This is a genomic window from Rathayibacter sp. AY1F2 (genome assembly GCF_002930885.1).
Lineage (GTDB): Bacteria > Actinomycetota > Actinomycetes > Actinomycetales > Microbacteriaceae > Rathayibacter.
In genome coordinates, this window is record NZ_PSVG01000011.1 from 55852 (window position 1) to 112320 (window position 56469).

Sequence of the window (56469 nt, forward strand, 5' to 3'; positions counted from 1 at the left end):
TCGTCGACACCGGGATCGGCGGGGTGGTCGCCCAGCTCGCGGAGGGGAGCGGCGCCTCGGCGCTGCTGCTCGCCTGGCTCGTGGCCGTCGTGATCCGCGTCGCCACCGGCTCCGCGACCGTCGCCACCGTGACCGCCGCAGGGATCCTCCAGCCGCTGACCGAGACCATGGACGGGCCGATGGTCGCCCTCATGGTGCTCGCGATCGGCGCCGGCTCGGTGTTCCTGTCGCACGTCAACGACGCCGGGTTCTGGCTGGTGAAGGAGTACCTCGGGCTCAGCATCGGCCAGACGCTCAAGACCTGGACCGTGATGGAGTGCCTGGTCTCGGTGACCGGGCTCGCCGGGGTCCTCCTGATCGGTCTCTTCGTAGGAGGTATCTGATGACCGCTCTTCCCACCGTCCCCGTCCGCGCCGTCGTCGTCATGGGCGTCTCCGGCAGCGGCAAGTCGACCGTCGCGTCGCTCCTGGCGCGCCGACTGGGCTGGGAGTTCCTCGAGGGGGACGACCTGCACCCGCAGGCGAATGTCGACAAGATGCACGCCGGCATCCCGCTGACCGACGAGGACCGGGCGCCCTGGCTGGCCGAGATCGCCCGCGTGGTGGACCAGCGGATCGCCGCGGGCGGCTCGGTCGTCGTGACCTGCTCTGCCCTGCGCCGCCGCTACCGCGACGTCCTGCGCCGCGACGACCTCGTCTTCGCGCACCTCGCGGGATCGAGGGACCGTATCGCCGGGCGGCTCGCCTCGCGGGTCGGCCACTTCATGCCGACCACGCTGCTCGACTCGCAGTTCGAGGCGCTCGAGCCCCTCGGCGACGACGAGCTCCACGTCACGGTCGACGTGGGCGGCGCTCCGGAGGAGGAGATCGCCGAGATCCTCGGGGGGCTCGGCCTCGCGCCCGCGGGCGCCTAGAGCAGCAGCGACTCCACCGGCACGGCCGGGAGGTCGAAGGCCGCGGCGACGGCGGTGTTCGTCACCCGGCCGTCGTGGGTGCTCAGGCCGCGGGCGAGCGCCGGGTCGGCGGCCAGGGCGGCCCGCCACCCGCGGTCGGCCAGCGCGAGCGCGTAGGGGAGCGTCGCGTTGGTGAGCGCGCGGGTCGAGGTCTCGGGGACGGCGCCGGGCATGTTCGCGACGCAGTAGTAGACGCTCCGGTGCACGGGGAACACCGGGTCGTCGTGCGTGGTCGGACGCGAGCCCTCGAAGCAGCCGCCCTGGTCGATCGCGATGTCGACCAGCACCGAGCCCGGCTTCATCGTGGCGACCATCTCGTCGGTCACCAGCTTGGGCGCCTTGGCGCCCGGGATGAGGACGGATCCGATCACGAGGTCGGCGTCGGCCAGCTGCGCGGCGATCTCGTAGGCCGAGGAGGCGCGGGTCTGGATCGCGCCCTGGAAGCGGTTCTCGAGCTGCGCGAGGCGGGGGAGCGAGAGGTCGACGATCGTGACGTCGGCCCCCATGCCGAGGGCGTTCGCCGCGGCGTGCTCGCCGGCCGTGCCGCCGCCGATCACGACGACCCTCGCCTTCGGAGTGCCGGGGACCCCGCCGAGCAGCGTGCCCCGTCCGCCGACGGCACTCATGAGGTGGTAGGCGCCGACCGTGATCGACAGGCGCCCGGCGACCTCGCTCATCGGCGAGAGCAGCGGCAGCCGCCGGTCGTCCAGCTGGACCGTCTCGTAGGCGATGGAGGTCGTCCCCGCCGCGAGCAGCGCATCGGTGCACGGGCGGGAGGCGGCGAGGTGGAGGTAGGTGAAGAGCACCTGGTCGCGGCGCATCCGCGGGTACTCGGCCTCGATCGGCTCCTTGACCTTGAGGACCAGCTCGGACTCGCCCCAGACCTCGTCGGGCCCGTCGACGACGAGGGCGCCGGCGCGGCGGAAGTCGTCGTCCGACACGCGCGAGCCCAGGCCCGCGCCGGCCTCGACGAGGACCTCGTGGCCGCGGCGCACCAGCTCGTGGACGCCGGCCGGAGTGGCGGCGACCCGGTTCTCGTTGTTCTTGATCTCGGTGGGGATCCCGACGCGCACGGCGGCTCCTTCGCTGCGGCCCGCGGGGCGGGCGGTGGGCGCCGATCCTGCACCGGCTCTGCCCCCATCGTGCGAAGATCGTGCCCGGAGCGGGGGAACTCCGCAGGATCGGTCGGAAGTCACCGCACGGGCCGAAGGTTCGTCGGCGGAGTGAGGGAGCGGGCGCATGCCACCGAAGGATCTGCACGACCTCGACGACCTGGATCCGGTCGATCGGACCCTGGTGCGCCTCCTCCGCGCCGACGCGCGGACGCCCAACAGCCGGCTCGCCGAGCGCGCCGGCATCGCCCCGTCGACCTGCGTCGCACGCGTCCGGGGCCTCGTCGAGCGCGGCGTCATCACCGGCTTCACCGCCGAGCTCGACCCGGCGGCGCTCGGCCTGACCCTGCAGGCGCTGATCAGCGTCAGCATCCGCGTCGGCCAGCGCCAGGCGATCACGCGCTTCGCGGAGGAGATCCGCGCGCTGCCCGAGGTGGTGCAGGTGTTCTTCCTCGGCGGCTCAGAGGACTTCATCATCCACGTCGCGGTCCGCGACTCCAGCGACGTGCGGGACTTCGTGGTCTCGAACCTCTCGGCGAACCCGGCGGTGGCCTCGACGCGCACGAGCCTGGTGTTCGACCACCACCGCAAGGGCCCGGCGGTCCCCGAGTAGCGCGGGCAGGCGCGGGTCCGAGCGGCCGCTCGGCCCGCGCCCGTCCCTCGGGGCTAGTGCGCCCCGGGGTTCACGTCGCCGCCCCCGCGCTGCATGAGGCCGGGGATGCGCTTGGCGAGCCCCGGGATCGCCTCGTCCGAGATCGAGATGCGCGTGTCGCGCAGGCGCTGGCGCAGCAGGGTCTCGACGTCCTCCTCCGGTCGCAGCTCGGCGTCGCCGGCGACCTGCAGCAGCACGCCGCGCAGCTTCTCGTCGAGCTGCGCGTCGTCGCTGCCGTGCTGGATCGGGTGGTCCTGGGATGCGTTCGTCATGCCTCCATGCTGGCACCGGCGACCCCGAGCCGAGAGGACTTGCGCCGCGGCAGGATGGTCGCATGCCGTTCACCCGCGCCGAGCTCGCAGCGTTCCAGGACCGCACCGTCGAGGACCTGCTGGGCGACGACGTCCGGCTCCTCTTCGTCGGCATCAACCCGGGGCTGTGGACCGCCGCCACCGGCGCGCACTTCGCCCACCCCGGCAACCGCTTCTACCCGGCGCTCGTCGCGGCCGGGATCCTCGAGCGCGCGCCGCGCGTGTCCGAGGGGATGAGCGCTGCGGACCGCGCGGAGCTCGTCTCCCGCGGCGTCGGCATCACCAATCTCGCCTCCCGGGCGACCGCCCGCGCCGACGAGCTGACCGCGGAGGAGCTGCGCGAGGGCGCTCAGCGGCTGGTCGCCACCGTGGAGCGGGTGCGGCCCCGGGCCGTCGCGGTCGTCGGCATCACCGCCTACCGGATCGCGTTCGGACGCCGCAGGGCGGTGCAGGGCAGGCAGGAGGAGGACGTGGCGGGCGCGCCGCTCTGGGTGCTGCCGAACCCGAGCGGCCTGAACGCGCACGACACCGTCGCCTCGCTCGGGCGCGCCTACCGCGAGCCGGCGCTCGAGGCGGGGATCGTCTCTTCCGACGCGCTCCTGCCCGGGGACGTCGGACCCCGCCCGCAGGAATAGCCGTCGACCCCCGGAGGTTGCAGAAGTCCATGAGTATGCATGAAGTCAAGTTCGGCGTCGACACGTTCGGCGACGTCACCGCCGGCCCCGACGGCGCCCCGCTGCCGCACGGCCAGGTCCTCCGCGACGTGGTCGAGGAGGGAGTCCTGGCCGACCGGGTGGGCATCGACTTCTTCGGGATCGGCGAGCACCACCGCGCCGACTTCGCCGTGAGCGCACCGGACGTCGTGCTCGCCGCCATCGCGGCCCGCACCGAGCGCATCCACCTCGGCTCCGCCGTGACGGTCCTCTCCTCGGACGACCCGGTGCGCGTCTACCAGCGCTTCGCCACCCTCGACGGACTCTCCGGCGGCCGGGCCGAGGTCATCCTCGGCCGCGGCTCCTTCACCGAGTCCTTCCCGCTCTTCGGCTACGACCTCGCGCAGTACGAGGTCCTCTTCGAGGAGAAGCTCGACCTCTTCCACGCCCTGATCCAGGGCGGCCCGGTCACCTGGCAGGGCACGACCCGCCCCGCGCTCACCGAGCAGAGCGTCTACCCGACCCTCGACAACGGCACCCTCCGCACCTGGATCGGCGTCGGCGGCAGCCCCGAGTCGGTCGTCCGCGCCGCCCGGTACGGCTTCCCGCTCGTCCTGGCGATCATCGGCGGCTCGCCGGCCCGCTTCCGCCCCTACGTCGACCTCTTCGGCCGCGCGCTCGACCAGCTCGAGCAGCCCCGCCTCCCGGTCGCCGTGCACTCGCCCGGCTTCGTCGCCGACACCGACGAGGAGGCGCGCGAGCTGTACTTCCCGCACCACAAGGCGATGATGGACGCCATCGGCCGCGAGCGCGGCTGGTCCCCGATGACCCGCGAGCGCTTCGAGGAGGAGGCCGGCCCCGACGGCGCCATCCACCTCGGCTCGCCCGAGACGGTCGCCCGGAAGATCGCGCGAACGGTCGAGGCCCTGGGCATCGACCGCTTCGACCTCAAGTACAGCGCCGGGACGCTGCCGCACCCGGCGATCATGCGCAACATCGAGCTCTACGGCACGCAGGTCATCCCGCGGGTGCGCGCGCTGCTCGCGCACTGACCCCCGCCGGGCGCCCGTTCCCCCGCTGGGCGCTCGGCGCGTTCCGAGCCGACGCGGTGCGCGCTCCCACCGGGCGCCCGGCCCGCGTCGATACACTCGGAACCCCCCGCCCCGACCCTCCCGGAAGCACATGCCCGACAGCCACGCCGCCCGCACCCCCTACGAGGTGCTGGGCGTCGCCGCCACCGCGTCCGACGACGAGCTCCGCCGGGCGTACCGGCTCCGCCTCCGCGAGACCCATCCGGACACGGGAGGCGACGCCGCGTCGTTCCACGCGGTGCAGCTCGCCTGGGAGCGGATCGGCAGCGCCTCCGCCCGCGGCGACTACGATCGAGGCGCTCCCGCCCCCGGGAGGTCCTCCCCGCAGTCGCCGTACACCGGCTCGCCGCGCCCGCAGACCGCCTCGGCCGTGCGCGCCCGCTCCTACGGTCACCCGGGAGGCGCGGCGCGCGAGTACTACCTGCGCCTGGTGCGCGAGTGGCTCGGCCGCGGCGTCGAGACCGAGGACCCCTTCGACCCGGCGATCGTCCGCTCCGCTCCTCGCGAGATCCGCTCCTGGCTCGCGAAGGCTCAGGCCGAGGAGGCGACGGCCGCGCTCGTCGGCGCGCTCGGCATCGCCTACACGATCTGGAACGACGTCGCGGTCGGCGACGGCGGGCTCAAGATCGACCACCTCGTGCTCGGGCCGGCCGGCCTGCTCGCGCTGACCTCCGCCGACTGGGGCGACCCGGTCCGTCTGAGGAAGGGCGAGCTGGAGGGCCCCGGGATCGCCGAGGACGAGAAGCCGATCGCCTCGCTCGCGAAGGCCGCGCGCCGTCTCGGCCGCGAGCTGGGCGTCCGCTTCTCGACGAGCGTCGTGGTCGTGCCGGACGACGCGCTGGAGCAGCCGTTCGAGCAGGTCGAGCGCGGCAGGCACCAGGGCGCCGTCGTCATCCGCCGCTCGCTGCTGCCGCAGCTGCTGCGCTCCGGCACGGACGACCCGCGGCTCGGCGGGTACGGCGAGTCGTTCGAGGTCCGCACCCGCGTGCAGAACCGCATCCGCTTCGTCTGACACCGCGCTAGCCGCCGCTCGCGACCGGGGCAAGGGGTTAGCGCGCATCCGGCCCCCCGCCCACCATGGGACGTGCCCCCGGGCATCCCACGACGAGCGGAACGAGGACGGACCATGGTGCGATTCGGATACACCCTGATGACCGAGCAGAGCGGACCCAAGCAGCTGGTGGGCTACGCGGTCGACGCCGAGAGGCTCGGCTTCGAGTTCGCGGTCTCGAGCGACCACTACTCGCCGTGGCTGACCGAGCAGGGGCACGCCTCCTACGCCTGGACGCTGCTCGGAGCGGTCGCGCAGGCCACGTCGACCATCGACCTCACGACCTACGTCACCGCGCCGACCATCCGCTACCACCCGGCCGTGGTCGCGCAGAAGGCCGCGACGCTCGCGATCCTCTCCGACGACCGCTTCACGCTCGGCCTCGGCTCGGGCGAGAACCTCAACGAGCACGTCGTCGGCGAGGGCTGGCCCTCGGTCGCCGTGCGCCAGGACATGCTTGAGGAGGCCGTCCACCTCATCCGCGAGCTGCACACCGGCGAGCTGGTGACCTGGGAGGGCGAGTACTTCCGCGTCGACTCCGCCCGCATCTGGGACCTGCCGGACACGCCGGTCGAGATCGGCCTGGCGGTCTCGGGGGAGAAGTCGATCGCCCGCTTCGCGCCGATCGGCGACCACCTCATCACGACCGAGCCCGACGCCGAGCTGATCTCGCAGTGGTCCGCGGTCCGCGGTGCGGACGCCGCCCCCTCGCGCACGATCGGCCAGATCCCGATCTGCTGGGCGCCGGACAAGGAGCAGGGAGTGGCGCTGGCCCACGAGCAGTTCCGCTGGTTCGCCGGCGGCTGGGCGGTCAACTCCGATCTGCCGACCCCCGCCGGCTTCGCCGGAGCGAGCCAGTTCGTGCGCCCGGAGGACGTCGCCGAGCAGATCGCCTGCGGCCCCGACCTCGACGAGCTCGCCCAGAGCTTCGTGCCCTACATCGAGGCGGGCTTCACCGACATCGCCCTCGTCCAGGTCGGCGACGAGCTGCAGCAGCGGTTCCTCGACGAGGCGGCGGAGGGGCTCCTGGAGCGCCTGCGCGCGCTCGCCCCCTGAGGCCGCTGCCGGGTCGCGCGGTCAGAATCCGCGGAGGCGCTCGATGTCGCGCCGGTCGCGCTTCGTCGGGCGGCCCGCTCCGCGGTCACGGACGATCACGCCCGGCGCGGACTCCCGGGGTGGCGGCGGGGGCGTCCGGTCCTCCATGCACTCGGCAGCCACCGGCGCACCGACCCGCTTGACCACGAGTCCGCGGACGATCAGCTCCCGGTCGAAGCCGCCGATCCGGGCGCGGACCTCATCGCCCACCCGCACGGTCTGCGCCGCCTTGGCCCGCTCGCCGTTGACGCGGATATGGCCGGCCCGAGCCGCGGTCGTCGCGGCGGAGCGCGTCTTGTAGATGCGCACCGCCCAGAGCCACGCGTCCACCCGCACGGCACCGGTCACCGGGATCTGCATCCCCCCAGTCTACGAACGGCGCCCGCTCGCCACCCACCCCGCGGTCCTACACTGGCCGCCGACAAGGAGGTTCCCATGAACCGAGACGACAGCATCTACACCGGAGCGGACGACGCGCTGCGGAGCGGCGACGACCGCATGGTCGCGGCGAACGACAGCTCCGGAGCCGGCGGAACCCGCGGCGACGTCGGCATGAGCACGACGAGCGGCGAGGGCACCGGGGTCCCCACCCGCGGCGCGCCTCCGCAGAGCGGATCCCCGTCCGAGCTGCGCCCCACCGGCTTCCCGCACGCGGGCCTGGAGTTCTCGCTCGTCCCGTCCGGGCACGAGGAGTGGCGGATCGAGCACCCGGGCGGTCGCACCGTCGGCGTCCTCGCCGTCATCTCGCACGCGGGCGAGGAGTCGGAGGCCGTGTTCGTCACGCGCCGCGTCGGCTCCGAGGACGCCGTGGCCGAGGGCACCGACTGGCGCGGCATCGTCTCGGCCGTGATCAACGACGAGGCGGCGGACGAGCGCGATCCGGTCCAGCTCGACCCCACCGTCGAGCACGTCCGCGGCGGACTGATCAGCCGCGGCCCCGCGGACGTCGACGGCCTCTCCTGAGCCCTCTCTCCTCCGGGACGCCGTCCGCGCTCGGCGCGGGGCGTCCCACGGAGGAGGGTCGGACGCTCAGCGGGCGAGCAGCGCGGCGTTGATCCGGGCCGAGAGGTCGGCGTCGACGCGGCGGTCGGTCCCGTCGACGGCGCGGACGGGAGCGGCGTTGCGCGCGCTCGAGACCAGCCACGCCGCGTCCGCCGCCTCCAGATCGCCCGAGCGCAGCGGACGCACCGCCGTCCCGAGGCCGAGGCCCGGCGCGAGCGCGAACAGGTCGGCCTGCGTGGTGCCGGGCAGCAGCCCGAGGCTCGGCGGAGGAGTCACGAGCTCCCCGCCCGTCAGCAGCACGAGGTTCGAGGTCGGCCCCTCGAGCAGGTAGCCGTCGCTCGACACGAACAGGGCGTCGTCGGCACCGCGCCGGGCGGCCTCCCGCGCGGCCGCACGGTTCACCGCGTACGAGAGCGTCTTCGCGCCGGCGAGCAGCCAGGGGGACGTCGACTGCACGTCGGAGCGCAGCCCGCGGTCCAGGAGCACCACGCGCACGCCGTCGCGGCGGGCCGGGCCGAAGTCCGGGCTGGTCTGCACGAAGACGACGCCGGTGGGCCGCCCGCCTCCCTCGACGCCGCGGGTCAGGATCGTCTTCACCATCGCCTCGGCGACGGGCGGGTGCGCGGCCACCGCCGCTCCGATCGCCTCGAGCCAGGCGGCCCGGTCCGGCCGGGGCAGGTCGAGCATCCGGGCCGAGCGCTCGAGGCGGTCCAGGTGCGCGTCGAGCGCCTGCAGCCGTCCGTCGACGAGGTTGATCGTCTCGAACACGCCGTCGCCGCGGGTGAAGCCGAGGTCGGTGACGTCCAGATCGCCGCGCCCGCTCGGATCGATGCGGTGCGCGGGTCCTCCCGGCGAGTGCGCCTCGGCGTCGAGGGAGGGTCGGTCGAGGACGACGAGGGTCTCAGCGGGCATGGGCGGTGCGGTCCTTCCGAAAGCGGCGGCGGGGGGAGAAGCGGAGCAGCGCGATCGTCAGCAGGGCGCCGATCAGGGAGCCGCTGCCGTTCGAGACCAGGTCCTGCACGTCGGAGACGCGGGTCGGCAGCCACAGCAGCTGCGCTGTCTCGACGGCGGCCGACACGGCGAGTCCGAAGGCGGCGGCCCACAGGCGGCGACCCGCCGGCAGCTGCGCGGCGATCAGCGCACTGAGCGGCACGAAGAGCAGCACGTTCGCGGTGAACTCCGCAACGTCGAAGTCGAACCAGCCGGTGAGCGGCGTGGAGGCGAGGAAGGCGATGATCCCGCGGATCAGCGCGTTGGGCTCCCCGGCCGGGTAGGGCGCGGGCGTCAGCGTGATCAGGGCGATCAGCGCGAGCCACGCGAGCGTCGCGAGGCGGAGGGGTCTCGAGCGGCGCATCGTCCGATTCTGCCAGCCCGTCGGGGTCGGGCGCGGCGGGCGCGGTGTGGGAGGCTGGAGGGCATGACCAGCGAGGACCCCGGCGCGGACGCCGTGCTCCCGCGCCACCCCTTCGACGCGTCGCTCGGCGACGGCTGGGTCGAGATCGGCGACGGACGCCGCTTCTGGGGGCGCTTCGGCGCCGCCGGCCTCCTCCTGCGCGATCCGTCGGGACGCGTCCTGCTCCAGCACCGCGTCAGCTGGAGCCACTTCGGGGACACCTGGGGGCTGCCCGGCGGCGCCCGTCACCCCGAGGAGACGGCCTTCGAGGCGGCCCTCCGGGAGTCGGAGGAGGAGGCGGGCGTCCCCGCCGACCTGATCCTGCCCGTGCTCTCCAGCGTCGTCGTGATCGGACCGTGGAGCTACTCCACCGTCCTGGCCGAGTCCCGCGAGCACTTCACTCCCCGCATCAGCGACGCCGAGAGCACCGAGCTGCGCTGGGTCGCCCCCGACGAGGTCGACTCCCTGCCGCTGCACCCGGGCTTCGGAGCGGCCTGGCCGGGCCTGCGCGCGCTCGGCTCCTCGATCCCGGTGCTCGTCGTGGACGCCGCCAACGTGGTCGGCTCACGCCCCGACGGCTGGTGGCGCGACCGCGCCGGCGCCGCGGAGCGCCTCCTCGCCACCCTGGCCCGCCTCGCGGAGGCAGGCGTCCCCGGCCGTCTCCTGGGGATCGACGCCGACACGGTCTGGCCGCGCATCGCCGTGGTGCTCGAGGGAGCGGCGCGCGCCGCCCGCCCGGAGGCGGGCGCTCTCACGGAGCGGCTCACGGTCCACTCGGCCGACGGCTCGGGCGACGACGCGATCGTCGAGCTGGTCGGCGCGCTCGAGACCGCGGTCGTCGTCACGGCCGACCGGGGACTGGCCGCCCGCGTCGAGGCGCTCGGGGCCGCCGTGGTCGGTCCGCGCTCGCTGCTCGACCTCCTCGATCCCGCCCGGGAATAGGCCGCGGGGGCACCCGGTTGCATCCCCCATGGCTACGACTGCGATGACTCTCGACTCCCACGACCAGACGATCGCCGACGGCATCGTCCTCATCGACTTCTGGGCCGACTGGTGCGGCCCGTGCAAGCAGTTCGCTCCGGTCTTCGAGGCCACGAGCGAGAAGAACGCCGACATCACGTTCGCGAAGGTCGACACGGAGGACCAGCAGCAGCTCGCCGCGAGCTACGGCATCTCCTCCATCCCCACCCTCGTGGTGTACCGCGACGGGATCCCGCTGATGGCTCAGCCCGGCGCCCTGCCCGCCCCCGCGCTCGACAACCTGATCGAGCAGGTCCGCGGCCTCGACATGGTCGAGGTGCGCCGCCAGTACGAGGAGGCGAAGGCCGCTCAGGAGGCCGGCGCCGCCCCGCAGGCCTGATCCGCCCGGCGCCTCGACCCGCTCCGCAGGCGGGAGGCGCCCGCAGACGCACGAGAACCCCCGACAGCCGTGAGGCCGCCGGGGGTTCCGTCGTTCCGAGCCGGGATCAGCCGGTGTTCTGCAGCCCCGCCGCGACTCCGTTGACCGCGAGCAGGAGCAGCCGCTGGTTCTGCTCCGTCCCGGATCCGCCCGGGTCGGTGCGGAGCGCCTTCAGTGCGCGCAGCTGCAGGAGCGAGAGCGCGTTGACGTACGGGGTGCGCAGGCGCACGGCACGGCCGAGCACGCGGTGGCCCGTGAGCAGGCTCTCCTCGCCGGTGATCGAGAGCACCCACCGGCGGGTGAGCGCCATCTCGTCGAGCACGAGTCCGGCGAGGTCGTCGCGGGAGTCGAGGGCGAGGTACCGGCGGGCGATGCCCTCGTCGGTCTTCGCGAGCGACATCTCGACGTTGTCGACCATCGTCGTGAACAGCGGCCAGGAGGCGTAGGCCTCGCGGAGCAGGTCGAGGTCGCCGACGGCCTCGAGCGCGCTGCCCAGCCCGAACCAGCCGGTCAGGTTGACGCGGGCCTGGGTCCAGGCGAAGACCCACGGGATCGCTCGCAGGTCCTCGAGCGACTCGACGGAGAGGCCGCGGCGGGCCGGACGCGAGCCGAGGGCGAGCAGGCCCACCTCCTCCTGCGGGGTGACCCGGGCGAACCACGGCGCGAAGCCGTCGGCCTTCACGAGCTCGAAGAAGCGGCGGCGCGACTCGCGGTCCATCGTCGCCGCCACCTCGGCGAAGCGCTCCGCGGCGCCCGCGTTGCGCTCGCCGACCGCGGGGGAGGAGGCGAGCAGCGTCGCTCCCGCCACCTGCTCGATGTGCCGGGTGGCGATGTCCGGGTTGCCGTAGCGGGCGAAGATGACCTCGCCCTGCTCCGTCAGCTTGAAGCGGCCGTCCACCGATCCGGGCGGCTGCGCGAGGACGGCCCGGTTGGCCGGCCCGCCGCCGCGGCCGAGCGCTCCGCCGCGCCCGTGGAACAGCGTGAGCACGATGCCCTCGTCGGCCGCCCACTGCGCGATGCGCGCCTGCGCGTCGTAGAGCGCGAGCGTCGCCGAGACCGGTCCGACGTCCTTCGACGAGTCGGAGTAGCCGAGCATCACCTCGAGCCGGTTGCCGGTGGCCGCGAGGCGCGCCTGCACCTGGGGGAGGCGGATCATCTCGGCGAGGATGTCGGTCGAGGCGTCGAGGTCGGCGAAGGTCTCGAAGAGCGGGACCGCGTCGATGATCGGCGGCTTGCCGTCGGTCGCCGCCTCGGCCAGTTCGAAGACCGTCCGCAGGTCGTCGGCCGACTGCGTGAAGGAGACGATGTACCGCCTCGCCGCGTCGGTGCCGAAGCGCTCCTGGACCTTCGCGATCGCCCGGAACACCGACAGGACCTCGAGGCCGCGCTCGTCGAGCTCCTCGCCGGCGCGGATCGCGGCGATCGTCTCGCGGTGCACCTTCGAGTGCTGGCGCACCTCGATCTCGGCGAGGTGGAAGCCGAAGGTCTCGAGCTGCCAGACGAAGTCCTGGAGGTCGCCGTAGGCGGCGCGGACGTCCTCGGCCTCGACCAGGGACTCCTGGAGGGTGCGCAGCTCGGCCAGCAGCTCGGCGGCGGCGGAGTAGGCCAGCGGCCCCTCGGACCGGGTCGCGGCCAGGCGCTCGGCCGCGAAGAGCAGGACGCGGCGGTGCGCCTCGTTGGGCGAGCGCTCGGCGATGTCGGCGGCGAGCTCGGGAGCCCGCTCGACGCAGGAGGCCCAGAGCGCCTCGACGGCGGCCGACGGGGGAGTGGTCGACGCGTCGAGGGTCAGCGCGCGGCCCACGCGGCGGGCGACCCGCTCGAGGCCCATGAGGACGTGCTCGGAGGCGATGTCCACCGCAGCGAGGGTCGTCTCGGCGGTGACGAAGGGATTGCCGTCGCGGTCGCCGCCGATCCAGGTGCCCAGGCGGACGAAGGCCGGTGCGACCGGAGCCCGGGTGCCCGAGCCCTCGCCGAGCAGAGCGTCGTCGAGGCGGCGGTAGACGCGGGGGAGCACCGAGAACAGCGACTCGTCGAAGACGCTCATCGCGGTGCGCACCTCGTCGAGGGGAGTGGGCTTGGACTCGCGCAGCGGAGCGGTGCGCCACAGCGTGTCGACCTCGGCCAGCAGCTTGCGGCGGATCTCCACCAGCACGACGCCGCCCATGCGCGGGTCGTCGCGCTGCTCGAGCAGGTCGCTGATGCGGCGGATGGTCGAGGCCACTGCGCGGCGGCGCGCCTCGGTCGGGTGCGCCGTGAGGACCGGGCGGAACTCCAGTCGGGACAGGCGCGCGAACGCCTCGTCCTCCCCGAGCTCCCCGGTCAGCCGGCGCATCGAGGCGAGGATCGAGTCCTCGGGCGACTGCGCGCCGGCGTCGGCCTCGCGCCGGCGCAGCACGCGGACGCGGTGGAACTCCTCCGCCACGTTGACGAGGTGGAAGTAGCAGGTGAACGCCCGGGCGACCTCCTCGGCGCGCTCGAGCGTGAGCGAGGCGACGAACTCCTCCGCCTCCGCGGTCCCGGCGGCGTCGCCGCTGTCGTAGGCGCTGATCGTGAGCGCGCGCAGGCGCTCCACGTCCTCGTAGAGGGAGGGCTCGCCCGACTCGCGGAGCACCTGGCCGAGCAGCTCGCCCAGCAGGTGGACGTCGGCGCGGATCCTCTCGTCGAGCGGAGGCGCGGTCGTCCCGTCGGCGGAGGAGGGGGCGGTGGCGGAGGCGGGTGCTGCGGTCGCGGCGGACGCGTCGGAGAACGGATGCACGGGAGAGACCTTAGCGGCGGTGCGTATCGAGCACATGACGCCTGCGTCACGATCCGAACTGGAATGATCGAGGGGTGACCGTGACAACCGCACCCCCCGCTCCCGCCGTCCAGACCGAGCAGGCGGCACCCCATGTCGTCGTGCTGTTCGGCGCCGTCGGCGACCTGGCCCGGCGCAAGCTCATCCCGGGGATGGCCCACCTCGCGCTCTCCTCCCTCGCACCGGACCTGCAGATCGTCGGCACCTCGCTCGAGGAGCACGACGACGCCTCGTTCCGCGCCTTCGCGAAGCTGGCCTACGACGAGTTCGGGAGCCGCTCCCTGACGCCGGCGCAGTGGGACGAGTTCGCGTCCAAGCTCCGCTACGTCCCGCAGTCCGCCGGCCCGGCCGCGCTGGCCGCCGCCGTGACCGACGCCGAGGCGGTCCTCGGCCCGGACGTGAGCCGGCTGCACTACCTCAGCGTCCCGCCCAGGGCAGCTCTCTCCGTCGTGCGGATGCTCGCCGAGGCCGGGCTGGTCGAGCGCTCGCGGATCATCATGGAGAAGCCGTTCGGCGTCGACCTCGAGAGCGCGGTCGTCCTCAACGCGGAGCTCCACGAGACCTTCAGCGAGGAGCAGATCTTCCGGATCGACCACTTCCTCGGCAAGGAGCCGGCGCAGAACATCCTCGCCTTCCGCTTCGCCAACGGCCTCTTCGAGCCCATCTGGAACCGCAACTTCATCGATCACGTCCAGATCGACATCCCCGAGCGCCTCACGCTCGACCGTCGCGCCGAGTTCTACGAGTCCACCGGCGCGTACAAGGACATGGTCGTCACCCACCTCTTCCAGGTGCTGGCGTTCATGGCGATGGAGCCGCCGACCGCGCTGGAGCCCCAGGCCATCAGCGAGGAGAAGAACAAGGTCTTCCGCTCGATGCGTCCGCTGAACCCCGAGAACGTGGTGCGCGGCCAGTACATCGGCTACCGCGACGAGCCGGGCGTCGCCGCCGACTCCGAGACCGACACCTTCGTCGCGCTGAAGTGCGAGATCGACAACTGGCGCTGGGCGGGAGTGCCGTTCTACCTCCGCACCGGCAAGCGGATGGCCGAGGGCCAGCGCATCATCTCGATCGCGTTCCGCGAGCCCCCGAAGAGCATGTTCCCGCAGGGCTCCGGAGTCGGTGCCCACGGCCCGGACCACCTCACCTTCGACCTGGCGGACGCCTCGAAGGTCTCGCTCTCGTTCTACGGGAAGCGCCCCGGTCCCGGCATGCGGCTCGACAAGCTGAGCATGCAGTTCGCGCTCCAGGAGACCGACCGCGCGGGCGACGCGCTCGAGGCCTACGAGCGCCTGATCCTCGACGCGATGCGCGGAGACCACACGCTGTTCACCACCGCGGAGGGCATCGAGCGGCTCTGGGAGGTCTCCGCGCCCCTCCTGCAGGATCCGCCGCCCGTCCGTCTCTACGCGCCCGGCTCCTGGGGGCCGAACGCCATCCACCAGCTGATCGCGCCGCACGCCTGGCGCCTGCCGTTCGAGCGGGTCTGGCGCGACAAGCGCTGACCACGCCGCCGTGCGCCCCGCCTAGGCTGGGCGCATGGCGCGCACCGGTGAGGACCGGATCTGGACGGTCCCGAACGTCCTCAGCATGGTGCGCCTCGCCCTGGTGCCGGTGTTCCTCGTGCTCGTGGTCCTCGGTGAGGACGCGCTCGCGCTCCTGACCCTCGTGGTCTCGAGCCTCACCGACTACCTCGACGGCTGGATCGCGCGCCGCTTCGACCAGATGACGCGCCTCGGACGCGTCCTCGATCCGGCCGCCGACCGGCTCTACATCTTCGCCACCGTCCTGGGCCTCGCGGCCCGCGGACTGGTGCCCTGGTGGCTGGTCGCCGTGCTGCTCGCCCGCGACCTGATGCTCGTGGTCCTGGCGGTCGTCCTGGCGAACAACGGCTACGGACCGCTTCCCGTGCACCACCTGGGGAAATTCGCGACCTTCTGCCTCTTCTACGCGCTCCCGCTGATCATGCTGGGGCAGGCGTTCCCGGCCCTCGCGCCCGCCTCGCTCCCCATCGCCTGGGCCTTCGCGCTGTGGGGCGCATTCCTCTACTGGTGGGCCGGGATCGTCTACGCCGTCCAGACGCGGGACCTCGTCCTGGGGGTCCGCACAGGTGCTCAGGGGTCCGACGAGGGTCACGATTCGGATACGCTGACCTGATAGGAGGTACGTCTTGGTCGAGCCCGTCGGTGGAGCATCATCCGCCCAGCACAATTCCGTTCCCGGTGAGCCGTCGACGGAGACGACTCTGACGTTCACCGACGACATCGGTGCCCAGCTCGCCGCTCTCGACAACCGCGCGTCCCGCGAGGAGGCCGAGGCCGTCGGGGCTCTGCCCTCGGGATCCGCGCTGCTGGTCGTGCGCCGCGGACCGAACACCGGCGCCCGCTTCCTCCTCGACACCGACTCCACGACGGTCGGCCGTCACCCCGACGCGGGCATCTTCCTCGACGACGTCACGGTCTCGCGCCGGCACGCCGAGTTCGTCCGCCGCGGCACGGCGTTCGAGGTCCACGACCTCGGCTCCCTGAACGGCACCTACTTCGACGGGGTCCGGATCGAGTCCGCGATCCTCACCGACGGCTCCGAGGTGCAGGTCGGCAAGTTCCGACTCACCTTCTACGCGTCCCGCGCCGACCTCGTCGCCGCTCCGGACGCGTGAGCCGTGGGCCGCTCCTCCGCGCGCGCCCTCCCCACCGGCTCCGCCGCTCTGCTGAGCATCGGGCAGGTGCTGGCCAGGCTGACCAGTGAGTTCCCGGACGTCACCCCGTCCAAGCTGCGCTTCCTCGAGGAGCAGGGGCTCGTCTCGCCGGCCCGCACCGACTCCGGCTACCGCAAGTTCTCGGGCTCCGACGTCGAGCGGCTCCGGATGATCCTCGCTCTGCAGCGCGACCACTACCTCCCCCTCAAGGTCATCCGCGGATACCTCGACGACATCGACGCCGGACGCGAGCCCGCCCTGCCGGCCGGTGTCGGGGGTCCGAGCGCCTCGCTCCTCGGCCCCGCCACGCGGTTGACCCGCGAGGGCCTCGCGGCCGAGTCCGGTGCCACGCCCGCTCTCGTCCAGGAGGCCATCGCCGCCGGGCTCGTGCGGGGCGGCGACGTGTTCGGGGACGAGGCCGTGACGACGCTCAAGGCGCTCGTCGACCTCGGCCGATCCGGTATCGAGCCCCGCCATCTCCGACCGCTCCGCGTCGCCGTCGAGCGCGAGATGTCGCTCATCGAGAGCGTCGTCGCCTCCAGCGCCCGCCGCGGAGAGGCGTCCGGCTCCGCCGGCGCTGCCGAGAACGCGGTGGGGCTCGCGACCCAGCTGGGCACGATCCGCGGGGCGATGGTGCGCAGCGCCCTCTCGCGGATCGCCCGCTCGTGAGGGCCGCGCCGCCGGCCGTCGGGCGGCCCGTGCGACACGCCGCGGCGCCGAGGCCGATGTCGTTTACTCGGCCTGCGCCGGTCGGTACGGTAGGGAGCGCGTTCGGAGGATCCGGCGTCCGGATCCGAGAGGCACAGGGATGAGAGAAGTCAGCCGCGACGTCAGCGGCCAGCGCGACCTCGTCCTGTTCACCGACGGACTGCCCGAGCTCGACGCCGACGCGGGCTACCGCGGGGCCGTCGCGGCGCGCGCCGCGGGGATCACCTACCGGCAGCTCGACTACTGGGCGCGGACCGAGCTCGTCGAGCCCACCGTGCGCGGCGCGTCCGGCTCCGGAACGCAGCGCCTCTACGGCTTCCGCGACATCCTCGTGCTGAAGCTGGTCAAGCGCCTGCTCGACACCGGGATCTCGCTCCAGCAGATCCGCACGGCGGTCAACCAGCTCCGCGAGTCCGGGGTCGACGACCTCGCGCAGACGACCCTGATGAGCGACGGCGCGAGCGTCTACCTCTGCACCTCGAACGACGAGGTCATCGACCTGCTCAGCCGCGGCCAGGGCGTCTTCGGCATCGCCGTCGGCAAGGTCCTCCGCGAAGTCGAGTCGAGCCTCGTCGAGCTCGACCATCAGTCGGTCGACCCGGGCGACGAGCTCGCCCAGCGCCGCGCCTCCCGCCGCGTCGGCTGACCGCCCACCCCTCGCGGGTCGGCCGCGGCCCCGGGGACTCCGGGGTCTCCTCCGCGCGCTCAGCTGATCAGGAGCGGACCTGCCTGCAGCCGTGCTGAGCGGGCAACGGGCGGCACCCGAGTCTCACCGAGCTGGTCGAATGGCGGGCCCCGCCCGCGTGATCCGTCCGCCGGACGCGAGCTCCCCGCCGATCACGCCCGCTAGCATGCGGGTCCGATGACGGGCTCCGTCCGTGTCCCGCCCTGCGGATCCGACGATGGGCTCCGCCCGCGCATCGAGAGCCCGCGCTGAACTCCGACGCCGAGCGTCCGCCGGCGCCGTCCCTGGCACTCCTCGGGCACCGAGCATCGCCCGCGTCCCGAGACCTCGAGCCGGAGGAGTCCGGCGGACCCGCCGGCCCTAGGTCGCGGCGGGGACCTGCTCGCCGATGCGACCGGTGCGGATCACGCGGTCGAGCAGCAGGTCGAAGTTGTGCGCCATCTCCTGAGCGCTCTCCCCGGGCCAGACGTGCACGGGCTTCGCCGCGCCCTGCGCCTGCTGGAGGGAGGTGCGCTCCGGGAGCTGCGGGCTGAGCACGAGCGGTCCGAACATGTCGCGCAGCTCCTTGATCCGGAACTGGTGCTCCAGCGACTGGACGCGGGCGCGGTTGACGATGATGCCCAGTGGCTGGAGGCGCGGGCTGAGTCCGCGGCGGATCTCCTCGATCGCCCGGAGCGCCCGGTCGGCGGCGGCCACCGAGAACAGGCCCGGCTCCGTGACGACGGCGACGCGGTCGCTCGCGGCCCAGGCCGTGCGGGTCAGGGCGTTGAGCGACGGGGCGCAGTCGATCAGCACGAGGTCGTAGTCGGCCTCGACGCTCGCGAGGGCCTCCTCGAGCTTCCAGATGTCGCGGATGCTGGGGTGCGGCCCGTCGAAGTTGATCGCGGAGGGGCTGCCGATCAGCACGTCGATCGTGCCGTGGTGCTCCTTGGTCCAGCCGGAGGGGGCGATCGCCGAGCGGACGATCTTCTCCTTCGGCGACGTCAGGACGTCGGCGATGTTGAGGTGGCCGGCGACGTTGATGTCCATTCCGGTCGACACGTCGGACTGGGGATCGAGGTCGACGACCAGCGTTCGCAGGCCCTTCGAGAACGCCGCGGATGCAAGGCCGAGCGTCACCGTGGTCTTGCCGACGCCGCCCTTGAGGGAGCTCACGCTGAGTACATGCATGGCTGACTACTTTACGTTCCTCCGGGCGGCAGAACCTAACCGTTCGCTGCACGCGCCGTCCGCGCCGCATCCGGAAGCGGGCCGCACTAGCAGTCGGAGCGCGCTCCGACCAAGCCGCCCGGCGCGATCCGGGCCCGCCGGTACACTCGTCCTGAGCGGAAGGAGGCTCGTTCGCATGGATGAGCGCAACGACGAACAGCCCGACACCGGCACCGGTCCCACGCCGCGGACCGCCATGGACGCGGCTCGGGAATCGGGTCAGTACTCCCCGCGAGCGAGCGACACCGCTCCGACCCTCCTGCCCGACGGCGTGCGGATCACCCCGCCCGGCCCGCGGCGCCGCTCCACCGCCCCCGCTCCGGTCGAGGACGAGGACGCGATCGACGTCGGCCGCCTCGGCCTGCCGCCCTCGCGCTCGCACGCTCTCGCGCCCCCGGAGCCGAGTCCTGCTCCGACCCCCTCACCGGCTCCCGCTCACCCGTCCGGCGCGAACGGACCGGTCTCGGCGGGGATCCCCGCCCGAGCGGAGTCCGCCGAGAAGCCCGCGGCGTCCGAGTCCGCGGGGGAGCCCGCCGCCGTCCCCACGCGCCGCGACCGCCTCCGCGCCGAGTCCTCGAGCGCCGCTCCCGCCCCGTCCGCGCCGAGCGCCGCCGTCCCCGAGTCGGCGTCGATGCTCACCCCGGACAGGCTCCTGGAGGTCAACCGCAAGACCCGCCCCGCTCCCACGGGCGGCTGGCACCGCTTCCTCTACGGCCTGACCTTCCACACGGTCAACCTCGGCGACTCCGCGAAGGTGAAGGCGTGGAAGGCGATGGACGAGCGGATCGGCCGGCAGTTCGAGGGCGGCACCCGCTTCGTCCCGGTCATGACCCGCAAGGGCGGCGTCGGTAAGACGACGGTCACGACGCTCCTGGGCATGGCCCTCGCCGATGCGCGCGAGGACCGCATCATCGCGGTCGACGCGAACCCCGACCGCGGCACCCTGGCCGAGCGCGTCCCCAAGCAGACGCGGGCGACCGTCCGCGATGTCGTGAACCGCGCGGCCGGCGTGACCGGATTCACCGAGTTCTCGACGATGGTCTCCCGCGACGAGACCCGCCTCGACGTCCTCGCCTCCGACACCGACCCGCAGCTCTCCGAGGCCTTCGACGAGGACGACTACAACGTGGTCGCCGATCTGGTCGAGCGCTTCTACTCGATCATGCTCACCGACTGCGGCACGGGCATCGTGCACTCGGTGATGCGGCCCACGCTGCAGCGCGCCGACACAGTGGTGATCGTCTCGGGCGGCAGCGTCGACGAGGCCCGCCTGGCCTCCGAGACCCTCACCTGGCTGGACGCGAACGGCTACGGCGCCCTGGTGCGCAACGCGGTCGTCGCGCTCAACACGGCGACGCAGGGCACGAGCCTGGTGAAGCTGGAGGAGATCGAGTCGCACTTCCGCTCCCGCGTCCGCGACATCGTCCGCATCCCCTACGACCCGGTGCTCGCCGCCGGCTCCGTGGTGAAGTGGGAGCAGCTGCGCGAGGGCACGAAGGACGCCGCACGCCTGCTCGCCGCGCTCGTGGTCGAGGGCATGCCGGTCCGACGTGTCTGAGCCCCGGGGCTCCGGGGCGGCGTCCGCCGCGCACCAGGACCGCACCGACGGGCCCGACGCGTCCACCGACGCCTTCGACCTGATCGTCGTCGGGGCCGGCTCCGGCAACTCGATCGTCGGTCCGGAGTTCGACGGCCTGCGGGTCGCGATCCTCGACGACGGCGAGTGGTTCGGCGGCACCTGCCTCAACGCCGGCTGCATCCCGACCAAGATGTTCGTCCACGTCGCCGACGTGGTCACCGACGTCGACCAGGGCGGCCCGATCGGCGTCCACTCCCGCCTCCGCCGCCCCGAGTGGGCCGAGGTGCGCGACCGTGTGTTCGGCCGGATCGACGCGATCAGCGAGGGCGGTTTCGAGTACCGCGATCAGCGCTCCCCGAACGTGACCGTCCTCCGCGAGAGCTTCGGCTTCGAGTCGCTCGGAGACGGCGACCGCCCGCACGTCCTCGTCAGCGCCAGCGGTGCCCGCATCAGTGCTCCGCAGGTGGTCGTGGCCGCCGGCTCGCGGCCCAGGCCGCTCCTCGCCGCGTACGAGCCGGACCCCCGCATCCAGGACTCGTCCTCGGTCATGCGGCTCGACGAGCTCCCCGAGCGGATGCTGATCCTCGGCGGCGGCGCCGTGGCCGTCGAGTTCGCCCACGTCTTCTCCTCCTTCGGCACGGCCGTGACCGTCGCCGTCCGCGGCGACCGCCTCCTCCGCGCCCTCGACGAGGACGTCTCGCGCCGGTTCACCGGGATCGCCGCCGAGCGGTACACGGTGCTCACCGGAGTGAGCGCCGAGAGCGTCGACGCCCGCCCTGACGGGCTCCGCGTCGCCCTCAGCGACGGCACGACGGTCGAGACCGACCTGCTGCTCGTCGCGCTCGGCCGCGACCCCAACAGCGACACGGTCGCCGCCGCCTCCGTCGGGATCGATCTGCACGAGGACGGCCGGATCAGCGTCGACACCGAGCAGCGCGTCCTCTCCGGCGGACGCCCCGTGCCCGGCCTCTTCGCCCTCGGCGACGTGTCGTCGCGCTGGCAGCTCAAGCACGTCGCCAACCACGAGGCGCGCCTCGTGGCGCACAACCTCCTGCACCCGGGCGAGCTGCTCTCCAACACCCTCTCGCCGGTGCCCGGCGCGATCTTCGCCCACCCGCAGATCGCCCACTTCGGGCTCACCGCGGCCGAGGCGCGGGACCAGGGCCTGGACGTCGTCACCGTCACCCAGGAGTACGGCTCCACCGCGTTCGGCTGGGCGCTCGAGGACGACTCCAGCGCCTGCCTCCTGGTCGTCGGCATCGACGGCGCCCTCCTCGGCGCGCACATCATCGGGCCGCAGGCCAGTATCCTCATTCAGCCGCTCGTCCAGGCCGCCAGCGCCGGCACCGGCATCCGCGGACTCGCCCGCAGCCAGTACTGGCCGCACCCCGCAGCGAGTGAAGTCGTCGAGAACGCCCTCCTGAGCGCGGAGGAGGCCCTGAGGGAGCGCACCACATGACCGAACGCCAGATCCGCATCTTCGGGGACCCGGTGCTGAAGACCCGGTCCACGACCATCGAGACGGTCGACGTCGGCGTCCGCGGCCTCGTCGAGGACCTCGTCGACAGCGTCCGACCGCCCGGACGCGCCGGCGTCGCAGCCCCCCAGATCGGCGTCAACCTCCGCGCCTTCAGCTACAACGTCGACGGCGTCATCGGGTACATCCTCAACCCCGAGATCATCGAGCTCAGCGGGGACCCGCGACCGGTCGACGAGGGCTGCCTCTCCGTCCCGAACCTCTGGTACCCCGCGATCCGCTACCCGCACGCGAAGGTCCGCGGCACCGACCTCGACGGCAACGAGATCGTCCTCGAAGGCGACGGCCTCATGGCCCAGGCCCTCCAGCACGAATGCGACCACCTCGACGGACGCCTCTACCTCGACCGCCTCTCCCAGGACGACCGCCGCGCCGCCATGAAGGCCGTCCGGGAATCCGACTGGTTCTGAGTTCGATTCCGGGCCGGTCCCTGCCCGGCCCGGCGCGGTCGGCTTTTCGGGGTGGGCGCGTTCTGTGGAGCGTCGTGCGTTCCGCCGACGGGAAAGCGCTGGGACGCGCTTTCCCGGATACGGCTGTGTCGAGGGGGGCGGTCCCTGCCCGGCTCCGCGCGGTCGGCTTTTCGGGGTGGGCGCGTTCTGTGGAGCGTCGTGCGTTCCGCCGACGGGAAAGCGCTGGGACGCGCTTTCCCGGATACGGCTGTGTTGAGGGGAGCCGGTCCTTGCCCGGCTCCACGCAGTCGGCCGCTCGAGGTGGGCGCGTTCCATGGAGCGTCGTGCGTTCCGCCGACGGGAAAGCGCTGGGACGCGCTTTCCCGGATCCGGCTGTGTTGGTGGGGAGCCGGTCCCTGCCAGGCCCGGCGCGGTCGGCTCAGCGAGGTGGGGGCGTTCCGTGGAGCGTCGGGCGTTCCGCCGACGGGAAAGCGCTGGGACGCGATTTCCCGGATACGGCTGTGTTGGTGGGGAGCCGGTCCTTGCCCGGCTCCGCGCAGTCGGCCGCTCAAGATGGGCGCGTTCCGTCGAGCGTCGTGCGTTCCGCCGACGGGAAAGCGCTGGGACGCGCTTTTCCGGATACGGCTGTGTTGAGGGGGAGCCGGTCCCTGCCCGGCCCGGCGCGGTCGGCACCGCGACAGGGGCGCGTCGAGGAGAGCGTCGGGCGTTCCGCCGACGGGATAGAGCTGGGCGCGCTGTCCCGGAGGCGGCTGCGATCGGGACGGCCTGCTGGTGACGCGGGGAGAGCGCGGGGTCAGCGGAGGGAGATGCCCTCGGTGGCGGGGGCGGCGGAGTAGACGGCGGCGATGGTGTCGGCGAAGTCGGCGAGGATGACGTTGCGCTTGATGCTCATCTTCGGAGTCAGGTGACCGCTCGCCTCCGTGAACTCGGTCGGGAGGATCACGAACTTCCGGATCGACTCTGCACGGGACACGCGCTCGTTCGCCGCGTCGACGGCCCGCTGCACCTCGGCCAGAACGACCGGGTTCACGGCCGCGTCCTCGAGTGAGAGACCCTTGTCCTGCCCGTTGTTCGCGAGCCACGTCGGCAGCATCTCGGAGTCGAGCGTGACCAGTGCGGCGATGAACGGGCGCTGGTCGCCGACGACGACGACCTGGCCGACCAGCGGGTTCGCGCGGATCGGATCCTCCAGCGCCGCCGGAGCGACGTTCTTGCCGCCGGCGGTGACGATGATCTCCTTCTTCCGCCCGGTGACGCGCAGGTACCCGTCCTCGTCCAGGGTTCCGAGGTCGCCCGTGCGGAACCACTCGCCGTCGAAGGACTCGGCCGTCGCCGCCTCGTTGTTCCAGTAGCCGCCGAAGACGTCGATCCCGCGCACCTGGATCTCGCCGTCGCCCGCGATCCGGATCGAGACCCCGGGCATCGCCGGGCCCACCGAGCCGATCTTGAACCGCTCGGTGCGGTTGACCGTGGCGGGCGCCGTCGTCTCCGTGAGGCCGTAGCCCTCGAGGATCTTGATGCCGAGGCTGTGGAAGAAGTGCCCGAGCCGGTCCCCCAGCGGCGCCGAGCCGGACACCGCGAAGCGGACGTTCCCGCCCATGGCGGTGCGCAGCTTCGAGTAGACGAGCCGGTCGAAGAGGAGGAACTGCAGCTTCAGCGCGAGCGGCACCGAGCCCGCCTCGAGCGCCATCGAGTGGGCGACGGCGACGTCGGCCGCGCGGCGGAAGATCTTCCCCTTCCCCCCGGCCTCGGCCTTCTGCTCGGCGGAGTTGTAGACCTTCTCGAACACGCGCGGCACGGCCAGGAGGAACGTCGGCTTGAAGGACGCGAGCGAGGGGAGCAGCTGCCTGGTGTCGGCCTGGTGCCCCACCTTCACCCCGCCGTGCACGCAGAGGATCGCGATGAAGCGGGCGAACACGTGCGCCGTGGTGATGAACAGCAGCGTCGACGCGCCGGGCTGGTGGATCAGCTCCGTCAGGGCGACCGCCGAGTTGCGGCTGAGCTCGACGAAGTTCGAGTGCCGGATGATGCAGCCCTTGGGGCGGCCGGTGGAGCCGGAGGTGTAGATGATCGTCGCGATGTCGGTGCCGGTCGCCAGCGAGCGGCGGCGCTCGATCTCGGCGTCCGGCACGTCGACGCCGCGCGCGACGAGCTTGTCCAGATCGCCCAGCCCGATCTGCCAGGCGAGTCGGACCTCGGGAAGGTCGGCGCGGATCTCGTCGAAGCGGGCGAAGTGCTCGGGAGTCTCGACGATCACGGCGTGCGCGCCGGAGTCGGCGAGGTTCCACTGCACCTGCGCGGGGGAGGAGGTCTCATACACCGGGACGAGGATCCCGCCGGCGAACCAGACGGCGAAGTCGATCAGCGTCCACTCGTAGCGCGTCTTGCAGATCAGCCCGACCTTCTCGCCCGGCTCGAGGCCGGCGGCGACGAAGCCCTTCGCGAGGGCCGTGACCTGGTCGAGGAACTCCTGCGCCGTCACATCGCGCCAGCCGTCGCCGTCGGGCAGCGCGAAGAGCGGGCGATCGGGTGTCTCGCGGACGCGGTCCAGCAGGAGGGCGGTCGTGTTGGCCTGGGGATCGGCCGGAACCACCAGGGGGGAGTCGAACTGGTCCACGGCAACTCCTTCGGTACCTGAATGAACGTCGTCTCCACCCTACCGGCGCGGCGCAAGCTGTGGATCCGTTCAGGGTAACGATCCAGGGGTGGCTCCGCGAGGAGGGCCGACACGCGTCGCCGGGTCTCGCCGCTGAGCCGCATCGGAGCGCTCGCGGTCACTACACTCGTCCTGGCCGCCGCTCAGGGCGGCCCGCCGACGCTGCCGCGCCGGTGGCGACGGGAAGGCGGTTCGCGTGCACGCGATCGGGATCGACATCGGCGGCACGAAGATCGCCGGAGCCCTGGTCGACGAGTTCGGGGGGATCCTCCGCGAGGACCGTCGGCCCACTCCTGCCGGGCACCCCGAGCTGATCGTCGACGTCGTGGTCGAGATGGTCGAGCATCTGCGCTCCGGCCTGCTCCCGGGAGACGTCTCCGCGGTCGGAGTCGCCGCCGCCGGCTTCATCGACGCCTCGCAGTCGATCGTCTACTACGCCCCGAACATCAACTGGCGCAACGAGCCCTTCCGCGAGAAGCTCTCGGCCCGCATCGACCTGCCGATCATCATCGAGAACGATGCGAACGCCGCCGGCTGGGCCGAGTTCCGCTACGGCTCGGGCCGCCTCGTCAGCGACATGCTGATGCTCACCATCGGCACCGGAGTGGGTGGCGCGATCGTCATCAACGACCGGCTCCTGCGCGGCGGCTTCGGCGCCGCGGCCGAGATCGGGCACATGCGCGTCGTCCCCGGAGGCCTGCCCTGCGGCTGCGGCGCCCGCGGCTGCATCGAGCAGTACGGCTCGGGCCGCGCGCTCCAGCGCTTCGCCGGCGAGCTGGCCGACGCGGGCGGGATCGGCCAGGGCATCGCCGACGCCCGCGCCCGCAACGGCGGCGAGCTGAACGGCCACCTCATCTCCGAGCTGATCACCGCCGGCGACCTCGGCGCCCTCGCGGCGCTGCGACAGCTCGGCCACTGGCTGGGCGAGGCGGCGGCCAGCCTGAGCGCCGTCCTCGACCCGCAGATGTTCGTCATCGGCGGCGGAGTGGCGCAGGCGGGCGACCTCCTGCTGGACCCCATCCGCCAGGCCTACCTCGACAACCTCCCCGCCCGGGGCTACCACCCCGAGCCCGAGTTCCGCATCGCGGAGCTCGTCAATGACGCCGGAGTCGTGGGGGCCGCCGACCTGGCGCGCCTGCACGCGAGCTCCCTCTAGCGGCACCCGCCGCGCCCGATCCGCCGCACCGCCGAGGAGCCCGATGTTCTACTGGTTCATGAAGCACATCGTCGCGGGCCCGCTCCTGAAGACGATCTTCCGGCCGTGGGTGGTCGGCGCCGACAAGGTGCCGCAGAACGGCGGCGTGATCCTCGCGAGCAACCACCTCTCCTTCATCGACTCCGTGATCCTCCCGCTGGTGATCGAGCGGAACATGGTCTTCCTCGCCAAGAGCGACTACTTCACCGGCAAGGGCCTCAAGGGCTGGGCGACGCGGACGTTCTTCACCGCCACGGGGATGCTGCCCATCGACCGCTCCGGTGGCAAGGCGTCGGAGGCCTCGCTCAACACGGGCCTCCGCGTCCTCGCGGGCGGCCACGCCCTGGGCATCTATCCCGAGGGCACGCGCAGCCCCGACGGCCGCATGTACCGCGGCCGCACCGGTGTCGCGCGCATGGTCCTCGAGGCCCGCGTGCCCGTCATCCCGGTCGCCATGATCGACACCGCGCGCATCATGCCCATCGGCAAGCGCCTGCCGAAGCTGGGCCGCATCGGCATCGTCTTCGGGGAGCCGCTCGACTTCAGCCGCTTCGAGGGCATGGAGGGCGACCGGTTCATCCTCCGCTCGATCACCGACGAGATCATGTACGAGCTCCTCGCCCTGAGTGGCCAGGAGTACCTCGACGTCTACGCGACCTCGGTCAAGGAGAAGCGCGCGGCCCTCACCCGCTGAGCGCCCGCTCGACGCCGGGGGCCCCTCCCGGCCGAGCGCCCTGCCAGGCTATAAGCTCGTCAACCGCTGCCGTCCGTCCGGACGGCGGCCCTCCGCGCGCCGCTGGCGCCCGTCAGAACCGGGAACACCCTCGTGGTCATCGATCCGAACGAACCGTACGTCCTCGCCGCCCCCTCCGTGGTCGCCGGCCTGGACTATTGGCGCGAGCTCGAGATCAAGCAGCAGCCGCAGTGGCCCGATGCGGAGGCCGTGCGAGCGGCGTCCGCCGAGGTGGCCGCGCTCCCTCCGCTGGTGTTCGCCGGCGAGGTGGACCAGCTGCGCGAGCGTCTCGGAGCCGCGGCCCGCGGCGAGGCGTTCCTCCTGCAGGGCGGCGACTGCGCCGAGACCTTCGCCGGAGCGACCGCCGAGCAGATCCGCAACCGCGTCAAGACCGTGCTGCAGATGGCCGTCGTCCTGACCTACGGCGCGAGCATGCCCGTCATCAAGATGGGCCGGATGGCCGGCCAGTTCGCGAAGCCGCGCTCGAGCGACCTCGAGACCCGCGGCGACGTGACCCTGCCCGCCTACCGCGGCGACATCGTCAACGGCTACGACTTCACCCCGGAGTCGCGCGCCGCGGACCCGCGTCGCATCGTGCAGGGCTACCACACCGCCGCCTCGACGCTGAACCTCATCCGCGCCTTCACGCAGGGCGGATTCGCCGACCTGCGCCTCGTCCACTACTGGAACAAGGGCTTCACCGAGAACCCGCAGAACCAGCGCTACGAGCAGCTGGCCCGCGAGATCGACCGCGCGGTCAAGTTCATGGTGGCGTGCGGGGCCGACTTCGAGGGCATGAAGCGCACCGAGTTCTACACCGGCCACGAGGGCCTGCTGATGGACTACGAGCGCCCCATGACGCGCATCGACTCGCGGACCGGCACGCCGTACAACACCTCCAGCCACTTCATCTGGATCGGCGAGCGCACCCGCGAGCTCGACGGCGCGCACGTCGACTTCCTGTCGCGGGTGCGCAACCCGATCGGCGTGAAGCTCGGCCCGTCGACCACGCCCGAGACGATGCTCGAGCTGATCGACAAGCTCGACCCCGAGCGGGAGCCCGGTCGCCTCACCTTCATCACCCGCATGGGTGCCGGGAGGATCCGCGACGCCCTCCCGCCGCTGCTCGAGGCCGTCAAGCGGAGCGACGCCCTGCCGCTGTGGGTGACCGATCCGATGCACGGCAACGGGCTGACGACGCCGACCGGCTACAAGACCCGTCGCTTCGACGACGTGGTCGACGAGGTCAAGGGCTTCTTCGAGGCGCACCGCGCCGCGGGGACGCACCCGGGCGGCATCCACGTCGAGCTCACGGGCGACGACGTCACCGAGTGCCTCGGCGGCTCGGAGCACATCGACGAGGCGACGCTCGCCACCCGGTACGAGTCGGTCTGCGACCCGCGCCTCAACCACATGCAGTCGCTCGAGCTCGCGTTCCTCGTGGCGGAGGAGCTCCGGGGCCGCGCGATCTGATCCGACCCCGACCGCCGGTCGAGTCCTCGTTGAGGGCTCGACCGGCGGCGTCAGGTCGTGATGGTGATCGACAGCTGGATCGTCGTGCCGCGCTGCACGAGATCGCCGGCCTTGTTGGACTGGTTCGTGACCTTGGTCAGCTCGTTCGGCGCCGCGTCGATCAGCGGGCCGAGCGTCGTCAGGGAGTAGCTCCACGACAGGTCCGCCGCCTCGAGGGCCGCCTTCGCCTCGTCGCGGTTCATCCCCACGACGTTCGGCACGGCGACGGGCTCGGGCCCCTTCGACACGACGACCGAGACGGTGTCGCCGGTCACGGCGGGCGCCTCCGGGTTCGCCTGCGTGAGGACGACGCCCGCGGCCACGGTGTCGCTCCAGTCCTCGCCGCTGCGGTCGAGGGCGAGACCGGCCGCCTCCGCCTTCGCCGTCGCGTCGTCGATCGAGAGGCCGACGACGTTCGGGATCGGTCCGAGGCTCACCACCATCGCGATGGTGCTGGTCTCGGACATCGTCTCGGGCAGCGCCGATCCGTCCGGCAGCGAGGCGGAGACGACCACACCGGCGTCGACGTCGGCGTCGAAGATCTTCGAGACGTCGCCGACGGTGAAGGAGCCGCCCGTCACCGCGGCGGCAGCGTCGGCCTCCGAGAGGCCGGCAAGAGACGGGACCGGCAGCTGGCGCGGCCCGCTCGAGACGGTCAGCGTGATGACGGAGCCCTTGTGCACCCCCAGCCCGCCGGGCGGATCGGAGCTCACCACCGTCCCCGCGGGCACGGTGAGGTCGGGCGTCTCCTGCGGCTGCACCTCGAAGCCCTGCGCCTGCAGCTGGGCCGTCGCGTCCTGCTGCGACTGGCTGACGACGTCCGGGATCGACACGATCGCGCCGGGTCCCTCGCCGAACCACCAGGCCGTCCCGCCGCCGATGAGCGCCAGGAGGAGCACGACCACCGTGAGCAGGACGCCGCGACGCCGTCGGACGCGGCGCCTGCTCGCGAGCCGGGCGACGGTGTCGTCGTCCTCGTCGACCACGAGTACCGCTCCGGGCGCCGGCGCCGGGTCGAAGACCGAGGTCTGCCCGGGCTCCGCCGGATCGAAGACGGCCGTCGCGGGCGCCGGATCGGCGACGGGCGCCGGGAGCGGGGTGACCGCCTGCGTGTCGCCGCGGCGGTCGCTCGGTGTGATGCCCATGAGCCGCTCGGCCTCGAGCAGCTGCGCGAGCATGACACCGGCGTCGCGGGGCCGCATGTCCGGGTCGCGCTCGGTCGCCCAGAGGACGAGCTCGTCGAGCGAGGTGGGGACGGAGGCGACCGTCGCGCTGGGGTACGGGACGGAGTCGTTCGCGTGCTGGTACGCGATCTGCATCGGCTGCTCGCCCGTGAAGGGCTGCTCTCCGGTGAGCATCTCGTAGATCATGATCCCGATGGCGTAGATGTCGCTGCGGGTGTCGGCGGTGCCCCGCGTGACCAGCTCGGGGGAGAGGTAGGCGATCGTGCCGAGGAGGGCCTGACCGGAGGCGGTGTTGGCGGAGGCGGCGCGCGCGAGGCCGAAGTCGCCGATCTTGATCCGGCCGTCGTCGGCGAGGAGCACGTTCTCGGGCTTGAGGTCGCGGTGGAGGATCCCGGCGCGGTGCGCGGCGGCGAGACCCGAGAGCACGGAGTGCATGATGTCGACGACCTGCTGGGCGGTCAGCCGGCCGCGCTCCTTGAGCAGGTCGCGCAGGGTGATCCCGGGGAGGTACTCCATCACCAGGTAGGCCATGTCCGAGTCCTGGCCCTGGTCGAAGACGCTGACCACGTTCGGGTGGGCGAGACGGGCGGCGGAGCGCGCCTCCTGGACGAAGCGGTTCTTGAACGTCGCGTCGTCGGAGAGGTGGCCGTGCATGACCTTCATCGCCACGCGGCGCTCGAGGCGCTGATCGTGCGCGAGGTAGACCGTCGCCATGCCGCCGCGGGCGATCCTCGAGCGCACCTCGTACCGGCCGTCGACGAGACGGCCGAGGAGAGGGTCGAGCTGGCTGGTGGTCACGCGACGAGTCTAGGCAAGACCCCCGGGGGAACCGGTGAGCGACGCCCGGGCGGCGCAGGACGGGCCCGACTCCTTCTCCGGGGCGCCCGCAGTTGGCGGCCCTCCGGGCTCGTGGCAGTCTTGACGCGTGACCGACTCGTCCGCTTCCCCCGCCACCTCGACCGATTCCGAGCTCGAGTGGCTGACCGTCCCCGACCTCGTGGAGCTGACCGGGCTCGGCGCCGGCCGGGTCCGCCGCCTCCTCGAGGAGCGCCACCTGCTCGGCACCCGCCGCGACGGCGTGCTGAAGGTCCCCGCCCTCTTCCTCCGCGACGGGGAGCCGATGAGCGAGATCCGCGGCACCGCGATCCTGCTCGCCGACTCCGGCTTCACCGACGACGAGGCGGTCGACTGGATGCTGACGGTCGAGGAGAGCCTGGGCACGAGCCCGATCGTCGCCCTCCGCGCCGGCCGCAAGGCCGAGGTCCGGCGGGTCGCCCAGGCCCTGGCCTGATCCCGCCGGTCCGCTCCTAGGAGGTGCGGACCGTGACCTGGGCGGCCAGCTCGCGCAGCTCCGCCACGCCCTCCGTGCGGAGCGGCGCGTCGGGGAGGACCGCGATCGCCGCGGCCACCTCCTGGTCGATGCGCTCCTCGAGCCGCTCGAGGGCGCCGCTGCCCGCGATGATCTCCTGCGCCCGCGCGATGGACGCCGCGTCGGCGTCGTTCCGGCCCACGACCGCGTCGAGCTCGGCCCGCTCGCCCGGCGAGCACGCGCCGCGGGCGAGGCCGAGCAGCACGGTGCGCTTGCCCTCCCGCAGATCGTCGCCGGCCGGCTTTCCCGTCACCGCCGGGTCGCCGAAGACTCCGAGGACGTCGTCGCGCAGCTGGAAGGCGATCCCGACCGGGAGCCCGAAGCGGCGCAGGGCGTCCAGCTGAGCGTCGTCGCCGCCGGCGAGGGAGCCGCCGATCACCAGCGGCGCCTCGATGCTGTACTTCGCGCTCTTGTAGACCACCACCCGCTCCGCCCGCTGCAGGTGCTCGTGCTCGGGGTGCTGCACCCACGCGCTCTCCTCGAGGATGTCGAGGTACTGGCCCAGCGTGACCTCGGTGCGCATCAGGTTGAACTCGGCGCGCGCGCGCTCGGCCGCGACTCGATCCCCGAGCGACCACTCCGCCGCGGCGAAGATCTCGTCCGACCAGACCAGGAGGAGGTCGCCGAGGAGGATCGCGGAGGAGCGGCCGAACTCGTCGCGGTCGCCGGTCCAGCCGCCGTCGGCGTGGAAGGAGGAGAAGCGCCGGTGCGCCGCGGGAGCGCCGCGGCGGGTGTCGGAGTTGTCGATCACGTCGTCGTGGACGAGAGCGGCGGCGTGGAACAGCTCCAGGCCGGCGCCCACCCTCGCGATCGGATCGGAGCCGCTCGGATGGGCCTCGCTCGAGGTGCTCGACACGGCGTTCCAGCCCGCCTCGCAGAAGCGCGCGCGGAACCGCTTGCCCCCGCTGAGAAAGTCCCGCGAAAGGTCGCCGAGGGCGGAGACGTCCTCTCCTATGGAGCGCAGAATTGGCGTGCGCCCGGTGAGGAATTCATCGATTCGGAGCTGGACGCGATCGACCAGTCGAGAGCTGTGGTTCACCCGACCAGCCTATGCACCGAAGGTGCCTGGTGCCTGCGTCGGGCTCGGTCTACACTGAAGCGCCGCCCGACCGGTCGAGCCCAGACGCCGCCTATTCCGGTGCCGATCCCCGAAAGGGTCGACGCCGCACCCTGAAGGGGTCACGATGCCGCTTTCGGAACACGAGCAACGGCTCCTCGATGAGATGGAGCGGAACCTCTACCAGAACGACGCCGATTTCGTGGCGGCGGTCGGCAAGGGACGCGGCGGCACCAACTACCGGGCCCTCGTGCTCGGCATCCTCCTCGGCATCCTCGGTCTCGCCGTGCTCGTCGCGGGCGTGGTCGTGCGCCAGCCCCTCGTCGGCATCCTCGGGTTCGCCTTCATGCTCGGCGGCGTGATCGTGGCCATGCGCCCGGCCGCCGGCGGCTCCTCCGAGCCCGGCCTGCCCGACGTCGGCCGTCCGTCGAAGCCCCGCTCGGGCAACCGCCAGGGGTCCGGCTTCATGGACCGTCTGAACGACAGGTGGGACAACCGCGGAGACGGGCGCGGCTAGCCTCCCCTCCGCTCCACCACAGGGTCGATCCTCACGGATCGGCCCTTTTTTCGTGCCCGCGGCCTCCCTCCCGCGGCATTCCCCCTCCACTTCGCCCCACTGTCGCGATTCCGCGGAAACACGCGGATGACCGGGGCCTCTCCGGCGCGCCCCGCGCCGCGCCGGGGTTGTGAGTGGGGGGAAGTGGAGTACTGTGGAGGACACACCATCCTTGGCCGGAAGAAGTGGGGGGCAGTCCGTGTTCCTCGGCACCTATTCCCCCAAGCTCGACGAGAAGGGCCGCGTGATCCTCCCCGCCAAGTTCCGCGACGAGCTCTCCTCCGGAGTCGTCGTCACGCGCGGCCAGGAGCGGTGCCTGTACGTGTTCAGCCAGGCCGAGTTCGAGGTGATGCACGAGAAGATCCGGCAGGCGCCGGTGACCAGCAAGCAGGCGCGGGACTTCCTCCGGGTGTTCCTCTCGGGCGCGAGCGCCGAGACGCCGGACAAGCAGAACCGCGTGACCCTCCCGGCTCCGCTGCGCGCCTACGCCGGCCTCGACCGCGACCTCACCGTCATCGGAGCGGGCAACCGCGCCGAGATCTGGGCGCAGGGCGCCTGGGAGACCTACCTGCAGGAGCAGGAGTCCGTGTTCTCCGACACCCAGGAGGAGGTGATCCCCGGCCTGTTCTAGGTCCTGTCGCGCGACTCCCAGCCACTCGGCGCCCGGACGCACCTTCCCCGGTGTCCGGACGCGAGGTGGATGGGGATCGGACGACAGGAACGGGAACGGCGGGACCGCCATGGCAGAGAACACTCCGAAGGGCGCTCCGCGCCCGACCGAGGAGCGGCACCTCCCGGTGCTGCTCGAGCGCTGCGTCGAGCTCCTCGCTCCGGCGCTGGAGCGCGACGGGGCGGTCGTCGTCGACGCGACGCTCGGCATGGGCGGGCACTCGCTCGCGCTGCTCGAGCGCTTCCCCGGCCTGCACCTCGTGGGCCTGGACCGCGACCCGGAGGCGCTGCAGCTCGCGGGGGAGCGGCTCTCCGCCCACGCCTCCAGGATCGACCTCGTGCACGCCGTCTACGACGAGCTGCCCGACGTGCTCGACGAGCTGGGCATCGACACGATCGACGGAGCGCTCTTCGACCTCGGCGTCTCCTCGCTCCAGCTCGACGAGACCGAGCGCGGGTTCTCCTACTCCAAGGACGCGCCGCTCGACATGCGGATGGACTCGACCGCCCCGCTCACGGCGGCGAGCATCATCGCCGACTACGACGAGACCGCCCTGCGCCGCATCTTCCACGAGTACGGCGAGGAGCGCCTCGCCGCGCGCTACGCCAAGAAGATCGTGGAGGCCCGTCGCGAGGCTCCGCTGGAGCGCTCCGGCCGTCTCGTCGAGATCATCCAGGCGGCGACCCCGGTCGCGATCCAGCGGAACGGCCACCCCGCCAAGCGCGTCTTCCAGGCGCTGCGGATCGAGGTCAACCAGGAGCTGTCCGTCCTCGAGCGGGCGATCCCCGCCGCGCTGGGCCGGATCAACGAGGGCGGGCGGATCGTCGTCGAGGCGTACCAGTCGCTCGAGGACCGGATCGTCAAGCGCGCGCTCCAGGCCGCGTCCTCCTCCACCGCCCCGGCCGGCCTCCCGATGGAGCTGCCGGAGCACCGACCCGAGTTCCGACTCGTCATCCGCGGAGCCGAGCTCGCCTCCGACGACGAGAAGGCCCGCAACCCCCGAGCGACACCCGTGCGTCTGCGCGCGGCCGAGAGGATCAGGAGCACCGCATGAGCGCCACCGCCGTCATCGACCCCGCCGTCATCGACACCGCCCGCCGAGCACGCCCCGAGGAGGAGGCGCCCCGCCCCCGCATCGAGGCCGTCCCGGCCGGTCAGGCGCAGTCGCGCCCGAAGCTCGTCTACGGGATCGTCGCCGTCGCCGGCCTCTTCGCGATCATCGTCGTCCAGCTCCTGGTGAGCGTCGGCCTCTCGCAGGGGGCCTACCAGATCTCGGCGCTGCAGACCGAGCAGAAGTCGCTCACCCGCAGCAACGCGGAGAAGCAGGACGCCGTCGACACGCTGAGCTCGCCGCAGAACCTCGCCACCGCCGCTCAGGGCCTGGGCATGGTCGCCAACACCGCGCCGGTCTACCTCCGCCTCTCGGACGGCGCCGTGCTGGGCGACCCCTCCTCCGCCGCGTCGAGCGAAGTCGCGGGCACCGCCTCCGCGCCGCTCGTGCCCAACGCCCTCGTCCCGGCTCTCCAGCCCGGCGCGAGCGCGTCCTCCCCGGCTGTCGACGGTGCGGCCGTACCGTTGCAGGGCGAGCTGCCCGCGCCCATCACGCACTGACGCACGGCGTCGCGGACCGCCTCCGTGCGGGCACCCGCCCCGCGGGGCGCACGACGACCATCCGGACCCGACGAACGGCGGCCCGCCCGCCCGGAGCAAGAAGGACACCGCCGCAGTGAGACACCACCGCTCGAGCAGACGCCGCACGGCCGTCACGTTCGTCATCATCGTCGCCGTCGTCGGACTCTTCATCGGCAAGCTGGTGGACATCCAGATCGTGCGGGCGAACGAGCTCACCGATGCGGCCGCCCAGAACCAGTCGAACAGCGTCGTCACCTACGGTCAGCGCGGCCCCATCGTGGACCGCTCCGGGACGGTGCTCGCGGACACCACCACGCGCTACCGGCTGACCACCTCGCCGAAGAACGTGGCCGAGTTCCCGCGCGAGCTGGGCGAGGACCAGAAGGTCATGGTCAGCGTGCAGCAGGCCGCCTCCGAGATCGGCGCGATCACCGGGCAGTCGGTCGAGCAGATCACCGGAGCGGTGGACGCCGCGCTCGCGAAGGACGCCAAGGCCAACTACCTGATCCTCTCGGAGGGGCTCGACCTCGAGGCCTACCAGAAGCTCGTCGCGCTCGACATCCCGTGGACCTACTTCGAGACCCAGCAGGGACGCAGCTACCCCAACGGCGCGGTGGCCGGCAACCTCGTCGGCTACGTCGGGGCGGACGGAGCGGCCCAGGAGGGCATGGAGTACGCGGAGAACACCTGCCTCGCGGGGCAGAACGGGTCCGAGAGCTACGAGCGCAGCGCCGACTACGTCCGGATCCCGGGCAGCACCGTCTCGGAGACCCCGGCCGTCGACGGCGGGACGCTGAAGCTCACCATCGACTCCGACCTCCAGTACTACTCCCAGCAGGTCCTCTCGCAGCGCGTCGCCGAGGTCGGCGGCAGCTACGGGATCGTCGTGGTGCAGGAGGTCAAGACCGGCAAGCTGCTCGCCGTGGCCGAGACGCCGACCGTCGACCCCAACAACGTCGAGGCGAGCGCCTCCGCCGACCGCAGCTCGCGCGCGTTCCGCGCGCCGTTCGAGCCGGGCTCGACCTTCAAGCCGATGACGGCCGCGATGCTGATCGACCAGGGCCAGGCGGGCCCGACGACCCAGGTCGTCGTCCCGGACTCCTTCGAGAAGGACGGCGCCTCGTTCAGCGACGACTTCGCGCACACCCCGACGAACTACACGCTGACCGGCATCCTCAAGGACTCGTCGAACGTCGGCATCTCGATGCTCGGCTCCCGCCTGTCGGCCCAGACCCGCTACGACTACCTGCAGAAGTTCGGTCTCGGCACGCCCACCACGAGCGGCTTCCCCGGCGAGGAGGGCGGCCTGCTCGCCGACTACCAGGACTGGGACAACCAGACGAACTACACGACGATGTTCGGCCAGGGCGTCTCGGCGACCGCGGTGCAGGTCGCGAGCATCTACCAGACGCTCGGCAACGGCGGAGTGCGGCTCCCGTCGCAGCTGATCGACGGCTGCACCACGGCCGACGGCTCCGTCGTGGACGTCCCCGATGCGACGGGCACCCAGGTGGTGTCGAGCTCGGCCGCGAAGCAGGTCGTCGACATGCTGCAGACGCACTACAACGAGGGCTGGCTGGCGAACGACATCCACGTCGACGGCTACAACATCGCCACCAAGACCGGTACCGCGCAGCAGCCCGACGGCAAGGGCGGCTACTCGAAGAGCTACACCGTCTCGCTCGCCGGGCTCGCGCCGGCGGAGGACCCGGAGTACGTCGTGACGGTCACCATCGCCGATCCGGTTAAGATGAACACGTCCCAGGCGACGGCTCCCGTCTTCCAGCAGGTCATGACCCAGGTGCTCAAGACCAACCGGGTGGAGCCGTCCACGGTGCCGCCCGTCGAGTACCCGACGACGTGGTGAGCCCCGCCGGGACCACGATCCACGCACCAGAACGAGAGAAAGAGCGGGCAGTGCACGACCCTCGCCCGCAGTCCTCCCTCCGCCCCGAGCACCCCGTGCCGCGGAGCCTCTCGCAGCTCGTGGCCGAGTTCTCCCTCGGCCCGGTCCGCGGCCTCGAGGGCGTCGAGGTGAGCGGAGTCACGCTGGACTCGAACCAGGTCGAGTCCGGGGACCTCTACGTCGGTGTCGCAGGACGCCGTGCCCATGGCGCGGCCTTCGCGTCGGCCGCCGCGGCGTCCGGAGCCGTCGCCGTGCTGACCGACCCGGCCGGAGCGGAGCTCGCCGCCGACAGCGGCCTGCCCGTGCTGGTGACCCCCGACCCGCGGGCCGCCCTCGGCGACGTCGCCGCGTGGATCCACCGCACCCGCGAGGACGTCCCGACGCTCTTCGGCGTGACGGGGACCAACGGCAAGACGAGCGTCGTCTACATCCTCGACGCGCTGCTGCGCCGGCTCGGAGTCGTCTCCGGCCTCAGCTCCACCGCCGAGCGCCGGATCGGCGACGTCGCCGTGGTCAGCTCGCTGACCACTCCCGAGGCGAGCGAGCTGCACGGCCTGCTCGCTCGGATGCGCGAGTCCGCCGTCCGCGCGGTCTCCATCGAGGTGTCGGCGCAGGCGCTCACGCGGCACCGGATCGACGGCCTCGTCTTCGACGTCGTCGGCTTCACGAACCTCAGCCACGACCACCTCGACGACTACTCCGATCTGCGCGAGTACTTCGAGGCCAAGGCCGACCTCTTCGAGCCGGAGCGCGCACGCCGCGGCGTCGTCACGGTCGACAGCGCCTGGGGGCGCGAGCTCGCCGAGCGCAGCCGCATCCCCGTCGCGACGCTCGCCGGCTCTCCGGTCGTCGGAGTCGCCCCGACGACGCCCGCCGACTGGTCGATGACGGTGCTGGACGCGACGCCCGACAGCACCACCTTCCGCCTGGAGGGGCCCGAGAACCGCTCCGTCGTCGTCACCGTCTCGCTGATCGGCTGGTACATGGCGTCCAACGCCGCGCTGGCGATCGTGATGCTGGTGGAGTCGGGCTTCGACCTGGACGCCGTCGCGCACGCGCTCGAGGACAGTCGTCTCGACGTCTACATCCCGGGCCGCGCGGAGCTCGTCTCGGGGGAGCGCGGACCGCGCGTCTACGTCGACTACGGCCACACCCCCGACGCGTTCCAGAACGCGCTCGAGGCGCTGCGGACCATCACGCCCGGCCGCCTGTTCATGGTGTTCGGGGCGGACGGGGACCGTGACACGACCAAGCGGAGCGACATGGGCGCCATCGCCGCCCGCCTCGCCGACGTCGTTGTCGTCACCGACTTCCACCCGCGCTGGGAGGATCCGGCCGCCATCCGCGCCGCGCTCCTCCAGGGCGCCCGGGCCGCCGTGCCCGACCGGGAGATCCACGAGATCGCCGACCCGCGCGCCGCCGTGCGCGCCGCCGTCGCCCTCGCGCGCGAAGGGGACTCGATCCTCTACGCCGGGCCCGGCCACGAGGACCACCAGGAGATCGCAGGAGTGCACATGCCGTATTCGGCCAGAGACGACGTCCGTCACGCGCTGCGCGAGGCGGGCTGGCTGTAGATGATCGCCCTCACCCTCACCGAGATCGCCGAGGCCGTCTCCGGACGCCTCCACCTGGCCGGCTCGTCCGCCACGGCCGCCACCGTGATCGACGGAGCGACCGAGACCGACTCCCGCGAGATCGCGCCCGGCGGGATCTTCGTCGCCAAGCGCGGCGAGCACACCGACGGCCACCTCTTCGCTCCCGCCGCTCTCGAGCGCGGTGCCGCGCTCCTCATCGTGGAGCGCCCGCTCGACCTCGACGTGCCGCAGGTCCTCGTCGACGACTCCGTCGAGGCGCTCGGAGCGCTGGCGACCGAGGTCGTCCGGCGCGTCCGCGCGAAGGGCGGGCTCACCGTCATCGGCGTCACCGGCTCGAACGGCAAGACGACGACCAAGAACCTCCTCCGCACCGTCCTCGAGCGGGTCGGAGAGACGGTCGCTCCGCGCGGATCCTTCAACAACGAGGTCGGCGCGCCGATCACGATGCTCCAGGTGTCCGAGTCGACGCGCTTCCTCGTCGCCGAGATGGGCGCGAGCGCGGTCGGCGAGATCCGCCGCCTCGTCCGGATGGCCAGGCCCGACGTCGGCGTCGTCCTCGCCGTGGGCCTCGCGCACGCCGGCGAGTTCGGCGGGATCGAGCGCACGCTCGAGGCCAAGACAGAGATGGTCGCCGACCTCACCGCCGACGACGTCGCCGTGCTGAACGCCGACGATGGCCGGGTCGCCTCGATGGCGGGCCGCACCGCCGCCCGGGTCCTCTGGTTCGGCCGCGGCGAGAGCGCGGACGTCCGCGCCGTCGATATCGACGCGACCGCCGACGGCACCCGCTTCGCCATCGAGGTCTCGGCGGGGGAGGGCCGCGAGGCCGCTCGCGCCGAGCTCCTGCTGCGCGTCCTCGGCGAGCACCACGTGATGAACGCCCTCGCGGCGACCGCCGCCGCGCTCTCTGTCGGAGTGGCGCTGCCCGCGATCGTCGAGGCTCTCGCGACCGTCACCCTCGCCGAGCGCGGCCGCATGGAGGTCCTGGGCGGCGAGGACGTCCGCATCATCAACGACGCGTACAACGCGAGTCCCGACTCCACCGCGGCCGCCCTGCGCACCCTCGCCCAGATCGCGAAGTCCGGGGGGCGCACCGTCGCCGTCCTGGGAGAGATGAGCGAGCTCGGCGAGTGGGCCGACGAGGAGCACGAGCGCGTGGGCCTGCTGGCCGTGCGCCTCAACATCTCCCAGATCGTGGTGGTGGGCCGAGGCGCCCGCCGGATCCACGTCGCGGCCGAGCGCGAGGGGTCGTGGAGCGGCGAGTCCGTCTTCGCGGAGACCTCCGACGAGGCGTTCGACCTCCTCGAGGACTACCTGCGACCCGGCGACACCGTGCTGGTCAAGTCGTCCAACTCCGCGGGGCTGCGCTTCCTCGCCGACCGTCTCGGGGAGCGTCACCGATGAGGGCACTCCTCCTGTCCGGCGCGTTCTCGGGAGCCTTCACGCTCCTGATGACGCCCCTGTTCATCCGCCTCTTCCACCGCCTGCAGTGGGGCCAGTTCATCCGCGAGGACGGACCGAAGTCGCACCACGTCAAGCACGGCACGGCGACGATGGGCGGCATCGTCATCATCATCGGCACCGTGGTCGGCTACTTCCTCGGGATGCTGTTCGGCAACCGGGCGATCGCGCCGTCGGCCCTGCTGGTGCTCTTCATGATGGTCGGGCTCGGACTCGTCGGCTTCGTCGACGACTTCCTGAAGACCCGCAACCAGCGCAGCCTCGGCCTCGGCGGCTGGGCGAAGATCGCCGGCCAGGTCATCGTCGCCGCGGCCTTCGCGGTGATCGCGATCATGGTCCGCGACTCCAACGGGCTCACCCCCGCGTCCACCTCGATCTCGTTCATCCGCGACCTGCCGTTCGACTTCGCCTCCCTCGGCTGGATCGGCATCGGCCTGTTCGTGCTGTGGATCTGCATCATCGTCACCAGCACGTCGAACGGCGTGAACGTCGCCGACGGGCTCGACGGACTCGCGACCGGGTCCTCGATCCTCGCGATCGGCTCCTACGTCATCATCGGGTTCTGGCAGTCGAACCAGTGGTGCTTCGACCAGCACCTCAACCCCGAGGTCGTCGACAAGTGCTACCAGGTGAGCGACCCGTTCGACCTGGCCATCATCGCGGCGGCCGTCTCCGGTGCCCTGGTGGGCTTCCTCTGGTGGAACACCTCGCCGGCGCAGATCTTCATGGGCGACACCGGCTCGCTCGGCCTCGGCGGCGCGCTCGCGGCCCTGGCGATCCTCACCCGCACCGAGCTGCTGGTCATCCTCATCGGCGGCCTGTTCGTCATCGTGACCGGCTCGGTCATCCTCCAGCGGATCTACTTCAAGCTGACCCGGGGCAAGCGCATCTTCCTGATGAGCCCGCTCCACCACCACTTCGAGCTCAAGGGCTGGGCCGAGATCACCGTCGTGGTCCGGTTCTGGATCATCGCCGGCATCTTCGTCGCCGCCGGAGTCGGGCTCTTCTACCTGGAATGGCTGTCGCTGGCATGACCGATCCCGCCCGTCCCGACTCCCTCCGCAGCTGGCACTCGGACTGGCGCGGCCTGCGCGTCGCCGTGCTGGGCCTGGGCGTCACCGGGTTCTCGGTGGCCGACACCCTGACCGAGCTCGGCTCCGAGGTGCTGGTCCTCGCCGACCGCGCCGACGAGGAGCGCGAGCGCCTGCTCGAGGTGATCGGCGCCCGCCTGCACCGGGCCGACCGCCTCGACTCCGCTCCGGAGGAGCTGCACGCGTTCGCACCGGAGCTGGTCGTGGTGTCGCCCGGCTTCCGGCCGACGCACCCGATCCTCGTGTGGGCGGCGGAGTCCGGGATCCCCGTGTGGGGCGACGTCGAGCTCGCCTGGCGCGTCCGCGACAAGGTCGTGCGCGCCGACGGCACTCCGGCGGAATGGGTGGCCGTCACCGGCACCAACGGGAAGACCACGACCGTCCAGCTCACGGCGACGATGCTCGTGGCCGGCGGCCTCCGCGCCGCCCCCTGCGGCAACATCGGCGTGCCCGTGCTCGACGCGGTCCGCGACCCGCAGGGCTTCGACGTCCTCGTCGTGGAGCTCTCGAGCTACCAGCTGCACTACCTGGGCGCGATCGAGCCGATCGCGAGCGTGTGCCTCAACATCGCCGACGACCACCTCGACTGGCACGGTTCGTTCGACGCCTACCGCGCAGCCAAGGGCAAGGTCTACGCCGGCACCCGCGTCGCCTGCGTGTACAACCGCGCCGACGCGGCGACCGAGCAGATGGTGCTCGACGCCGAGGTGGTGGAGGGCGCCCGGGCGATCGGGTTCGGCCTCGGCGTGCCCGGCCCGAGCGACTTCGGGATCGTCGACGGCATCCTCTGCGACCGCGCCTTCCTCGAGGACCGCCGCACCAGTGCCCTCGAGATCACCACCGTGGACGAGCTCGCCGCTCGGAACCTCGCCGCTCCGCACATCGTCCAGAACGTGCTCGCCGCGGCAGCGCTCTCCCGAGCGTGCGGGATCGAGGTCACGGCCGTCCGCACCGCGCTGGCGTCCTTCGAGCTCGACGCCCACCGCATCCAGGTCGTCGCCGAGCACGACGGGGTGACCTGGGTGAACGACTCCAAGGCCACGAACCCGCACGCCGCCGACGCCTCGCTGCGCGCGTACCCGTCGGTCGTCTGGGTCGTCGGCGGCCTGCTCAAGGGCGTCGACGTGGACGCCCTCGTGGCCGCGCACGTCGGCCGCCTGCGGGGCGCCGTGGTGATCGGCGCCGACCGCTCGGCGCTGCTCGCGGCATTCCGACGACACGCGCCCGCCCTCCCCGTGAGCGAGGCGGTGCCGGACGACACTGGTGCGGTGATGCAGGCGGCCGTCGAGGCGGCCGCGACGCTCGCCCGCTCGGGGGACGTCGTCCTGCTCGCACCCGCCGCGGCCTCGATGGACCAGTTCCTCGACTACGCGGCTCGGGGCCGCTCCTTCGCGGCCGCCGTGGCGACACACCTGGGAGGGGGAGCCGATGACCGCTCCGACGACGAGCCGCCCCGCGGGCCGCTCGCGCACTGAGCCGCGCGGGAAGGACCGGAGTGGGGCCCGCTCCGCGCGGATCGTCCTCTCGAAGGTCTTCGCCTCCCACTCGCCGAACTTCTACCTCCTCTTCGGAACCACGCTCTTCCTGGTGCTGTTCGGACTGACGATGGTGCTCTCCTCCTCGTCGGTCACCTCCTACGTGTCGAGCGACGACTCCTTCGGGGGCTTCCTGCGCCAGGGCGGGTTCGCCCTCCTCGGGATCCCGATGATGCTGGTGGTCTCGCGGCTGCCCCTCGGCGTGTGGAAGCGCGTGACGCCGATCTTGCTCATCGCCGGCTGCGTCCTCCAGTGCCTCGTGCTCTTCACACCGCTCGGCGACTCCGTCGGCGGGAACCGCAACTGGATCCGCCTCGGCGCCTTCAGCATGCAGCCCTCCGAGATCATCAAGCTCGCGCTCGCCCTCTGGCTGGGGCTCCTGCTCGCCCGCCGCTACCGGTCGCCGAAGGACTGGAAGGACGCGCTCATCCCCGTCCTGATCGTCGGCGGCGCGGCGATCGGACTGGTCCTCATCGGAGGCGACCTGGGCACGGTCGTGATCATGGCGGGCATCGTCCTCGCCGCACTCTTCTACGCTAACGTCCAGATGAAGGTCCTCGTGCCGATCGTGGTGGTCGGCGCGATCGGAGCGGTGCTGTTCGCCGTCTCCAGCGACAACCGCCTCACCCGGATCATGTCCTTCCTCGGCGACTGCTCCAACGTCGAGGAGTACCAGAACTCGTGCTGGCAGCCGGTGCACGGCACCTGGGCGATGGCCTCCGGCGGGATCTTCGGCGTGGGCCTCGGCAACTCCAAGGCCAAGTGGTCCTGGCTGCCCGCCGCGGACAACGACTACATCTTCGCCATCATCGGCGAGGAGCTCGGGCTGATCGGAGCGATCGTCGTCCTGGCGCTGTTCGTGGTCCTCGCGGTCGCCTTCTTCCGCGTCATCCACGCGTCCTCCGATCCGTTCGTGCGGATCAGCACCGGCGCGATCATGGTCTGGCTGATCGGCCAGGCGTTCGTCAACATCGGCGTCGTCCTGGGGGTGCTCCCGGTGCTGGGGGTCCCGCTGCCGCTGATCTCCTCCGGAGGCACCGCCCTGCTCAGCTCGCTCCTCGCCATCGGCGTCGTCCTCTCCTTCGCCCGCACCCAGACCGCGCCCCTGCCCGGCGCTGGCGTGCTGCGCCGCAGGAAGGCGGCGGCGGAGTGACCCGCTACCTGCTCGCCGGCGGCGGCACCGCCGGCCACGTCAATCCGCTGCTCGCGACGGCCGACGAGATCCGCAGGCGGAACCCGCGCGACGAAGTGCTCGTGCTCGGCACCGCCGAGGGGCTCGAGGCGCGCCTCGTCCCCCTCCGCGGCTACGAGCTCTCGGTGATCCCGCGGCTGCCGTTCCCGCGCCGCCCGAACGCGGCGGCGCTGCGGTTCCCCGGAGCCTTCCGCGCGACCATCGCCGGCATCGTCCGGACGATCCGCGACCGGCGGATCGACGCGGTGGTCGGCTTCGGAGGGTACGCGGCAGCACCCGCCTACCTGGCGGCCCGCCGCGCCGGCGTCCCCTTCACCGTCCACGAGGCCAACGCGCGCCCCGGGCTCGCCAACCGCCTCGGCGCGCGCGCGACCCGCTCGGTCGGCGTGGCCTTCGAGGGCACGCCCCTGCCGCACGCGCGGGTGGTCGGCATGCCGCTGCGCCGCGAGATCGCCGAGCTCGACCGGGCCGCGCGCCGCGACGAGGCGATGGCGGCGCTGGGCCTCGACCCGTCCCGGCAGACCCTCCTGGTGACCGGCGGCTCCCTCGGCGCTCGACGGATCAACGCGACGGTGCACGCCGCCGCCCGGGATCTCGTCGCCACCGGCTTCCAGGTCCTCCACATCACGGGCGACCGTGCCGAGATCACGGACCCGGGGGTGGCCGGCTACCACCTCCTCGCCTACTGCGACCGGATGGACCTCGCGCTGTCCGCCGCGGACGTGGCCGTCTCCCGCGCGGGGGCGGCGACCGTCAGCGAGCTGACAGCCCTCGGCCTGCCCGCGGTCTACGTCCCGTACCCGGTCGGCAACGGCGAGCAGCGCTACAACGCGCGCGGCGTCGTCGACGCCGGGGGAGCGGTCCTCGTCGAGGACGCCGCCTTCCTCCCCGGCTGGGTCCAGCGGGAGCTCGTACCGCTCCTGGGCGACACCGCCCGTCGCGACGAGATGGCGCGCCGGGCTGCCCGCGTGGGAGTCCGCGACGGCTCCGGGCGGCTCGTCGACCTGATCGAGTCGACCCTCTCCGCTCCGCGCTGAGCCCGCTCCGCGCGGCTCGGGAGAGCACTCCCGCCCACCGTCTACACTGATCCGGCGCACCGCGGGAGGCCCCTCCCGCCCGCCGCGACCCACTCGAAAGCGAGAGCCCCGTGATCAAGCCCGACCTCGGCATCACCGTCCCCGACGAGCTCGGCTCGGTCCACTTCATCGGCATCGGCGGCTCCGGGATGAGCGGGATCGCCCGGCTGTTCCACCACGCCGGGCACCGGGTCACCGGGTCCGACGTCCGCGAGTCCCACCCCATCGAGCAGCTGCGGGAGCTCGGCGTCCCGGTCGCCATCGGCCACGACGCGGCGAACCTCGGGGACGCCGAGGCGGTCGTCGTCACCTCCGCCCTGTGGCCCGACAATCCCGAGTACCTGCTCGCGAAGGAGCGCGGCCTGCCCGTGCTGCACCGCTCGCAGGCCCTCGCCTGGCTGGTGCGCGGCAGGCGCCTGGTCGCGGTGGCCGGAGCGCACGGCAAGACCACGTCGACCGGCATGATCGTCACCGGCCTGCTCGGCGTCGACGCCGACCCCAGCTTCGTCAACGGCGGCATCATCGAGAGCCTCGGCACCTCCTCCGCCGCCGGCTCCGGCGAGGTCTTCGTCGTCGAGGCCGACGAGTCGGACGGCAGCTTCCTCCTCTACGACACCGCGGTCGCCCTCATCACGAACGTCGACCCGGACCACCTCGACCACTACGGATCGCTGGAGGCGTTCGAGGAGGCCTTCGTCACCTTCGCCTCCTCCGCGAGCGAGCTCGTCGTCATCTCCTCCGACGACCCCGGCGCCGTCCGCGTCACCGAGCAGCTGGTCGGCGGACGGGTGCTGACCTTCGGCGAGGCCGAGGGGGCGCACGTCCGCGTCGTCGACCTCGACCTCGTCGGCCCCGTCGGCTTCTCGGTCGAGTACGAGGGCAGGCGCTACTCGGCCCGCCTCCGCATCCCCGGCCGGCACAACGCGATCAACGCGGCCGGCGCGTTCGCAGTGCTGGTGGGCCTGGGCTTCGATCCGGCCGCCTCGCTCGAGGCCGTGTCGGCGTTCGGAGGCACGGAGCGCCGCTTCGAGCTGCACGGAGCGGTCCGCGGAGTCAGCGTCTACGACGACTACGCCCACCACCCCACCGAGGTGGCCGCCGCCCTCTCCGCCGCGCGCACCGTGGTCGGCGAGGGCCGCATCATCGCCGTGCACCAGCCGCACCTCTACAGCCGCACCCGCCTCTTCGCCCGCGAGTTCGCCGAGACGCTCGAGCGCTACGCCGACGAGACGATCGTCCTCGACGTCTACGGGGCGCGCGAGGATCCGGAGCCCGGAGTGACCGGAGCGCTGGTCAGCGAGAAGTTCGCCGACCCGTCGCACGTCTCGTTCGTCCCGGACTGGGCGGAGGCGGCCCGCCTCACGGCCGGCATCGCGCGCGAGGGCGACTTCGTCATCACCCTCGGCTGCGGCGACGTCTACCGGATCATCCCGCAGGTGCTCGAGTCGCTCGGCGCGAGCGAGGCCGCGCCGGTCGCACGATGACCGCGGTCCTCGCGCCCGAAGCGGGGGAGCGGCCGTGAAGCGGCCCGACGGCGGACGCCCTCCGGCGCCCGGTCGGAGCGTCCCCGCGCGCGGCGGCGAGCCGGAGCCGGACACCGAGCCGATCCGGATCGTCACCGCGATCCGCGTGGACCCGGAGCCGGCCGAGCGCACTCCGTGGCGCGCGGGCGCGGTCCGCCGCACCCTCTCGGGCCTGCGCCTGCCCGGTGCCGAGAACCGGGCCGTCTCCTGGGCCGCCCGCGAGCGGAGGCGCTACGAGCGGGGGGAGGTCCGCCGCTTCACGAAGCGCGCGCGTCGGCGCCGCCTGATCGCCCTGGTCGTAGCCGGGTCGCTCGTCGCCCTCGCCCTGATCGTCGGAGTCGCGGCCTTCTCGCCGCTCATGGCCGTGCGCACGATCGAGATCTCGGGCACCCAGCGCGTCGACGCCGCCGCCCTGCAGAGCGAGCTCGACGACCAGCTCGGCGTCCCGCTCACCCTGGTGGACCGGGACGAGGTCGGCCGCGTGCTGGGCGCGTCCCCGCTCATCCAGAGCTACTCGGTGCAGACCCGGCCGCCGAGCACCCTCGTGGTGTCGATCGTCGAGCGCACGCCCCTCGGCGTGATCGCGGCGGGGGGCCGCTTCGAGCTCGTGGACGCGGCCGGAGTCGTCATCGAGACGGCGGACTCGGCGCAGCCCGGCTACCCGGTCCTCACCACCGCGTCCGGCGACGCCTCGGGAGCCGGCTTCCGCGCGACCGCGCGGGTGCTGCGCTCCCTGCCCGCATCGCTCGCTCCGCAGGTGACGGCCGCCACGGCCACGACCGGCGACGACGTCTCGCTCACCCTGCAGAACGGCACGGAAGTCGTCTGGGGCGGGTCGGACGAGTCGGCGCTCAAGGCCGTCGTGCTCGAGAAGCTGATGGCCGCGACCGACCCCGCCGTCGTCGGCACCTACGACGTGTCCTCGCCCCAGGCCGCCGTCGTGGCGCCCCGGCCCTGACCGGCGGCGGATCCGCGCGTTCTTTCGAGCGTTGCGGGCGTGTCTGCTGGGAGCGCGACCGGACTCCGCCTACCGTCGGAGCCGAACCCCAAATGCATACTCAGCATAACTTTAAGCCTCAACTACAGGTTTAAGGTTCAGCCCGGAGGCCGGAGACGTGACTTCAAACCAGAACTACCTCGCCGTGATCAAGGTCGTCGGCATCGGCGGTGGCGGCGTCAACGCCGTCAACCGCATGATCGAGCTCGGCCTGCGCGGTGTCGAATTCATCGCGATCAACACGGACGCCCAGGCGCTCCTGCTCAGCGACGCCGACGTCAAGCTCGACGTGGGCCGCGAGCTGACCCGCGGACTCGGCGCCGGCGCCGACCCCGAGGTCGGCCGCCGCGCCGCCGAGGACCACGCCGAGGAGATCGAGGAGGTCCTCGCGGGGGCCGACATGGTCTTCGTCACCGCGGGCGAGGGCGGCGGTACCGGCACCGGCGGCGCGCCCGTCGTCGCGCGGATCGCCAAGTCGATCGGCGCCCTCACCATCGGCGTCGTGACCAAGCCCTTCGGGTTCGAGGGACGCCGTCGGCAGACGCAGGCCGAGGCCGGCGTCGCGACGCTGAAGAACGAGGTCGACACGCTCATCGTCGTTCCGAACGACCGCCTGCTCGAGATCAGCGACCGCGGCATCTCGATGCTCGAGGCCTTCGCGACAGCCGACCAGGTGCTCCTCGCCGGCGTCCAGGGCATCACCGACCTGATCACCACGCCCGGCCTGATCAACCTCGACTTCGCCGACGTGAAGTCGGTCATGCAGGGCGCGGGCTCGGCGCTGATGGGCATCGGCTCGTCGCGCGGCGCCGATCGCGCGATCAAGGCGGCCGAGCTGGCCGTCGCCTCACCGCTGCTCGAGGCCAGCATCGACGGCGCGCACGGCGTGCTCCTCTCGATCCAGGGCGGCTCGAACCTCGGGATCTTCGAGATCAACGACGCGGCGCGCCTCGTCCAGGAGGCGGTGCACGCCGAGGCGAACATCATCTTCGGTGCCGTGATCGACGACACGCTCGGCGACGAGGTGCGCGTCACCGTCATCGCCGCGGGCTTCGACGGCGGAGAGCCGGGCGGGACCGCTCAGGCCGCGATCGCCCAGCCGCGCCAGCAGCAGAGCTCGGCGAGCGAGTCGGCCGCCGAGCCCGTCCCGGCTCCCGCCGCCGCCCCTGCGGCCGGCTCGATCTGGTCGAGCACCCCCGTCGCCGCCCCGGCCCCTGTCGCCGACCCGTCCTTCGACGACGACGACAGCGACCTGGACATCCCCGACTTCCTCAAGTAGTCGTGCCGGATCCGGAGCTGGCCGCGCGCTGGGCCGAGGTCTCCGAGCGGGTCGCCGACGCGACCCGCTCGGCCGGTCGCGAGGCGTCCTCGGTCACGACCATCGTGGTGACCAAGTTCCACCCCGTGTCGCTGCTCCGCGACCTCCTCGAGCTGGGCGTCGTCGACTTCGGCGAGAACCGGCACCAGGAGGCGCAGGAGAAGTCGGCCGAGCTGGCGGGGACCGCTGCGCGCTGGCACTTCATCGGGCAGCTCCAGAGCAAGAAGGCGCGCCAGGTGCGCCGCTACGCCGACGCGGTCCACTCCGTCGACCGGCTCGCGCTCGTCCCGCTGCTCGAGGCGGGGGAGGAGCCGCTCGACGTGTTCCTGCAGGTCAACCTCACCGAGGATCCCGACCGCGGGGGAGCGTCGTCCGCCGACGTCGAGCCCCTCGCCGAGGCTCTCGCCGGGGCGCCCGGCCTCACGCTGCGCGGCGTGATGGCGGTCGCCCCGCTGGACGAGGAGCCCCGTCCGGCGTTCGCCCGGCTCCGGTCCATCTCCGACCGCGTGCGCGCCGTCGAGCCCTCCGCCATGGCGATCTCGGCGGGCATGTCGAACGACTTCGCCGAGGCGATCGCGGAGGGTGCGACACACCTGCGAATCGGATCGGCAATCACCGGAGAACGCCCCGCCCGCACCTAACCTCGTGGTGACCCACCTGTGGGAGCACACACGACACGGAGGACACCCCATGGCCAACCCGCTGAAGAAGACGATGGTCTACCTCGGACTCGCCGACGAAGAGGTCGAGTACGAGCGCGCAGAGCCCGTCGAGGCGGCCCCGGCGACGACCCACCGCGCACCGGTCTCCCCGGTGCAGCCCGTCCCTCCCGTCGAGCCGGTGCAGCAGCCCCGCGCGACGGTCACCCCGCTCCGCAAGCCCACCCCCCAGACCCCGAAGGCGACGGCACCCGCCGAGATGAACGAGATCCTCACCGTCCACCCGAAGCAGTACCGCGACGCGCAGGTCATCGCGGAGAACTTCCGCGACGGCATCCCCGTGATCATCAACCTCTCGCAGATGAGCGATGCGGACGCCCGCCGCCTCATCGACTTCGCGAGCGGACTCTCGCAGGGCCTCTACGGCCGCATCGAGCGCGTGACGAGCAAGGTCTTCCTGCTCTCGCCGTCGCACATCACCGTCGCCGGCGACTCCGCCTCCGCCGAGAGCGACGCCGACGCGTCGTTCTTCGCGAAGTCCTGATCCCGGGGAGCCCTGGCCCCCGGTGACCTCCGTCGTCTCGCTCCTCGGGAGCATCCTGTACTTCGTGCTGCTGCTCTACTTCTTCGCGATGTGGGCGCGGTTCGTGCTCGACCTCGTCCGCGTGATCCGACGCGACTGGCGCCCCCGCGGTGCCGGCCTCGTCGCCGCGGAGGGCGTCTACACCGTCACGGACCCGCCGATCGGCTTCTTCCGACGCCTGATCAAGCCGGTCTCGATCGGTCCGATCGCGCTCGATTTCGGCTGGAGCCTCACCATGCTCTGCGTCATCGTGGGCATGTACATCGCCACGTGGCTCCAGCGCGCCTGACCGTCCCTGTATCGTTGGCACGTCCGGACGTTCCCCGCGGTGTCAGCACTGCGCCGTGCGCCTGAAGTTGCTAGCTTTAGTCGCGCGTTGTTAAACGTGTACCTACTTGAAATCGAAGGTGGAAAGCCATGGCGCTCACTCCCGAAGACGTTGTCAACAAGCGGTTCCAGCCGACCAAGTTCCGTGAGGGATACGACCAGGACGAGGTCGACGACTTCCTCGACGAGGTCGTCGTGGAGCTCCGCCGCCTGAACCAGGAGAACGAGGAGCTTCGTCAGCGCCTCTCCTCCGGCGACAGCCGCCCCTCGGACGCCCGAGTCCCCGACGCCCCGCGCGAGAGCACTCCTGCTCCCGCCCCGGTGGTCGACGAGGCACCCGAGCCGGAGCCGCAGCCCGAGCCCGAGCCCACCCCGGCTCCCGCACCGGTCGTCGCTCCCGTCAGCTCCTCGCAGTCGGCTCCGGTCGACGAGGCCGAGAGCTCCAGCGGACTCCTGCAGCTCGCCCGCCGCCTCCACGAGGAGCACGTGCGCGAGGGTGCCGAGAAGCGCGACGCTCTCGTCGCCGAGGGCCGTGCCACGGCCGCCCGCATCGTCGCCGAGGCCGAGGCCAAGCAGCGCCAGCAGGTCGCGAAGCTCGAGGAGGAGCGCGCGACGGTCGAGCACCGCATCGACGAGCTCCGCACCTTCGAGCGCGAGTACCGCCAGAAGCTGAAGAGCTACATCGAGGGCCAGCTCCGCGACCTCGACACCCAGCCGGCGTCGACGGAGTCCTCGCTGTCGGGCTTTGGGGCGTAGTCCCGCCGCAGCGGACGTCAGGCCGAGGGTGCTCGTCACCCTCGGCCTCGTCGCGCTCGCGGTCTTCGCGATCGATCAGACCGCGAAGTTCCTGGTCACGACGAACCTGACCCTGGGCGAGGACGTCCACGTCCTCGGCGACGTCCTGATCCTGCACTACGTGAAGAACCCGGGTGCCGCCTTCTCCCTCGCGAGCGGGTCGACCTGGATCTTCTCGATCATCGCGGCGTGCGTCGTCGTCGCCGTGATCTGGTTCTCGCGCCGGATCCGCTCCACCGCGTGGGGCGTCTTCTTCGGCCTGCTGCTCGGCGGCACCCTCGGCAACCTCTTCGACCGGCTGTTCCGAGAGCCCTCCTTCGGGCTCGGACACGTCGTCGACTTCCTCTTCACGCCGTGGCTGCTCCCGGCGATCTACAACGTCGCCGACATCGCGATCTGCACGGCGATGGCGCTGTTCGTCCTCCTGAGCGTGCGGGGCGTCGGCCTCGACGGCACCCGCGAGCGCGCGGGCCGCGACGAGCAGGAGCAGGTCGTCTCCGAGGACGGCGCTCCCGCCGCCCCCGGAGCGGGCGCCCCCGCAGCGGCCTCCTCCGTCGAGGAGGCGGCCCGCGACGCCGACCGCCCCGGCGGACGCTGATGGCGCAGTCCCGAGAGCTGCCGGTCCCGGACGGGCTCGACGGCCTCCGCGTGGACGCGGCCGTCGCGAAGCTGCTCGGCTTCTCGCGCACCTTCGCGGCCGAGGTCGCCGAGGCGGGCGGAGTGAGCGCCGACGGACGGGTCCTCGACAAGAGCGACCGCGTGCGCGCCGGCACCTGGCTGAGCGTCGAGTGGAGCCCGCGCGAGGAGCCGCGGATCGTGCCGATGGCGGTCCCCGGCCTCGGCATCGTGCACGACGACGACGACATCGTGGTGATCGACAAGCCCGTCGGAGTGGCCGCGCACCCCGCCGTGGGCTGGGAGGGACCGACGGTGCTCGGCGCCCTCGCCGCCGCGGGCTTCACCGTGTCGACCTCCGGTGCGGCCGAGCGCGCGGGCATCGTGCACCGGCTCGACGCCGGCACGAGCGGCCTCATGGTCGTCGCGAAGTCCGAGCGCGCCTACACGCACCTCAAGCGCGCGTTCCACGACCGCACGGTCGAGAAGGTCTACCACGCGGTCGTGCAGGGCCACCCCGACCCGCTCGCCGGGACGATCGACGCCCCGCTCGGCCGCCACCCGTCCTCGGACTGGAAGTTCGCGGTCCGCGCCGACGGCAAGCCCTCGGTGACCCACTACGAGACGATCGAGGCCTTCCCGTTCGCCTCCCTCCTCGAGATCCACCTCGAGACCGGCCGCACCCACCAGATCCGCGTGCACATGGCCGCCCAGCGCCACCCGTGCGTCGGCGACGCCATGTACGGCGCCGATCCGACCCTCTCGAAGCGGCTCGGCCTCACCCGCCAGTGGCTCGACGCGGTCCGGCTCGGCTTCACCCACCCGGGCTCGGGGGAGTGGGTGCAGTTCGAGGCGTCCTACCCCGACGACCTGGTGCACGCCCTCGAGGTGCTGCGCGGGGAGTGATCCGCGCTCTCCCGGCCGGACCCGCGTCCGGCGCGGTTAGACTTCTTCCCGCCGTGTCCACGGGCCCTCCCGGGTCGCCGGCCATCCCTCCCCTGCCCGCAGTCCGCCGGAGGCGCATCCTTGCCGAGTAACGATTCCTTCGTCCACCTCCACGTGCACAGCGAGTACTCGATGCTCGACGGTGCAGCGCGGGTGAAGCCGCTGATCGACGCGGCGGTCGAGGAGGGCATGCCGGCCATCGCCGTGACCGACCACGGGAACGTGTTCGGCGCCTTCGACTTCTGGCGCACCGCGACGGCGGCGGGGATCAAGCCGATCATCGGCACCGAGGCCTACCTCACCCCGGGGACGCACCGCTCCGACAAGACCCGCATCCGCTGGGGTGACGGCGGAGGGGACGACGTGTCCGGCTCCGGCGCGTACACCCACATGACGCTGCTCAGCTCGACCACGACGGGCATGCACAACCTCTTCCGCCTCTCCTCGCGCGCGTCGATCGAGGGCTACTACTTCAAGCCGCGCATGGACCGCGAGATCCTCTCGCAGTACTCCGAGGGCCTGATCGGCACCACGGGCTGCCCGAGCGGCGAGGTCCAGACGCGCCTGCGCCTCGGCCAGTACAAGGAGGCCCGCCAGGCGGCCGCCGACTACCGCGACATCTTCGGCAAGGAGAACTTCTTCGCCGAGATCATGGATCACGGCCTCGACATCGAGCGGCGGGTGATCGGCGACGTCATCCGGCTCGCGAAGGACCTCGACCTCCCGCTGGTCGCCACCAACGACCTGCACTACACGCACGCGCACGACGCGACCTCGCACGCGGCGCTGCTCTGCGTGCAGTCCGGGACCACCCTCGACGACCCCAAGCGCTTCAAGTTCGACGCGGACGAGTTCTACCTCAAGTCGCCGCGCGAGATGCGCCAGGTCTTCCGCGACCACCCCGAGGCCTGCGACAACACGCTCCTCATCGCGGAGCGCTGCGACGTCCAGTTCGACACCTCGGCGAACTACATGCCGCGCTTCCCGGTGCCGGAGGGCGAGACCGAGGACACCTGGTTCGTGAAGGAGGTCGAGGCCGGACTGCGCGAGCGCTACCCGGACGGCATCTCCCAGGAAGTGCGCGACCGGGCGGACTACGAGACCCGCGTCATCCTGCAGATGGGCTTCCCCGGCTACTTCCTCGTCGTCGCCGACTTCATCAACTGGTCCAAGCGCAACGGGATCCGGGTCGGTCCCGGCCGCGGCTCCGGTGCCGGCTCGATGGCGGCCTACGCGATGAAGATCACCGACCTCGATCCGCTGCGCCACGGCCTGATCTTCGAGCGCTTCCTCAACCCCGACCGCGTGTCCATGCCCGACTTCGACGTCGACTTCGACGACCGTCGCCGCGGCGAGGTCATCCGCTACGTCACCGAGAAGTACGGCGACGAGCGCGTCGCGCAGATCGTCACCTACGGCACCATCAAGGCGAAGCAGGCTCTCAAGGACGCCTCGCGCGTCCTCGGCTTCCCGTTCGGGATGGGCGAGAAGCTGACGAAGGCCATGCCGCCCGCGATCATGGGCAAGGACATCCCGCTCAGCGGCATCAACGACCCCGCCCACGCGCGCTACAAGGAAGCGCTCGACGTGCGCAACGTCATCGCCGAGGACCCGCAGGCCAAGCTGGTCTTCGACACCGCGCTCGGGCTCGAGAACCTCAAGCGCCAGTGGGGCGTGCACGCGGCCGGCGTCATCATGTCCAGCGATCCGCTGCTGGACATCATCCCGATCATGAAGCGGGAGCAGGACGGCCAGATCGTCACGCAGTTCGACTACCCCGCGTGCGAGTCGCTCGGGCTGATCAAGATGGACTTCCTGGGGCTGCGGAACCTCACGATCATCGACGACGCCCTCGACAACATCCGCGCCAACCGCGGACAGGACCTCGTGCTCGAGGACCTCGAGCTCGACGACCAGGCCGCCTACGACCTCCTCGCCCGCGGCGACACGCTCGGCGTGTTCCAGCTCGACGGCGGCCCGATGCGCGGCCTTCTCCGACTGATGAAGCCCGACAACTTCGAGGACATCTCCGCAGTCCTCGCGCTCTACCGGCCGGGCCCGATGGGCGCCGACTCCCACACCAACTACGCGCTGCGGAAGAACGGCGTGCAGGAGATCACCCCGATCCACCCGGAGCTCGAGGAGCCGCTCTCGGAGGTGCTCGGAGGGACCTACGGCCTGATCGTGTACCAGGAGCAGGTCATGTCGATCGCGCAGAAGCTAGCGGGCTTCACGCTCGCGCAGGCCGACCTGCTGCGGCGCGCGATGGGCAAGAAGAAGAAGTCCGAGCTGGACAAGCAGTTCGAGGGCTTCTCGGGCGGCATGATCGCCAACGGCTACTCGATGGAGGCCGTCAAGACCCTCTGGGACATCCTGCTGCCCTTCTCCGACTACGCCTTCAACAAGGCGCACTCGGCGGCGTACGGCGTCGTCTCCTACTGGACGGCGTACCTCAAGGCGCACTACCCCGCGGAGTACATGGCCGCGCTGCTCACCAGCGTCGGCGACTCCAAGGACAAGATGGCCGCCTACCTCAACGAGTGCCGGCGGATGGGGATCAAGGTGCTCCCGCCGGACGTCAACGAGTCGATCGGCTTCTTCACCGCAGTCGGCACCGACATCCGCTTCGGCCTCGGCGCCGTCCGCAACGTCGGCATGAACGTCGTCGAGGGCATCCGGGCCGCCCGCGAGGAGAAGGGGCGCTTCGAGACGTTCCACGACTTCCTCCGCAAGGTGCCGCTGCAGGTGACCAACAAGCGCACCATCGAGTCGCTCATCAAGGCCGGCGCCTTCGACTCGCTCGGCTCGACCCGCCGCGCCCTGGTCGAGGTGCACGAGGACGCCGTCGAGGCGGCGGTGGGGGAGAAGCGCAACGAGGCGAACGGCCAGGTCGGCTTCGACTTCGACAGCCTCTGGGACGAGCCGCAGGCCGCGATCCAGGTGCCCGAGCGGCCCGAATGGGCCAAGCGCGACAAGCTCGCCTTTGAGCGCGACATGCTCGGGCTCTACGTGTCCGACCATCCGCTCGCCGGACTCGAGACCGAGCTCGCCAAGCACTACAGCACCACGATCGCCGACCTGCTGATCTCGGAGACGATCGCCGACGGCGAGACCGTGGTCGTCGCGGGCCTCGTCACGAGCGTCCAGCACCGCATGGCCAAGGCCTCCGGCAACCAGTACGGGATGATCCAGGTCGAGGACTTCGGCGGCGAGATCACCTGCATGTTCATGGGGAAGGCGTACCAGGAGTTCGCCCCGGCGCTCACGAACGACTCCATCGTCGTCGTCAGAGGCCGCGTCAGCATGCGCGACGACGGGATGAATCTGCACGCGTTCAGCCTGTTCGCCCCCGAGATGAGCCAGGACGGCGACTCGGGACCGCTCACCGTCTCGATGCCCGAGTCGCGCGCGACCACCGACACGGTCTCGCAGCTCAGCGACGTGCTCATCCGCCACTCCGGCCAGACCGAGGTGCGCCTGAAGCTCATCAAGGGCGACACGGCCCGCGTGTTCGAGGTGCCGTTCCCCGTGCGCATCACCCCGGACCTCTTCGGCGAGCTGAAGAGCCTGCTGGGGCCGAACTGTCTGTATTGAATTCCGAGCCGGTCCCCGACCGGCTCGGCGCGGTCGGCTGGGGAGGGTGGCCGGGTTCGTGAGAGCGTCGTGCGTCCGGCTACGACGATCCGCTGACACGCGGATCGCCGGTTCGCCTCGGAGGGTGCGGCGAGAGGGTGGCGGATCGGAGGGCGAGCCTGCGGCCGCCGGTGTCCTCCTGGTGGTCGAGTAGCCGCGCGGCGGCGTATCGAGACCGGGCGAGCGCCCGTAGATGCTGGTCGAGTAGCCGCGGAGCGGCGGATCGAGACCAGGGCGATGGAGGCGACTCCGGCGGCCTGCGCGGGCACGGCGTTCATGACGACGCTCGACGGGTAGACCGCCTTGCCGCCGGGGACGTACAG

Annotated in this window: 53 protein-coding genes and 1 pseudogene (1 of these 54 only partly in view); 43 read left to right on the forward strand and 11 right to left on the reverse strand. The window is 72.1% G+C overall.

The window, feature by feature from the left end; translation table 11 throughout:
- Together C5C54_RS10295 and C5C54_RS10300 are read left to right on the forward strand one after the other, a co-directional pair.
- Window positions 1–383: the end of a GntP family permease gene (locus tag C5C54_RS10295; RefSeq protein ID WP_104288292.1), read on the forward strand. Its footprint begins 1024 nt before the window's first position; 383 of the gene's 1407 nt are visible here — the last part of the coding sequence; its start codon lies off the left edge, out of view; the stop codon is at window positions 381–383.
- The gene (locus tag C5C54_RS10300; protein WP_104225392.1) at window positions 383–913 is read left to right on the forward strand and encodes a gluconokinase; all 531 of its coding nucleotides are present in this window, start codon (window positions 383–385) and stop codon (window positions 911–913) included. Before C5C54_RS10295 ends, C5C54_RS10300 begins: the two co-directional genes overlap by 1 nt.
- Here C5C54_RS10300 and ald read toward each other — a convergent pair.
- On the reverse strand, window positions 910–2025 hold the full coding sequence (ald, locus tag C5C54_RS10305) for an alanine dehydrogenase (RefSeq protein WP_104247156.1): 1116 nt from the start codon (window positions 2023–2025) through the stop codon (window positions 910–912). The genes C5C54_RS10300 and ald overlap by 4 nt on opposite strands.
- Window positions 2026–2191: 166 nt before the next feature.
- Here ald and C5C54_RS10310 point away from each other — a divergent pair, with 166 nt between their 5' ends.
- Window positions 2192–2677, forward strand: a complete 486-nt coding sequence (locus C5C54_RS10310) for an Lrp/AsnC family transcriptional regulator (RefSeq protein WP_104222560.1) — start codon at window positions 2192–2194, stop codon at window positions 2675–2677.
- 53 nt (window positions 2678–2730) lie between these two features.
- Here C5C54_RS10310 and C5C54_RS10315 read toward each other — a convergent pair whose 3' ends face one another.
- The gene (locus C5C54_RS10315) at window positions 2731–2988 is read right to left on the reverse strand and encodes a hypothetical protein (RefSeq protein WP_104222561.1); all 258 of its coding nucleotides are present in this window, start codon (window positions 2986–2988) and stop codon (window positions 2731–2733) included.
- A 62-nt stretch (window positions 2989–3050) separates the two neighbouring features.
- On the opposite strand from C5C54_RS10315, the gene C5C54_RS10320 reads away from it, so the two are divergent.
- From C5C54_RS10320 to C5C54_RS10335, 4 genes are all read left to right on the forward strand, one after another.
- The gene (locus C5C54_RS10320) at window positions 3051–3662 is read left to right on the forward strand and encodes a mismatch-specific DNA-glycosylase (protein ID WP_104222562.1); all 612 of its coding nucleotides are present in this window, start codon (window positions 3051–3053) and stop codon (window positions 3660–3662) included.
- A gap of 35 nt (window positions 3663–3697) precedes the next feature.
- Entirely contained in the window at window positions 3698–4732 is a 1035-nt protein-coding gene (locus tag C5C54_RS10325; protein WP_104288293.1) for an LLM class flavin-dependent oxidoreductase, read from the forward strand.
- A gap of 130 nt (window positions 4733–4862) precedes the next feature.
- Window positions 4863–5783: a DnaJ domain-containing protein gene (locus C5C54_RS10330; RefSeq protein ID WP_104269160.1), complete on the forward strand. Its 921-nt coding sequence runs from the start codon at window positions 4863–4865 to the stop codon at window positions 5781–5783.
- A gap of 114 nt (window positions 5784–5897) precedes the next feature.
- Window positions 5898–6878, forward strand: coding sequence for a TIGR03557 family F420-dependent LLM class oxidoreductase (locus tag C5C54_RS10335; RefSeq protein WP_104288294.1), 981 nt, complete (start codon window positions 5898–5900; stop codon window positions 6876–6878).
- Window positions 6879–6899: 21 nt separating this feature from the next.
- On the opposite strand, the gene C5C54_RS10340 is transcribed toward C5C54_RS10335, so the two are convergent.
- Window positions 6900–7277 carry an RNA-binding S4 domain-containing protein gene (locus C5C54_RS10340; RefSeq protein WP_181027140.1) on the reverse strand — a complete coding sequence of 126 codons (378 nt, stop codon included), beginning with the start codon at window positions 7275–7277 and terminating at the stop codon, window positions 6900–6902.
- Window positions 7278–7352: 75 nt separating this feature from the next.
- On the opposite strand from C5C54_RS10340, the gene C5C54_RS10345 reads away from it, so the two are divergent.
- On the forward strand, window positions 7353–7880 hold the full coding sequence (locus C5C54_RS10345) for a hypothetical protein (protein ID WP_104225386.1): 528 nt from the start codon (window positions 7353–7355) through the stop codon (window positions 7878–7880).
- Window positions 7881–7946: 66 nt separating this feature from the next.
- On the opposite strand, the gene C5C54_RS10350 is transcribed toward C5C54_RS10345, so the two are convergent.
- Together C5C54_RS10350 and C5C54_RS10355 are read right to left on the reverse strand one after the other, a co-directional pair.
- Window positions 7947–8831, reverse strand: coding sequence for an aminotransferase class IV (locus C5C54_RS10350; RefSeq protein WP_104288295.1), 885 nt, complete (start codon window positions 8829–8831; stop codon window positions 7947–7949).
- Window positions 8821–9273 (reverse strand): VanZ family protein, encoded by a 453-nt coding sequence (locus C5C54_RS10355; RefSeq protein ID WP_104288296.1) that lies wholly within the window; start codon window positions 9271–9273, stop codon window positions 8821–8823. The genes C5C54_RS10350 and C5C54_RS10355 overlap by 11 nt, the downstream gene beginning before the upstream one ends.
- A gap of 63 nt (window positions 9274–9336) precedes the next feature.
- Here C5C54_RS10355 and C5C54_RS10360 point away from each other — a divergent pair, with 63 nt between their 5' ends.
- Together C5C54_RS10360 and trxA are read left to right on the forward strand one after the other, a co-directional pair.
- Complete coding sequence (locus C5C54_RS10360; RefSeq protein WP_104288297.1) at window positions 9337–10254, forward strand: NUDIX domain-containing protein; 918 nt, start codon at window positions 9337–9339, stop codon at window positions 10252–10254.
- A 28-nt stretch (window positions 10255–10282) separates the two neighbouring features.
- A complete protein-coding gene (gene trxA / locus C5C54_RS10365) occupies window positions 10283–10672 on the forward strand; it encodes a thioredoxin (RefSeq protein WP_104225382.1) in 390 nt (129 codons plus the stop codon).
- Window positions 10673–10778: 106 nt separating this feature from the next.
- On the opposite strand, the gene C5C54_RS10370 is transcribed toward trxA, so the two are convergent.
- On the reverse strand, window positions 10779–13502 hold the full coding sequence (locus C5C54_RS10370) for a phosphoenolpyruvate carboxylase (protein WP_104222571.1): 2724 nt from the start codon (window positions 13500–13502) through the stop codon (window positions 10779–10781).
- Between the two features lie 44 nt (window positions 13503–13546).
- Between C5C54_RS10370 and zwf the strand changes: the two genes are divergently transcribed.
- The 5 genes from zwf to C5C54_RS10395 all read left to right on the forward strand — a co-directional run bounded on the left by zwf (window position 13547) and on the right by C5C54_RS10395 (window position 17557).
- Complete coding sequence (gene zwf / locus C5C54_RS10375) at window positions 13547–15010, forward strand: glucose-6-phosphate dehydrogenase (RefSeq protein WP_104225448.1); 1464 nt, start codon at window positions 13547–13549, stop codon at window positions 15008–15010.
- A 34-nt stretch (window positions 15011–15044) separates the two neighbouring features.
- A complete protein-coding gene (locus tag C5C54_RS10380) occupies window positions 15045–15662 on the forward strand; it encodes a CDP-alcohol phosphatidyltransferase family protein (RefSeq protein WP_104222572.1) in 618 nt (205 codons plus the stop codon).
- Window positions 15663–15675: 13 nt separating this feature from the next.
- Window positions 15676–16164 (forward strand): FHA domain-containing protein, encoded by a 489-nt coding sequence (locus C5C54_RS10385; protein WP_104222573.1) that lies wholly within the window; start codon window positions 15676–15678, stop codon window positions 16162–16164.
- Window positions 16165–16167: 3 nt separating this feature from the next.
- The gene (locus C5C54_RS10390) at window positions 16168–16872 is read left to right on the forward strand and encodes a MerR family transcriptional regulator (RefSeq protein ID WP_104222574.1); all 705 of its coding nucleotides are present in this window, start codon (window positions 16168–16170) and stop codon (window positions 16870–16872) included.
- 139 nt (window positions 16873–17011) lie between these two features.
- Window positions 17012–17557 (forward strand): MerR family transcriptional regulator, encoded by a 546-nt coding sequence (locus C5C54_RS10395; RefSeq protein WP_104222575.1) that lies wholly within the window; start codon window positions 17012–17014, stop codon window positions 17555–17557.
- A gap of 399 nt (window positions 17558–17956) precedes the next feature.
- Here the strand turns inward: C5C54_RS10395 and C5C54_RS10400 are convergent, their stop codons facing one another.
- A complete protein-coding gene (locus C5C54_RS10400; RefSeq protein ID WP_104222576.1) occupies window positions 17957–18766 on the reverse strand; it encodes a ParA family protein in 810 nt (269 codons plus the stop codon).
- Between the two features lie 175 nt (window positions 18767–18941).
- Here C5C54_RS10400 and C5C54_RS10405 point away from each other — a divergent pair, with 175 nt between their 5' ends.
- From C5C54_RS10405 to def, 3 genes are read left to right on the forward strand one after another with little or no spacing between them, the layout of a single operon-like run.
- Window positions 18942–20363, forward strand: a complete 1422-nt coding sequence (locus C5C54_RS10405) for a MinD/ParA family protein (RefSeq protein WP_258063289.1) — start codon at window positions 18942–18944, stop codon at window positions 20361–20363.
- Complete coding sequence (locus C5C54_RS10410; RefSeq protein WP_104288298.1) at window positions 20356–21843, forward strand: mycothione reductase; 1488 nt, start codon at window positions 20356–20358, stop codon at window positions 21841–21843. The genes C5C54_RS10405 and C5C54_RS10410 overlap by 8 nt, the downstream gene beginning before the upstream one ends.
- The gene (def, locus tag C5C54_RS10415; RefSeq protein ID WP_104273474.1) at window positions 21840–22331 is read left to right on the forward strand and encodes a peptide deformylase; all 492 of its coding nucleotides are present in this window, start codon (window positions 21840–21842) and stop codon (window positions 22329–22331) included. Before C5C54_RS10410 ends, def begins: the two co-directional genes overlap by 4 nt.
- A gap of 793 nt (window positions 22332–23124) precedes the next feature.
- On the opposite strand, the gene C5C54_RS10420 is transcribed toward def, so the two are convergent.
- A complete protein-coding gene (locus C5C54_RS10420) occupies window positions 23125–24948 on the reverse strand; it encodes a long-chain fatty acid--CoA ligase (protein ID WP_104247148.1) in 1824 nt (607 codons plus the stop codon).
- A 235-nt stretch (window positions 24949–25183) separates the two neighbouring features.
- Here C5C54_RS10420 and C5C54_RS10425 point away from each other — a divergent pair, with 235 nt between their 5' ends.
- The 3 genes from C5C54_RS10425 to C5C54_RS10435 all read left to right on the forward strand — a co-directional run bounded on the left by C5C54_RS10425 (window position 25184) and on the right by C5C54_RS10435 (window position 28388).
- Window positions 25184–26143: an ROK family glucokinase gene (locus C5C54_RS10425; protein ID WP_104222580.1), complete on the forward strand. Its 960-nt coding sequence runs from the start codon at window positions 25184–25186 to the stop codon at window positions 26141–26143.
- A 43-nt stretch (window positions 26144–26186) separates the two neighbouring features.
- Window positions 26187–26876, forward strand: a complete 690-nt coding sequence (locus C5C54_RS10430) for a 1-acyl-sn-glycerol-3-phosphate acyltransferase (RefSeq protein ID WP_104222581.1) — start codon at window positions 26187–26189, stop codon at window positions 26874–26876.
- Window positions 26877–27053: 177 nt separating this feature from the next.
- Complete coding sequence (locus C5C54_RS10435; protein WP_104222617.1) at window positions 27054–28388, forward strand: class II 3-deoxy-7-phosphoheptulonate synthase; 1335 nt, start codon at window positions 27054–27056, stop codon at window positions 28386–28388.
- A 50-nt stretch (window positions 28389–28438) separates the two neighbouring features.
- On the opposite strand, the gene pknB is transcribed toward C5C54_RS10435, so the two are convergent.
- Window positions 28439–30409 (reverse strand): Stk1 family PASTA domain-containing Ser/Thr kinase, encoded by a 1971-nt coding sequence (gene pknB / locus C5C54_RS10440; RefSeq protein ID WP_104247147.1) that lies wholly within the window; start codon window positions 30407–30409, stop codon window positions 28439–28441.
- Between the two features lie 127 nt (window positions 30410–30536).
- Between pknB and C5C54_RS10445 the strand changes: the two genes are divergently transcribed.
- The gene (locus tag C5C54_RS10445) at window positions 30537–30902 is read left to right on the forward strand and encodes an Rv2175c family DNA-binding protein (protein ID WP_104222583.1); all 366 of its coding nucleotides are present in this window, start codon (window positions 30537–30539) and stop codon (window positions 30900–30902) included.
- Between the two features lie 16 nt (window positions 30903–30918).
- Here C5C54_RS10445 and C5C54_RS10450 read toward each other — a convergent pair whose 3' ends face one another.
- Window positions 30919–32019 (reverse strand): polyprenyl synthetase family protein, encoded by a 1101-nt coding sequence (locus C5C54_RS10450; RefSeq protein ID WP_104238695.1) that lies wholly within the window; start codon window positions 32017–32019, stop codon window positions 30919–30921.
- 145 nt (window positions 32020–32164) lie between these two features.
- Here C5C54_RS10450 and C5C54_RS10455 point away from each other — a divergent pair, with 145 nt between their 5' ends.
- The 21 genes from C5C54_RS10455 (at window position 32165) to dnaE (ending at window position 56107) form a co-directional block, all read left to right on the forward strand.
- Entirely contained in the window at window positions 32165–32554 is a 390-nt protein-coding gene (locus tag C5C54_RS10455; protein WP_104233350.1) for a DUF3040 domain-containing protein, read from the forward strand.
- 238 nt (window positions 32555–32792) lie between these two features.
- Complete coding sequence (gene mraZ, locus C5C54_RS10460; RefSeq protein WP_104222586.1) at window positions 32793–33224, forward strand: division/cell wall cluster transcriptional repressor MraZ; 432 nt, start codon at window positions 32793–32795, stop codon at window positions 33222–33224.
- Between the two features lie 109 nt (window positions 33225–33333).
- Window positions 33334–34317: a 16S rRNA (cytosine(1402)-N(4))-methyltransferase RsmH gene (gene rsmH, locus C5C54_RS10465; RefSeq protein ID WP_104247146.1), complete on the forward strand. Its 984-nt coding sequence runs from the start codon at window positions 33334–33336 to the stop codon at window positions 34315–34317.
- Window positions 34314–34874: a hypothetical protein gene (locus tag C5C54_RS10470; RefSeq protein WP_104222588.1), complete on the forward strand. Its 561-nt coding sequence runs from the start codon at window positions 34314–34316 to the stop codon at window positions 34872–34874. Before rsmH ends, C5C54_RS10470 begins: the two co-directional genes overlap by 4 nt.
- Before the next feature lie 115 nt (window positions 34875–34989).
- Complete coding sequence (locus C5C54_RS10475; RefSeq protein ID WP_244229623.1) at window positions 34990–36762, forward strand: penicillin-binding protein 2; 1773 nt, start codon at window positions 34990–34992, stop codon at window positions 36760–36762.
- Window positions 36763–36812: 50 nt separating this feature from the next.
- On the forward strand, window positions 36813–38375 hold the full coding sequence (locus C5C54_RS10480) for a Mur ligase family protein (protein ID WP_104238697.1): 1563 nt from the start codon (window positions 36813–36815) through the stop codon (window positions 38373–38375).
- Complete coding sequence (murF, locus tag C5C54_RS10485; protein WP_104288299.1) at window positions 38376–39800, forward strand: UDP-N-acetylmuramoyl-tripeptide--D-alanyl-D-alanine ligase; 1425 nt, start codon at window positions 38376–38378, stop codon at window positions 39798–39800.
- The gene (mraY, locus tag C5C54_RS10490) at window positions 39797–40891 is read left to right on the forward strand and encodes a phospho-N-acetylmuramoyl-pentapeptide-transferase (protein WP_104222591.1); all 1095 of its coding nucleotides are present in this window, start codon (window positions 39797–39799) and stop codon (window positions 40889–40891) included. The genes murF and mraY overlap by 4 nt, the downstream gene beginning before the upstream one ends.
- Window positions 40888–42423 carry a UDP-N-acetylmuramoyl-L-alanine--D-glutamate ligase gene (gene murD, locus C5C54_RS10495; protein WP_104247144.1) on the forward strand — a complete coding sequence of 512 codons (1536 nt, stop codon included), beginning with the start codon at window positions 40888–40890 and terminating at the stop codon, window positions 42421–42423. The genes mraY and murD overlap by 4 nt, the downstream gene beginning before the upstream one ends.
- Window positions 42377–43636 carry a putative lipid II flippase FtsW gene (ftsW, locus tag C5C54_RS10500; RefSeq protein WP_104222593.1) on the forward strand — a complete coding sequence of 420 codons (1260 nt, stop codon included), beginning with the start codon at window positions 42377–42379 and terminating at the stop codon, window positions 43634–43636. The genes murD and ftsW overlap by 47 nt, the downstream gene beginning before the upstream one ends.
- Window positions 43633–44712: an undecaprenyldiphospho-muramoylpentapeptide beta-N-acetylglucosaminyltransferase gene (gene murG / locus C5C54_RS10505; RefSeq protein WP_104273472.1), complete on the forward strand. Its 1080-nt coding sequence runs from the start codon at window positions 43633–43635 to the stop codon at window positions 44710–44712. Before ftsW ends, murG begins: the two co-directional genes overlap by 4 nt.
- Before the next feature lie 110 nt (window positions 44713–44822).
- Window positions 44823–46235: a UDP-N-acetylmuramate--L-alanine ligase gene (murC, locus tag C5C54_RS10510; RefSeq protein WP_104247142.1), complete on the forward strand. Its 1413-nt coding sequence runs from the start codon at window positions 44823–44825 to the stop codon at window positions 46233–46235.
- A 34-nt stretch (window positions 46236–46269) separates the two neighbouring features.
- Window positions 46270–47232, forward strand: coding sequence for a cell division protein FtsQ/DivIB (locus tag C5C54_RS10515; RefSeq protein WP_104247141.1), 963 nt, complete (start codon window positions 46270–46272; stop codon window positions 47230–47232).
- A gap of 157 nt (window positions 47233–47389) precedes the next feature.
- Window positions 47390–48550, forward strand: a complete 1161-nt coding sequence (gene ftsZ / locus C5C54_RS10520) for a cell division protein FtsZ (protein WP_104222597.1) — start codon at window positions 47390–47392, stop codon at window positions 48548–48550.
- Window positions 48551–48552: 2 nt separating this feature from the next.
- Window positions 48553–49230, forward strand: a complete 678-nt coding sequence (locus C5C54_RS10525; protein ID WP_104288300.1) for a YggS family pyridoxal phosphate-dependent enzyme — start codon at window positions 48553–48555, stop codon at window positions 49228–49230.
- A gap of 49 nt (window positions 49231–49279) precedes the next feature.
- Window positions 49280–49792, forward strand: a complete 513-nt coding sequence (locus tag C5C54_RS10530; RefSeq protein ID WP_104288301.1) for a cell division protein SepF — start codon at window positions 49280–49282, stop codon at window positions 49790–49792.
- A 22-nt stretch (window positions 49793–49814) separates the two neighbouring features.
- Window positions 49815–50120, forward strand: coding sequence for a YggT family protein (locus tag C5C54_RS10535; protein ID WP_258063290.1), 306 nt, complete (start codon window positions 49815–49817; stop codon window positions 50118–50120).
- A 128-nt stretch (window positions 50121–50248) separates the two neighbouring features.
- The gene (locus tag C5C54_RS10540; protein ID WP_104267391.1) at window positions 50249–50914 is read left to right on the forward strand and encodes a DivIVA domain-containing protein; all 666 of its coding nucleotides are present in this window, start codon (window positions 50249–50251) and stop codon (window positions 50912–50914) included.
- A 28-nt stretch (window positions 50915–50942) separates the two neighbouring features.
- The gene (lspA, locus tag C5C54_RS10545) at window positions 50943–51551 is read left to right on the forward strand and encodes a signal peptidase II (RefSeq protein WP_104261661.1); all 609 of its coding nucleotides are present in this window, start codon (window positions 50943–50945) and stop codon (window positions 51549–51551) included.
- Window positions 51551–52474 carry an RluA family pseudouridine synthase gene (locus C5C54_RS10550; RefSeq protein WP_104261660.1) on the forward strand — a complete coding sequence of 308 codons (924 nt, stop codon included), beginning with the start codon at window positions 51551–51553 and terminating at the stop codon, window positions 52472–52474. Before lspA ends, C5C54_RS10550 begins: the two co-directional genes overlap by 1 nt.
- 171 nt (window positions 52475–52645) lie before the next feature.
- Complete coding sequence (gene dnaE, locus C5C54_RS10555; protein WP_244229655.1) at window positions 52646–56107, forward strand: DNA polymerase III subunit alpha; 3462 nt, start codon at window positions 52646–52648, stop codon at window positions 56105–56107.
- Window positions 56108–56370: 263 nt separating this feature from the next.
- Here dnaE and C5C54_RS10560 read toward each other — a convergent pair.
- Window positions 56371–56469: pseudogene (locus C5C54_RS10560) on the reverse strand (histidinol dehydrogenase); the annotation flags it as partial.

Bases quoted from the DNA above. Each gene is read 5' to 3' on its own strand.
- C5C54_RS10300 (WP_104225392.1), top strand. From the start codon at position 383: ATGACCGCTCTTCCCACCGTCCCCGTCCGCGCCGTCGTCGTCATGGGC.
- C5C54_RS10310 (WP_104222560.1), top strand. From the start codon at position 2,192: ATGCCACCGAAGGATCTGCACGACCTCGACGACCTGGATCCGGTCGAT.
- C5C54_RS10315 (WP_104222561.1), bottom strand. From the start codon at position 2,988: ATGACGAACGCATCCCAGGACCACCCGATCCAGCACGGCAGCGACGAC.
- C5C54_RS10320 (WP_104222562.1), top strand. From the start codon at position 3,051: ATGCCGTTCACCCGCGCCGAGCTCGCAGCGTTCCAGGACCGCACCGTC.
- C5C54_RS10325 (WP_104288293.1), top strand. From the start codon at position 3,698: ATGCATGAAGTCAAGTTCGGCGTCGACACGTTCGGCGACGTCACCGCC.
- C5C54_RS10330 (WP_104269160.1), top strand. From the start codon at position 4,863: ATGCCCGACAGCCACGCCGCCCGCACCCCCTACGAGGTGCTGGGCGTC.
- C5C54_RS10335 (WP_104288294.1), top strand. From the start codon at position 5,898: ATGGTGCGATTCGGATACACCCTGATGACCGAGCAGAGCGGACCCAAG.
- C5C54_RS10340 (WP_181027140.1), bottom strand. From the start codon at position 7,277: ATGCAGATCCCGGTGACCGGTGCCGTGCGGGTGGACGCGTGGCTCTGG.
- C5C54_RS10345 (WP_104225386.1), top strand. From the start codon at position 7,353: ATGAACCGAGACGACAGCATCTACACCGGAGCGGACGACGCGCTGCGG.
- C5C54_RS10350 (WP_104288295.1), bottom strand. From the start codon at position 8,831: ATGCCCGCTGAGACCCTCGTCGTCCTCGACCGACCCTCCCTCGACGCC.
- C5C54_RS10355 (WP_104288296.1), bottom strand. From the start codon at position 9,273: ATGCGCCGCTCGAGACCCCTCCGCCTCGCGACGCTCGCGTGGCTCGCG.
- C5C54_RS10360 (WP_104288297.1), top strand. From the start codon at position 9,337: ATGACCAGCGAGGACCCCGGCGCGGACGCCGTGCTCCCGCGCCACCCC.
- trxA (WP_104225382.1), top strand. From the start codon at position 10,283: ATGGCTACGACTGCGATGACTCTCGACTCCCACGACCAGACGATCGCC.
- C5C54_RS10370 (WP_104222571.1), bottom strand. From the start codon at position 13,502: ATGTGCTCGATACGCACCGCCGCTAAGGTCTCTCCCGTGCATCCGTTC.
- C5C54_RS10380 (WP_104222572.1), top strand. From the start codon at position 15,045: ATGGCGCGCACCGGTGAGGACCGGATCTGGACGGTCCCGAACGTCCTC.
- C5C54_RS10395 (WP_104222575.1), top strand. From the start codon at position 17,012: ATGAGAGAAGTCAGCCGCGACGTCAGCGGCCAGCGCGACCTCGTCCTG.
- C5C54_RS10400 (WP_104222576.1), bottom strand. From the start codon at position 18,766: ATGCATGTACTCAGCGTGAGCTCCCTCAAGGGCGGCGTCGGCAAGACC.
- C5C54_RS10405 (WP_258063289.1), top strand. From the start codon at position 18,942: ATGGATGAGCGCAACGACGAACAGCCCGACACCGGCACCGGTCCCACG.
- def (WP_104273474.1), top strand. From the start codon at position 21,840: ATGACCGAACGCCAGATCCGCATCTTCGGGGACCCGGTGCTGAAGACC.
- C5C54_RS10430 (WP_104222581.1), top strand. From the start codon at position 26,187: ATGTTCTACTGGTTCATGAAGCACATCGTCGCGGGCCCGCTCCTGAAG.
- C5C54_RS10455 (WP_104233350.1), top strand. From the start codon at position 32,165: ATGCCGCTTTCGGAACACGAGCAACGGCTCCTCGATGAGATGGAGCGG.
- rsmH (WP_104247146.1), top strand. From the start codon at position 33,334: ATGGCAGAGAACACTCCGAAGGGCGCTCCGCGCCCGACCGAGGAGCGG.
- C5C54_RS10470 (WP_104222588.1), top strand. From the start codon at position 34,314: ATGAGCGCCACCGCCGTCATCGACCCCGCCGTCATCGACACCGCCCGC.
- murF (WP_104288299.1), top strand. From the start codon at position 38,376: ATGATCGCCCTCACCCTCACCGAGATCGCCGAGGCCGTCTCCGGACGC.
- mraY (WP_104222591.1), top strand. From the start codon at position 39,797: ATGAGGGCACTCCTCCTGTCCGGCGCGTTCTCGGGAGCCTTCACGCTC.
- murD (WP_104247144.1), top strand. From the start codon at position 40,888: ATGACCGATCCCGCCCGTCCCGACTCCCTCCGCAGCTGGCACTCGGAC.
- ftsW (WP_104222593.1), top strand. From the start codon at position 42,377: ATGACCGCTCCGACGACGAGCCGCCCCGCGGGCCGCTCGCGCACTGAG.
- C5C54_RS10530 (WP_104288301.1), top strand. From the start codon at position 49,280: ATGGCCAACCCGCTGAAGAAGACGATGGTCTACCTCGGACTCGCCGAC.
- C5C54_RS10540 (WP_104267391.1), top strand. From the start codon at position 50,249: ATGGCGCTCACTCCCGAAGACGTTGTCAACAAGCGGTTCCAGCCGACC.
- C5C54_RS10550 (WP_104261660.1), top strand. From the start codon at position 51,551: ATGGCGCAGTCCCGAGAGCTGCCGGTCCCGGACGGGCTCGACGGCCTC.
- dnaE (WP_244229655.1), top strand. From the start codon at position 52,646: ATGCTCGACGGTGCAGCGCGGGTGAAGCCGCTGATCGACGCGGCGGTC.